Genomic DNA, 57,671 nt, shown 5'->3' on the forward strand with positions numbered 1-57,671 from the left:
GATTGGAGCGGAAGGTGCGAGATCCTCGAAAATGCTAACGCATTTTCTTCGTGCTGTGTTTCTCAGGGGAGTTTATTCAACGTCCAGCGGGAGTAGCTGGACAGGTGAGACCCCGCAGACGCGAAGCGTGGAGGAGGATCACCGCCTGCCCCGCGGTTCGCTGAGCATCCTGGAGCGGAAATCAACGGACAATATTAATAGGCGAAAAAACAATTTATACAAAAAAAGCCTTTACGAAAAATATATATATTTTAAAAAATGAATTTTAAATGTTCTAAAAATATAAATAATTATTGTACAATTTAATTGTAAGCCTTTACAAAAGCGGTGGATATCACTTTGTGTTATGCCAAAAAAATTTTAGTTTCGGAGGTTCATATTATGGCTGCGTCATACCTGCAGGAAGAGCATGAAATTTTTAGAGAATCTCTGCGTAAGTTCTTAGAGAAAGAAGCCTATCCTAACTATGAAAAATGGGAAGAGGCTAGAATCATACCCCGTGAATTTTGGCGCAAGATGGGGGAGCAGGGTTTTTTATGCCCTGATATAGACGAAAAGTATGGCGGAAGCAATGTCGATTGGGGCTTCGCAGTCATAATTAATGAAGAACTTGAACGGGTTGGGTCCGGCATGGTGGGAATTGGGCTCCACAATGATATCGTCGTCCCATACATTACTGCTTATGGAACCGATGAACAAAAGGAAAAGTGGCTTCCAAAGTGTGCAGCGGGTGAAATCATTACGGCGATAGCCATGACTGAACCTGGAGCCGGCTCTGACTTAGCAGGCATCAGAACGACAGCAAGGCTTGATGGGGACCATTACATAGTGAATGGCGAAAAGACCTTTATTACCAACGGAATTCATTCCGATTTAATCATCATAGCCTGTAAAACAGATCCCCATGCCGTCCCACGGCATAAAGGCGTAAGCCTGCTTGCGGTCGAGAGGGGAACTGAGGGGTTTTCAAGAGGGAGGAAATTAAACAAGGTCGGTCTTCATTGTCAGGATACGGCAGAGTTAATTTTTGAAGATTGCAGAGTTCCGAAAGAAAACCTGATCGGCGAAGAAGGAAAAGGTTTTCTGTATTTGATGGATAAGCTGCAGCAGGAAAGACTTGTCGTTGCAATCGCTGCACAGGTGGCTGCTGAGGAAATGCTTAATTTAACAATAGATTATGTTAAGAATCGCGAGGCATTCGGAAAACCGGTCAGCCAGTTTCAAAACACTCAATTTAAGATTGCCGAAATGGCAACAGATATTGAGATGGGAAGGTCGTTTCTTGATCAATTGATCACAGAGCATATGGCAGGAAAAGATGTAGTTACAAAGGTCTCCATGGCGAAATGGAAGCTTACTGAAAACGCCCGGAATATTGCCGCAGAATGCATGCAGCTTCATGGCGGCTATGGCTATATGGAAGAATACGAGATTGCGAGGAGATATAGGGATATACCAGTTGCCAGTATATATGCAGGCACAAATGAAATCATGAAAACTATTATTGCGAAGAACATGGGTTTATAAGGAGGAGTAAACATGCGTGAAGCTGTCATCGTCGAAGGGGTCAGAACACCAGTAGGAAGAAAAAACGGCTTACTAAAGGACATCAGGGCGGATGATTTGGCTGCAGAAGCGTTAAAGGCACTTGTGAAACGTGCAGGCCTGAAGCCGGAAATGATTGATGATGTCATTCTTGGCTGTGTCTCGCAAATAGGCGAGCAAACAGGGGATATTGCAAGGGTAGCTGCATTGATCGCAGGGTTTCCAATCGAAGTGCCAGGTACAACCATTGACCGCCAATGCGGATCCAGCCAGCAGGCTGTTCACTTCGCAGCTCAGGCTATTTTAGCAGGGGATATGGATATTGTGATCGCAGGAGGGGTCGAAAGCATGTCCCGTGTTCCTATCGGCTCCAGCTATCAGGGGGTCGGGTTCAGTGAAAAACTGACAGACAGACATGAAATCATCCACCAGGGCTTATCTGCTGAACGCATTGCTGAAAAATATGGATTTACAAGAGAAGAGCTTGACCGCTATTCATTTGAGAGTCATCAGAAGGCTTTAAATGCCCAGGCTGAAGGCCGGTTTGAGAGAGAGATTGAAACATTGGATGTGGCAATGTCTGATGGACAGCTTTTGACGGTAGCAGAAGACGCTGGACCGAGAAAGGAAACCTCTCTGGAAGCATTGGCAAGCTTAAAAACTGTTTTTAAAGAGAATGGAGTGATTCATGCAGGAAATTCCAGTCAAATCAGCGATGGAGCAGCAGCACTACTTATTATGTCACGTGAAAAGGCAGAGGAGCTTGGAATGAAACCGAGGTTCAGAATACTGGCGCGTACAGCAGTGGGCTCCGATCCTGCTTTAATGCTGACTGGACCAATACCGGCAACAGAGAAAGTGTTAAAGAAAGCTGGACTGGCTATAGAGGACATTGATGTGTTCGAAGTGAACGAAGCATTCGCTCCTGTACCGCTTGCCTGGCTGAAAGAAACAGGAGCGGATCCGGCAAAGCTTAATCCAAATGGGGGTGCCATTGCACTTGGCCATCCTTTAGGCGGAAGCGGTGCAAGGCTGATGGTCACCATGATGCATGAACTCGAAAGAACAGGGGGGCGCTATGGACTGCAGACCATGTGTGAAGGTCTTGGTATGGCGAATGCGACTATTATTGAACGATTAGATTGAAAAATGGGGAGGAATGAAAATGACAACTACTATAGGAAGAATTTTTGATCTCACGGCCGGAAAGTTTCCGGATAAAGAAGCTTTGTATGATGTCAGAAAAAATCTGCGTTTTACTTATAAGGAATGGAGTTTTGAGATCAATAAATTGGCCAATGCCTTAATAAATGCAGGCGTCAGGAAGGGTGATAGGGTTTCAACCTGCCTTTTTAACACCGAGGAACTTGCTACAGCATTCTTTGCCTGTGCAAAAATCGGCGCAGTATTTAATCCGATCAACTTTAGGCTAATGTCAGAAGAAATTGCTTATATTCTCCAGGATGCAGAGCCAAAAGTAGTGTTATTTGAACAAATGCTGGAATCCGGCATCACCCCCATCGCTAAGCGTTTTCCGCATACAAAGTTCTGGTACATTGATGACAATGCTCCTCCATACGCTTCATCCTATCACGAAAAGGTGGATGCAGCATCGAATGATGAAATTGATTTTGAGATAAATGAAAATGATTTGTACGCAATAATGTACACAAGCGGCACCACGGGAAGGCCAAAGGGTGTAGTCCACAGACACAGGGATATGGCTGAACAAAGTCTGATTGTTATAGGAGCGACAAAGCTTGAAAGTAATGACAACGGACTCGTGACTGCACCTATGTTCCACTGCGCAGAGCTTCATTGTGCCTTTTTGCCAAGGGTGCATGTGGGTGCTGCCAATACCATCCTGCATCACTTTGATGCAAAGGAAGTATTGCGGTTAATATCTGAAGAGAAAATTACAAAGTTTTTTGCAGCTCCGACCATGTGGAATATGCTGCTTCAGGAAAACTTAAGCCATTATAATCTGGAAAGCCTTAAGCTGGGATTGTATGGAGCGGCACCGATGGCTCCTGCTCTTGTTTATGCGTGCCGTGAAAAATTGGGCATCTCCCTGGTACAGGCATATGGAATGACCGAGATGGGTCCTGCGATTACGTTTTTATCGGAAGATGATCAAATCAGGAAGGCTGGGTCTGCAGGACAGGCCTGTTTAAACCATGAAATCAGGATTGTAAGGCCGAATGAGAATGGTCCATCAGATCCTGATGATGTGATGCCTTCTGGAGAAACGGGTGAAATCATCGTAAAAGGCCCATGCATGATGAGTGGTTATTTCAATCGGGACGCGGCAACCGATCATGCCATGCATGGAGGCTGGTATCACTCTGGTGACATCGGATATCTGGATGACGAAGGCTTTTTGTACGTCAAAGACAGAGTCGACGATATGATCATTAGCGGAGGAGAAAATATTTATCCCCGTGAAGTGGAGGATCTTTTATATACACATAAGGGCGTACTGGATGTGGCAGTAATTGGCCAGCCTGATGACCGCTGGGGTGAAACCGTCACAGCTTTCGTTGTCAAAAAAGATCCGGCACTGTCTGAAGAAGAACTCGATGAATTGTGCCGGAATAGTGATGAACTCGCCAATTATAAGCGTCCTAGAAAATATGTCTTCTGTGAAGCTCTTCCAAGAAATGCGAGCGGCAAAATTCAAAAGTTCATGCTCCGAAAACAGCTGGAGGATCTGTTCGCTGAAGGAAAAATCTAGCCGGAAGAAGGGAATGAAAGATGTTAAAAGGCATAAGAGTGATTGATTTTTCCAACTATCTCCCTGGTCCGTTTGCATCCCAGAGGCTTGCAGAGCTTGGTGCAGAAGTGATAAAAGTGGAACCGGAATCCGGTGACCCCGGAAGGCATCTCGATATCAAAATAGAGGGTACAGGTGCAGTGTTTGCCGCCAATAACCGCGGCAAAAAAAGCATTACACTTAACCTGAAGAGCGAAGAAGGAAGAAATGCTGCCCTTATGCTGATTTCAGAAAGTGATGCGGTGCTTGAAAGTTTTCGGCCTGGGGTAATGAAAAAGCTGGGCCTGGATTATGAGACTGTGAAAAAGCATAAACCGAATATCGTTTATTGCTCTCTTACAGGCTACGGTGAGAATGAAGACTATCAACATTTAGGAAGCCATGATTTAAATTATATGGCCGTAAGCGGGGTCCTTGCCCAGCTGAAGGACCGAAGCGGCCGTCCTGTTCACCCGTCCAACACAATAGCGGACTTCATGGGAGGAGTGGCAGCCAGTGAAAGGATACTGGCTGCCCTGCTTTCCAGCAAAATATCCGGCCAAGGCGGGCATCACTGCATTTCCATTGCGGATGTGATGGCTTCCACCATGGGGAACCATTTGCTGATTGAGAATAAGACAGGATATCCTAAAGGACTTTCGGTATTGAACGGTGAAGTCGTTGCCTATTCTATTTACGAAACAAAGGATAGCCGGTTTGCTGCACTTGCCGCTCTGGAGCCGAAGTTCTGGATAAACTTCTGTAAGAGTGCAGGAAGAGAGGATTGGATTGACTATCATCTTTCCACTGCCTCTGCTGATAATCCTGTCTTTATGGAGATAACCGAATTCTTTAAAAGCAGGACATTAAAAGAGTGGACTGAATTTGGCCAAAGAGCAGATTGCTGTCTGACTCCTGTATTGGAGGCCGGCGAATTGCAAAACTTTCCGCTATTTAATGGAATTTTAAATACTGCCCAAAATTACCCTTTGGTAAAAATGCATGGCGGAATAGAATCAGCAATGGGAGGTCCTCCAAAATTAGGAGAACATAATGAGGAATTTCTAAGCAATATTGCAAAGAGAAATATTAAAATATGACCGTATGATTAAAGAGTCCCCAATCATGAGGATGATTAGGGATTCTTCATTTATTATGCCTCAAAAATGGTGACACTGGCGAAATCCAGGCGAGTCACTCTTCCTTGAGGGAAAGGCGAAGGGCCGGATAATACAAGACGGATCTTATCTCCCTTCTCCAGCTCCTCGAGCAATAAAGTGGATGTTGCATAGTCAACGTCAAAATTATTGTTATTAAAAGAGGTTTGGGAGTTGATGAGAGTTCCGCCATTCCGCTGAAGCTCAAATTTTAACGGCAGATTCGCCTGTCCTGCAGCAGCAAATACTTGTGCGCTGAACTGAAGAAAATAAAAGCCTCTCTCCTTAACTGTAATCGTATTGTTCACCGGGTCAAAGTGAAAATGGGATTTCCCTTTAGCGCTGTTTAGATTGACTGTGGATGGAATGGATGTGTTTTGGACAAAAAATTGGGGAATGAAGTCATTGGTGACATAAATCTTACCTGGAGCTTTTGAATATTCTTCTTTACCCGAGCAGTAGTGGTCCTGGGAATAAAAAGATAACAAATGAATCACCTCCTACTATATTTAATGATAAGTTTTAAAATTGGTATAGGACAAGTACCTAACACAATGGATTTTTGCCTTGGAATTTTCGAAAGGGAAGGATGCAGCTGAGATTAAATGGTATAATGAAAGGGAATATATATTAAAATAATCTTTACAATTTTTGGAGTGTGATGGTCACTAGTGCGTTTTATTAAAACAATCCCCAATATGGTCACTTTGGGTAATTTATATTGCGGTTTTCTTTCAATCGGCATGGCTGCCAATGGAGAATTTAAAAATGCAGCCATATTAATTTTAATTGGCATGATGCTTGACAGCATGGACGGCAGGCTGGCCAGAATGCTGAAAGCGGATAGTACACTGGGAAAAGAACTTGATTCACTGGCAGATATTGTTACATTTGGTGTAGCCCCTTCATTTTTGGTCTTTTATACATACTTTTTTCAATTTGGAATTCTTGGATTAGCTGTTTCTGGCCTTTTTCCTTTATTTGGTGCATATCGGCTTGCCCGATTCAATATCAGTCCGCCAAAATCCTCTTTGAACTATTTTATTGGAGTTCCGATAACAGCAGCAGGCGGGATCATGGCCATACTGACCCTTTTTGGTGAGCATATACCCAATATCATTACAACGGTTGTATTCACCGCACTCTGCTTTCTTATGGTAAGCAGGATCCGGATTCCCAGCTTTAAAGAAGTTCCCCTTCCGAAATACGGAACGATTGTTACCGTTTTTCTGGGAAGTGTCCTTTACGTCATTTATAAGGGTTCATATGGGCCGTTTCCCGATTTGATTTATATTGCAATACCGCTTTACATTGCGTATCTGACATACCGATTCATAAAAGGCAAAAACAAAAAAGAAATTGATTAATTAAAAAAAAGGCCCGATGGCCTTTTTTTATTTGTAAAATACTTTGTCGATATTATATTTTGCCTGAAGGGCGTTGATGATATAAGTCTCATAAATCTCGCGCTCCATGCTGTCTTCCACGTAAATGACCGCAATTTTATGGACATCATCACGATGATTTTTTATAGGAGAAACATTGTCTTCAAAATGCTTTTTAACCCGCTGTCTTAATTTGCGGGCCTTTCCTACAAAGAGCAGATCTTCTTTCGCATCAAAAAACAGAATCATGCCGCCCTTGTCTCTTGGTATCTTATGGTAATCTGTGAAACCATAGACACTGCTAAGGTCACTTTCTGCTGCCTGTCCCGTTTGCCTGCTTCTTGTAATGACGAGATTAGGCTCTGGTATTTCAATTTTTATCAATATCATCACTTCCTATTCTAAAGATTAAGAGTAACATATACCTGCAAAGTAATCCACATTCATAGAGGGAATTTGATTTATTTCTTTCGTCTGCGAAATATATTCCTTACTGCTCGCGGAGTGAACAATACTGCCGGATGTGCCTGCAGATGGAGCACTTTCATAAAGCAGTCATATGTATAGGGATCAAAGGAACAGGCATTGACCACTTTTTTGACATACCATTGAAGAAGTGGCAGTCCCCAAGGTTTAGCTCCCGCTGTTTGGGAGAATCTGAAATCCTCAGTTAAAGCAATTAACCAGGGGATATCCACTATTTTGCTGATTTTTCTATGGAAATTATATGGATCCGCATCCGCTTCACCTGCACTAATAAGGATATCCTGCAATGCCTTTGCTTCCTTTGCAGCAATGCTCATTCCCTGCGCAAATACCGGATCCATCCGACAAAAAGCATCACCCATCACAAGCAGTCCTTTAGGAAAAGTCTTCAATTTTTCAAAATGAAATCGCCTCATGGAGGGAAAGCGGTATACCTTTATACCTGAAGCAGGTTCTCCATTTTTTATGCACTCAAAAATATGCTGCTTTTCCAGGTTTTTCGCTGCCTCGAGAAATTCATGGTGATCCTCCGGCGGGTTATTGGCTCCATATCCAAAGAGGGTAACCATCCATTCATTGTTCTCGGTTGGAGAAATGGCTCCTCCAAAGGATTGAAGCGGGGGGTTCGGGTAAACCAATAAACTTTTCCATTCAGGATTCAACTGGATTCTTCTGTAAATACGGTTTGCATAGAATAAGTTGATAGCCAGCTCTGTCTTCTTTGGCTGGTCCACCCCGATCTTTTTCAGACATTGAAATGCAAGGCTGCTGGCACCGGATGCATCAACTGTTAAATTTGCAGGGTAAATAGCAGTACCTTCTGCCGTTTCCGCTTCAATACCCGTAATTCTGGAATCGTTTAAGATAAAACTTTTGGCCGTTGTATTATATAAAGTATGTATATTTTCAATCTGCTCTATTCTTTTGCGAAGGTGATATTCAAGAAATGGACGGCTTTGCTGAATAATAGAGCAGCCTGCGTTATATCTGATTTTCCAGCTTCCATGGTGGTGCCAGGCTATGTCGTTGGCAAAATCGGCAGGCACCGAACCGCCTTTAATCATTACAGCTCTCAGACCCGGGAAAAGGTCCTCAAGTATTTTCTCTCCGCTCTTCAGAAGAACATGACCCTGGGCGGCTTGTGGTACCCCTTTTCGCGGGCTGCCCTTCAGCTGCTCTCCATCTTTTTCGATTATCATGACCTTTTCGAAGGAGTCTGAAAGAACTCTCGCCGCCAGCATGCCGGCAATGCTCCCTCCGATCACAATGGCCGTTCTTTTTCTACTGTATTTTTTTTGATTTCCAAGCATTCAAAAATCCTCCATATGCTTCATTACTTTTATAATAGTACCTCATGACTAATAAAGATATCGTTAATAGCAAATAGCAAGTCATAAATTGGTTTGTTTGCAAAGCTGTAAAAAATTATCGTCACATTTGTGAAATTATTCACAAGTTAATTGCCGGCCAACATGTTTTGTTAGACAATGACGATGTAATTGATATTCCTAAATAACAATTGAGGTGACGGACATGTGTGAACAATGCAGCAGTGAAAACATGATGAAAGCAGCAGTTGTGCATAAATTTAAGGAAAGCCTGGAAATTGAAAATGTCAGAGTACCATCCGTTGGAAAAAATGATGTATTAGTAAAAATAAAAGCCTGTGGTGTATGCCATACTGATTTACATGCTGCACATGGTGACTGGCCTGTTAAACCGGCACTTCCTCTTATCCCGGGTCATGAAGGGGTAGGCGAAGTTGTAGAAGTGGGAGAAGGCATTACACATTTGAAGGCTGGTGACCGAGTCGGAGTGCCGTGGTTATATTCAGCCTGCGGACATTGTGAATACTGCTTAACCGGCCGTGAAACACTTTGCCATAATCAGCTGAATGCGGGATATTCCATTAATGGCGGATACGCAGAATATTGTCTTGCTGATGCCCGTTATGTGGTGAAGGTTCCGGATTCTCTTGGCTACGTTGAGGCAGCGCCAATTTTTTGTGCTGGTGTAACGACATATAAAGCACTGAAGGTAGGGGAAGCAAAGCCTGGAGAGTGGGTCGCTATTTATGGTATTGGAGGTCTTGGACATGTGGCAGTCCAATATGCAAAAGCAATGGGACTGAAGGTAGTGGCCGTCGATACATTTAACGAAAAGCTGGAGCTGGCAAAAGATTTAGGTGCAGATTTAACTGTTACTCCGAAAGTCGAGGATTCTGCTGTCTTCATACAGCGTGAAATTGGCGGGGTGCAAGCATCCATATGTACGGCAGTGTCTAAACACGCTTTCAGTGAAGCTTATCGTGCTGTCAAACGCGGAGGAAAGTGCGTAGCAGTGGGATTGCCGCCGGAAGTTATGGAAGTACCGATCTTTGATACAGTTCTAAACGGTGTCAGCATTGTCGGTTCTATTGTTGGAACAAGAAAGGATTTGCAGGAAGCTCTTCAATTTGCAGCAGACGGCAAAGTAAAAACAATAGTGGAAACGGCATCCCTTGAAGAAATTAATAGAATCTTTGATGATCTTGAAAAAGGGAAAATAAATGGACGTATCGTTATAAAATTTGAAGATTAATAGAATTGGCTTTAAAGCTGGGCACATTTATGTCCGGCTTTTATTTATAAACTGGAACCAACTAATATATCACCATCTTCATAGTGAAAAATACTTACACATAAGGAATTTGTCATATCAATATTTCCATTTACATAAAAATGAAAAATAGCTTAGGAGAGAAAAATAATTTAAATATTAAAAGGAGAAAAGAAACATGTAAAGAATATTTAAACTATTCATAATTTTATAAATAATATTTTGCCAATCGAAATAAAGGGGGTTGGAAGATTGGGGATTTTGGAGATTAAGGATGCAACTTTAAGGTTTGGAGGTGTAACAGCTCTAGACCATGTCTCCTATGAAGTGCAGGAGGGGGAGATTTTTTCGCTGATTGGTCCAAATGGTGCAGGTAAAACTAGTATGCTGAATTGCATAAGCGGGCTGTACAAACCATCATCTGGATCGATTTATTTTAAGGGTGAAGATATAACTCGTTATAAACCTCACAAAAGAGCCAGTATGGGCTTTGCCCGTGCATTCCAGAATATCGAGCTTTTCCCGCATTTGTCTGTTTTGGACAATCTGATGCTTGGCAGGCATGTGAGAATGAAAACCGGACTGCTTGCAGGAGGGCTCTATTGGGGGAAGGCGCAGAGAGAGGAAATTGAACATCGGAAAAAAGTTGAGCAGGTGATCGACTTTCTTGAAATCGAGGATATCCGTAATACCCCCGTGGGAACTCTTTCATATGGACTGCAGAAAAGGGTCGAAACCGGCAGGGCTCTGGCACTGGAACCTGAAATTCTCCTTCTTGATGAGCCGATGGCAGGCATGAACAGTGAGGAAAAAGAGGACATGGCCAGATACATTATTGATATTCACGAAGAAATGAACACAACCATTATATTAATTGAACACGATATGGGGGTTGTAATGGACTTATCCGATCACATTGCAGTTCTTGATTTCGGGAAGCTGATTGGCTATGGGACACCGGAAGAGATTCAAAATAATCCTAAAGTCATAGAGGCCTATCTTGGAGAAGAGAATGCCGTATAAAAGATATACCGGCTAAAGTGATTTTCATATTTTTAGGAAGGGGGAGCGATTCTATGAGCAAGACGTTTCCGCAACTGCTTATTGAAAGGGCTTACAGGAATGGGACACAAGTTGCTTTAAGAGAAAAGGAATTTGGAATTTGGAATGAAATCACTTATGAAGCGTTCCTGGATAAAGTAAAGAATTTCAGCCTGGGTTTGGCATCTTTGGGTCTGAAAAGAGAAGATAAGCTTGCTATTATTGGCGATAACAGGCCCGAATGGGTAATCAGTGAGCTTGCTGCGCAAAGTTTAGGCGGCATTTCAGTAGGAATTTATCAGGAATCCCTGTCTGCTGAACTAAGTTATATTATCGATAATTGTGACGCAACCATAATCGTTGCGGAGGACCAGGAGCAAGTGGATAAACTGCTTGAAATTAAAGAATCCATACCTAAAGTCAGAACAATTATTTATTATGATTCACGCGGCATGAGGGGTTACCGGGAGGATTTTCTGCTGGAATTTAACGAAGTTCTGGAAATGGGCCGAAGTTTTCACTCAGGGCACCCTGGCTTATTTTCAGAGGAAGTTGATCAGGGGTCTGCAGATGACGTGGCGATTTTATCCTATACTTCAGGAACGACAGGCAATCCAAAAGGAACAATGCTTACTTACCGAAATCTGATCGATATGGCTAAAAATCTGTCAGACATTGATCCGCTGACAGATAAGGACGAATATGTTTCATTCCTTCCGCTTGCCTGGATAGGGGAACAGATGATGAGCCTTGCCATGGGCTTATACAATGGGATGACGATAAATTTCCCGGAAGAGCCGGCAACCGTTTTGGAAGACTTGCGTGAAATTGGACCACAGGTTATGTTTTCGCCGCCCAGAATCTATGAAGATATGGTATCGCGTTTTCAGGTCAGAATTCAGGACAGCGGCTGGCTGAAACGAAAGATTTATAACTGGTGCAAGCCGATCGGCGAGAAGGTAGCAAAGGCTCATTTTGAAAATAAACCGGTCAGCACGGGTACGAAGGCTCTTTATAAAATGGCTGATTATCTGATGTTCAGTGCCATCCGCGATCACTTTGGACTCTTGAAGATCAAGCGTGCCTATACGGGCGGTGCCCCTCTGGGACCTGATGTATTTGAATTTTTTCATAGCATAGGCGTTAATGTAAAAAGCATTTACGGGCAGACAGAGGTAGCCGGCATATCCATTGTGCACAGGGATGGAGATATTAAGCTTGATAGTGTAGGCATTCCTATACCGGGTACAGAAGTGAAAATTTCTGAAGAAGGGGAAATTCTCATCAAAAGCTCCAGTGTCTGCAAGGGGTATTACAAAAATGAGAAAAGCACAACGGAAACCATTCAGGATGGGTGGCTTCATACTGGGGATGCAGGGAGGCTGGATGAGGGAGGACATTTGTATATCATTGACCGGATTAAGGATGTTATTCGCCTTGATACAGGGGAAATGTTCTCTCCGCAATTTATTGAAAACAAGCTGAAGTTCAGTTCATTCATACAGGAAGCGGTAGCTATCGGGAAGGACCGTCCATATGTGGTTGCCATGATTAATATCGATATGAAAAATGTAGGGCGCTGGGCAGAGAAAAATCAAATTAGCTATACCACTTATACCGATTTATCTTCCAAGCCGCAAGTGCTGGAGCTGATTGAAAAACAGGTGCAGGAAATCAATCAGACTCTGCCTGAAAAGGCCCGGGTGAAAAAATTTGTTCTGCTTTATAAAGAACTGGATGCAGATGATGAAGAGCTTACAAGAACTAAGAAGGTCCGCAGGCAGTTTGTTGCTAAAAAATATCAGGCCTTAATTGATGGACTTTATACAGAAGACAAAAAAATACGTGTCAATGGCACCATCAAGTATCGTGATGGCATGGAACAAACCATCCAGACAACGCTTCAGGTGATTTTTATGGATGAAGGAGAGGGGGCAGCTTAATGACATTTTTCTTGCAAATGCTTGTAACAGGCATCGTGGTAGGAAGCGTTTATGCACTTGTCGCACTGGGTTTTGTGCTTATTTATAAATCCAGTGATGCTATCAACTTTGCACAGGGTGAGTTCCTTTTAATTGGAACATATGTCTGTTTAACGCTTATCACAGCCTATAACATTCCATTTATAGCAGCACTGTTAATTGCACTAATGTTCAGTGCTGTTTTAGGATTTGTCATTGAACGGATCGTTCTAAGGCCGTTTATTGGAGAGCCCGTCATATCCATGATTATGGCGACGATCGGATTATCGAGCGTTCTTGCCGGGATTGTTCATATTATTTGGGGCCATGAAACACGTGTATTTCCTAAGATTTTCTCTGAGCAGCCTGTTAACCTTGGTGAGATCGTCATTGCGCCGGTCTATTTATGGTCACTGTTAATCGTTGTGGTGATGCTTGTCATTTTCACCCTCTTTTTCAAATATTCCAAGCTCGGAATTGCGATGAGAGCAACCGCAGATGATCAGCAGGCGGCAATGTCAATGGGAATCAGCGTAAAAATGATTTTCGCAGTTGCCTGGGCGATTGCAGCCATTGTTTCAGCCGTTGGGGGAATCCTTCTTGGAAACATTAACGGTGTAAATGCATCCCTTTCAGCGATCGGCTTAAAGGTGCTTCCGGTTGCCATTCTTGGAGGACTCGACAGTATTCCCGGTGCCATCATCGGCGGGCTGATCATCGGTATTCTTGAGAGCCTGACCGGCGGGTATCTGGATCCTTTGGTTGGCGGGGGTCTGAAAGAGGTTATGCCGTTTGTCATCCTCGTATTTATCCTGATGTTCAAGCCATATGGCTTGTTCGGAAAAAAAGAAATCGAGAGGGTGTAACCGATGAGAAATCCTTTTGTAATGGATTGTGGAGAGTTCCATGTGAATTATAAAAAAGATATGGCGATCTGGAAGATCACCAGAGTAAGGATGCGCGTGTTCATTCTTCTGGCTGTATTTGCAGTCTTCCCAATGTTTGCATCCGATTATATCATTGGACTGGCTACACTTTGCGGAATTGCCGCTATTGGTGCGATCGGTCTGAACATCCTGACTGGCTTTACTGGACAGATTTCCATAGGGGTAGGCGCGTTTCTCGGGGTAGGCGGGTATACATCGGCTATTCTGACCGCAAAGCTTGGATTGAGCTTCTGGATTGCCATGCCGACAGCCGGTATAGTAACGGCGATTGTCGGTGGACTATTCGGGCTTCCATCCTTAAGGCTTAAAGGTTTATACTTGGCGATTGCCACCCTTGCAGCACAGGTAATCATTTTATTTGTTATTTCCCGCTGGGATGCGCTGACTGGCGGAACAGCCGGAATGGTCCTATCCAGGCCTGAACTTGGCAGTTTTGTCTTTTACAGTGAACGGAGCTATTACTACCTTATGTTTGCTGTGCTGGTTATTACGGCCCTCTTTACCCTGAACCTTTTCAGGTCGCGGGTCGGCAGGGCATTCATAGCAGTCCGTGACCGTGATGTGGCAGCAGAGGTTATGGGGATCGATTTGTTTAAATATAAAGTATTGGCATTTATTGTAAGTTCCTTCTTTGTTGGCATTGCCGGTGCTTTACTGGGCCATTATACAATGGTTGTCAGTCCTGAGCTTTATAGCATTACAGTGTCGATCGAATACTTAGCAATCATACTGGTCGGTGGTCTGGGAAGCGTATTCGGGTCTATTTACGGAGCTGTATTTATTACGTTGCTTCCAGTTGTACTAAGATCAGGGGTTGAAATGATGAGCGGGGTATTCCCAGACTTATCAGCTGTCTTAATCGGGATGAAAGAGGTAGTATTCGGCCTTGTGATTATCTTATTCCTGATCTATGAACCGCAGGGTCTCGCGAAAATATGGAAAAACATCAAAGACTATTTTAAGCTCTGGCCATTTTCCTATTAATTCCCGGGTAATAATATCTGAAAATTTTGAAAGTAAATCTTTCAAAATTTTATAGAAAGGCTGTTTTCGCAAAGTTTGTTGCTATTTGTATTATGTTTACTGAGTTGATTGTAGCGGAAGGTGCGAGACTCCTACGGGAGTAGCGGGACAGGTGAGACCCCGCAGACGCATAGCGTCGAGGAGGCTCACCGCCCGCCCCGTGGAAAGCGAGCATCCTGGAGCGGAAATCAACGGACAACATTGATAAGCGAAAAACAAATTAATACGAAAAGAGCCAATAAAAAAGAGGAAAAATGAGGGGGAACATTATGAAGAAGGTTTGGAAGGGTTTATTGGCAGCAACATTAATGGCTGGAATGCTGGCAGGCTGTTCTGGAGGCAGCGAGGAAACATCAGGTGACAAGAAAGGCGGCACTGTTAAAATTGGCGGTATCTTTGACCTTACGGGAGGTACCGGTGATGTTGGAACACCATATGCAGAGGGTGAAAAAGCATTTTTTGAATCCATTGCAGGCGAGGAGATTAACGGCTATAAGCTCGAATTAATTGGTGATGACTATGCTTATAAAATCCCGGAAGCCCAAAAGCTTTATCAGAAATTAAAATCAAAAGATAAAGTATCAGCCATTTTGGGATGGGGAACAGGGGACACTGAAGCCCTTCGCCAGCAGGTGGCAGCCGACAAGCTTCCATTCATCTCTGCTTCATACTCAGAGAACCTGAAAAATATTGACGAAAGCCCATATAACTTCCTGGCTGCGGCTTCTTACTCCGACCAGGCAAGATCCGTACTGAAATGGATAAAAGACAATCACACTGGCGGCACACCGACTGTAGCATTAATTTACAATGATACGGCCTTTGGAAAATCGCCAATTGAAGATGCCAAAAAATTTGCCAAGGAAAATGGCATTGAAATTGTAGATGAACAAATTGTTGATCTGAAAACACTTGATGCAACATCCCAATTGCTGAACATGGAAAAGAAAAACCCTGATTATGCAATTATTAACCAAACTTGGGGTGCAACAGCAACTATACTAAAAGATGCTAAAAAGCTTGGTTTGGATACACAATTCATCGGATTAAACTGGGCTACCGGAGAAGGCTTGCTTCCTATTGCAGGTGATGCGGCTGAAGGATTTATCGGAGTCGTCACACATGCCTTCCCATATGAAGATCTGCCTGGAATGGAAGAAATCAAGAAGTTCGTAGAAAGCAAGGGTGAAAAGCTGGAAGACAAGAACCAGAAGTTTATCCAGGGATGGGTGTCAGCCAAAATCATGGTTGAAGGCATGAAGCTTGCTGAAGACCCGACTTCAGGCGAAGGCATCCGAGCCGGCCTGGAGAAGATTTCAAATCTTGACCTCGGCGGTTTAGCCGCTCCGGTTACTTTTTCACCTGACAATCATGCCGGTACAAACCAAGTTCGATTGGCAGAAGTGAAGAACGGCCAGTTCGAAGTGTTCACTGATTATATCGGCTACTAACAAAATGGGGGGCGAGGTTTTATACCCGCCTCCTGTTCACTTTTAAAGTCTTGGTACTTATGAATTAGCAAATAAACTCGAAATTTGGCAAATAAACCCGAAAATTGCAAACAAGCGCTTGAATTTGCAAACAAATTTTTGTTTGTGGAAATAAACAGAGAAGACCACGAATGATTCAGGACATGACCTGGGAACGAAAAAAAAGGGAAATAGCGGGGAGGAAAGATGCATGCTGACAATAAACAATGTCGAAGTGATGTACGACAAGGTCATCCTTGTATTAAAAGGGATGTCAATGGTGGTGCCAAAAGGGAAAATTGTCGCTTTGCTCGGCAGCAATGGCGCCGGGAAAACGACCACTCTTAAGGCGATTTCCGGCCTGCTGAAAAGCGAAAACGGTGAAGTGACGGATGGCTTTATCGAGCTTTATGGCGAGCGCATTGATGTAAGCGATGCTGAAACCATCGTAAAGAAAGGCATTTTTCAGTGCATGGAAGGAAGACGCGTGTTCAAGCATCTTTCTGTTGAAGATAACCTGATCGCAGGTGCACATACCAGGAAAGACCGGAAGAATATTAAAGGCGATATCCAAAAAGTCTATCATTACTTTCCGAAGCTTGAAATGCTGAAGCACAGACAGGCCGGATATCTGTCAGGCGGAGAGCAGCAGATGCTTGCCATTGGAAGAGGAATCATGGCAAAGCCAAAGGTGCTGCTTCTCGATGAACCTTCATTAGGGCTGGCGCCGCTTTTAGTCAAAGAAATCTTCGGCATTATAAAGAAAATCAATGAAGAAGAGGGAACCACGATACTGGTAGTGGAGCAAAATGCCAATGTTGCCTTATCGATTGCCGATTATGGATACATCATGGAAAACGGCCGGATTGTGATGGATGGAACGGTGGACCGGCTCCTTTCCAATCAGGATGTGCGTGAATTTTATCTTGGAATGGGAGATAAGGGCCGGAAAAGCTATAAAGATATTAAATCTTATAAAAGAAGAAAGAGGTGGCTATAGTGGAAAAGCTGAAGAAAGTAATTTACCATGCATATAAAAATGCAAGCGGATTTAAAAAGCGCCTTGATGATGCCTGTATTTCTCCAGGTGACATACAAACTTTAAAAGACCTGGAGAAAATCCCAGTGCTTAAAAAAGATCGATTGCCGGAATTGCAATCTGCAGACCAGCCTTTTGGAGGCTTTGCAGCTGTAAAGCCAAATGAGATGGAACGAATTTTTATGTCGCCAGGTCCGATTTACGATCCGCAAACGACAGGGAAAGATTTCTGGCGTTTCTCAGAAGCTCTCAAGAAGGCAGGCTTTGGGGAAGGGGATATCGTACAAAATACATTTTCCTATCATCTCTCACCGGCAGGCTTTATGTTTGACTCCGCACTTCGTGAATTAGGAGCAACTGTTATCCCTGCCGGAACCGGGAATCGGGAGCTGCAGATTCAGATTATGAAGGATGTCAGGGTAACCGGCTACGTGGGAACTCCGAGCTTCTTTAACCTTTTGCTCGATTCCATTGAAGAGAAAGGATGGAAGATTGGTAACGAAATAGCGGTTAACAAAGTATTCTTCACTGCTGAAATGCTGACTGAACAAATGCGGAAAAGGTGTGAAGATAATGGGATTTCGGTATATGAAGGCTATGGAACTGCCGATTGCGGGTGCATTGCTTTTGAAGACAAGCAGGGCCCTGGACTGAGAATCACAGATTCTGCCATTGTTCAAATCTGTGACCCGCAGACTGGATCGGAAGTTACAGATGGAGAAGGAGAAGTGGTTGTCACTTTATTTGATAAAAGCTACCCGCTTATCCGCTTTGGCACAGGCGATCTTTCCCGCTGGGTTAAAGGGAATGAGGGGAAAAGGATTGCAGGAGTGCTGGGGCGTGTCAGTGATGGGATAAAGGTAAAAGGAATGTTTGTAAGAGAAAAACAGCTGGCGCGGGTATTAAATGAAGCAGGGTTTCCGGTATTCCAGGCTGTGGTAACAAATGAGCAGGGGCAGGACCAGATTAAGATTTTCATAGAATCGGAAGAAGGATTAAATTCTGAGCTTGCCTCAAAAATCCAGAATGTGATCAGGGTTAAGCCGATTCTTGAATTAACAGCGTCAGGATCTATTAAAAAAGATGAAAAGAAGCTGGTGGATAAGCGCAACTACGAATTAAAGAGGGTGTAGTCTAAGGGGGCTGATTGAATCGGCCTTCTTTTTTTATGAGGATTTGAAATAGTTAACTTTGATTAACGCCGAAAAGGAGTGAAGGAGAGGGAAATGGTAGCTAATCAGGAGGATTAACGCCGAAAAAGGAGTGAGGGAGAGGGAAATGGTAGCTAATCAGGAGGATTAACGCCGAAAAAAGGGCGAGGAAGAGGAAAATGGAAGTTAATCAGCTGGATTAATGCCGAAAAAGAGATGAGGAAGCGAAAAATGGTGGTTAATCATATGGATTAACGCCGAAAAAGAGGTGAGGGAGAGGGAAATGGTAGCTAATCAGGAGGATTAACGCCGAAAAAGAGGTGAGGGAAAGGAAAATGGTAGCTAATCAGGAGGATTAACGCCGAAAATAGGGCGAGGAAGAGGAAAATGGAAGTTAATCAGCTGGATTAATGCCGAAAAAGAGATCAGGAAGCGAAAAATGGTAGTTAATCATATGGATTAACGCCGAAAAAGAGATGGTGAAGAGAAAATGGCAGATAATCATACGGAGTCATTCAGCGACTGCCAAAAATATCAGGCAAAAATCCTCAATATAATCACCAGTGGCGCCGCTAATGAAAATTAACGGCCGACATCCGGATTCTCACACTCCACCACTAGAAACAATCCTTTATAATAGGGAGTCACCTTCGTTATCTTCATTCCTGAATCCCTTATAGCCTTAAGTGTGTCTCGGTTCAGGTGGCAGCCGTCGCATATCCTTTTCCATAGAGGGTTGAGGGCTTCCTGGGCAAATGCGAGAGCGGGCTGCTCCATTTTCACATGTTCAAAGAATAGTATTTTTGCCTGTGGCTTGCAGACTCGTTTAATCTCTGTGAGTGCTTGTTCAGGATTTGGGATTGTGCAGAACACCAGAGTGGCAACTGCCGAATCAAATGTATTGTCCGCAAATTCAAGTTCTTCAGCAGACTGCTGGTGAATGAGAATAGGAACTGAAGCCACATTTTTCCGGGAAAGTGAATTTTCAATCATCGCTGGATTCGGTTCAATGGCATCAACCCGGTCAGCCTTTTTATATAAGGGGAAGTTAATGCCTGTACCGGCTCCAATCTCGAGAACACGGCCACAAGCCATGGTAAGGATCTCGCTTCTGATTCTCTGGAATTTTCTTTTCTCAAGAGGCTGCATGGCCAGATCATATAGCGAAGGGAATAAGCTGCTCAATTATTTCACTCATTTCTTAATAGCTGTTTATTCTATTTTACCCTTTTCCCAAAACGAAACAAGCCGGCACCTCGATTGGAGACGCCAGCTTTAATCAGGGCATGCTGTCGAACATCTCGTTCAGCTTCTCATATGTGTCAGGATATTTTGCCTCATATTGAAGATAGGCTGGAACAGGGTAACGCACTCCCCCTTTGTGGGTTTGCTTTAATCCATCTGCAAATTCATCTGCCATGGAAAAAGGAATGGTGAAGGCCATTTCGTGATCATGCGTCTGGCCGAAAACCCGGTCTCCATAGCATGGGAGGATTACCTGCGGCTTACCGGTTTGAATGGTCTTTATAACTATATCGGCGCAATCTGCCCGGGCTGTAAAAGTGGAAGTAATTTCGCCGCCCGTGTGATAAAGTGCGCCCGCCACCATTCTCATGACTTGTGCTGAATTTCCATATACTGTGATTACATCAGGTTCAAATGATGCTCTCCCCAGAGGAGACATCAGCACTGTACCGGCTTCCTCTTTTGTAAACTTGGGTACGGCCGCTTCGGTTAAGGCCCCAAGATCACAGGTTTTGGTGTACATCCCATCTGTTAAGTTTCCCTCTGAGTAATAATCGAGTTCCTCTTCAAACCCGAAAGCAATCTTGGCAATTGGGCATGACAAGTCTTCTTTGCCCATGGCAATCGACCAGCCATATCTTCTTGACATTGTTACCCCCTGGCAGATGCTGAAAGTTTTGTTAAAGTCTCTTGCCGGCCGCTTGACCCTGTCAGGCATAGAATCTTCCTTTTTCATAACCCTAATGGCAAGCGGAAAGGTGTCAGGACGCACATATGTATGTATCGCAGTTTCCAGATCAGATAGCTTTTGAGTGTGAATGGCTCCCTGCATTAAAATCCCTCCTTAAGATATAATAAGTATTCTATAGATTATATGGATCAACCTGCATAGTTAGGCGTTTATTTTTTTGCAAATATCAGTTGACGTGAAACCAAAAGGTTTTATATCATTTAAAATGAAACCAAAAGGTTTTATTTCAATTGCAAAGGAGTTCAATTAAATGGAAACAATTCAGGATATTAAACAAACCGTAATACTTAATGCGCCTATCGAAAAAGTCTGGGAGAAAGTTTCTACATCAGAAGGAATCGAAGCGTGGTTTATGCCAAATGATTTTAAGGCTGAACTTGGCTATGAATTTCATATTCAGTCCCCATTTGGCCCGTCTCCTTGTAAGGTGACAGAATTGGATGAGCCAAACCGGCTATCTTTTAGATGGGATACGGATGGATGGTTTGTATCTTTCATTTTAAAAGATTTGGGCGGCAAAACTGAATTTACGCTTATACATGGCGGATGGAAACAGCCTGATGAATTGGTTGAGAAAGCTGGACAAGAGAGTGCAGTAATCCGTGAAAGAATGTCTCAGGGATGGACTGGTATTCTCGCGAAGCTTGGCAAGGCTGTTAAGGAATAATGGGTGCTTCTGCCAGGAAACATGATGTGTTTCAGGCAATTGCCGACCCTACGAGAAGAGAGGTTTTAAGGCTGCTGGCTGAAAAAGAACGCCCGATCTCAGAGATAAGCGCGCATTTCCCTATAAGCCGTACCGCCATATCAAAACATCTCCATATTCTCTCGGAAGCCCAATTAGTAAAAGGGGAAAAGGCGGGGAGAGAAAGAATTTACCATCTCCAGCCTCAGCCGCTGACTGAATTGAAGCAATGGCTGTCCTTTTATGAACAATTCTGGAACAATAAGCTGCAAAAACTTAAATATCTAGTTGAAGAAGATGAATGATTTTCTGGAAAAAGAGCTTCCGCAGCTCTTTTTTCTTTTGAACGAAAATGAGGTCTTTCTTATAAAAGATATAATATAATAAGGTTTGTGTTTACTATTTTGTGAAGGAGTCTCAAGGATGTATCAGACGTTTACTCTACAGGAGAAGATCAGGCAAATAACAATCATGTTAATTCCTATATTAATCACGCAGTTTGGCATGTTTGCGATGGTCTTTTTTAATACAATAATGTCAGGGAGATATAATGCTTCCGATCTTGCTGGCGTAGCGATTGGCTCCTCCATTTGGAATCCTGTCTTTACCGGGCTTAGCGGAATATTAATGGCTGTATCCCCAATTGCGGCTCAAGCGATTGGAGAAAAAAAGAACAAAGAAGTTTCATCTATTGTAAAAAATGGAATCTTATTGGGCTTTATCATTGCCTTTGCAGTCATTCTATTGGGTTCAGTTTTGCTTGACCCTCTGCTTAATAACATGAATCTGCCTGATGATGTGGAAGCAACAGCCCGTGGCTATCTTGTAGGCCTCAGCTTTGGAATCATCCCTTTGTTCATCTTTAATGTTTTAAGATCTTTCATATATGCACTCGGCAAAACAAGAGTTGTGATGGTGATTTTATTTTGTTCACTTCCCATCAATTTCTTCCTGAATTATGTCCTGATTTTTGGCTATTGGGGATTTCCTGAATTGGGGGGTGCAGGAGGAGGGTATGCAACTTCTTTTACTTATTGGTTCATCCTTGTTATGACTGCACTTATAATCAAAATGAAGGATCCTTTTTCAAGCTATGCCATTTTCAGCGGCCTTAAGGAATTTTCGTGGAATAAATGCAAAGAAATCTTAAAGATAGGCGTACCAATGGGACTGTCCATCTTTTTTGAAACGAGTATGTTTGCCGCGGTGACCATCTTAATCAGTAAGTTTAATGTAACAACTATTGCTGCCTATCAGTCTGCATTAAACATAGTTTCCTTCCTGTATATGATCCCAATCAGCATTTCCATGGCACAAACGGTGTTAGTCGGATTTGAAGTGGGGGCTGGCAGGTATAAGGATGCAAAATCATACAGCTGGCTGGGCATCTATCTGTCTATTTTAATTGCGCTGTTCACAGGCCTCCTGGTTGTATTTTTCCGCTATGAGGTTGCAGGCTTTTACTCTACTGATCAAGCGGTTATTGCCCTGACTGCCCATTTCCTGATTTATGCGCTGTTTTTCCAGATTTCCGATGCCATCCAGGCTACTGCACAAGCGGCTTTAAGAGGATATAAAGATGTGAATATATCTTTTGTTATCACACTGGTTTCTTATTGGCTGATCTGTCTGCCTGCTGGTTATGTTCTTGCACACTATACAGACCTTGGCGCAACTGGTTACTGGCTTGGCCTTACGTTTGGGCTTCTTGCTGCAGGTGTTTGTCTTTCAATCAGGCTCGTTTATATCCAGAAGAGAAAATTTATCATCGAAGAAATCAGGGAAGCAGGCTAAAGCCGTCTATCCGCTTATTGCGGCATGGGCGGTTTTTTTTGTTGACTTTTTTTTTGACATATTCCTGACATATTGCACCGTTATAGTAAAGTCGAGGTTAAGGATGCTTGGCCTTCAAAATGATCAGGAGGTATAGTAATGAAAAAAACAATCATTGGTTTTAGCCTTGCAGGTTTATTACTTGCAGGGGGATATGCAACAACATCTTTTGCAGCAGATACAGAAGCTTATGCAGAAAAAGGCGAGTTAAGCTGGAAATTTAAAAGCAGGGGGTTTGGCCATCATGGCAGGGGGGGTACCAATGACTCTGAATCTATCCTTCAAAGGGCTGGAGAGCTCGGCATTCAAACAGAAGGAAAAGATGCCGAAACTTTAATTGGGGAAATCCGGGAAGCTGAAATTCTGAAAGAAGCGAAGGAGCTTGGGATAAAAACGGATGGAAAAGACGCTGAAGACCTTATGGAGGAAGTAATGCTTGCTAAGCTGAAAAAGGAAGCTGCAGAATTGGGCATCAAGACAGAAGGAAAAAATGCAGAAGCTCTCCATGAAGAAATCGGTACAGCAAAACTGAAAGAGGAGGCCAATGAACTGGGAGTGACGACTGAAAACAAAGATTTGGAGACCTTAAAGAAGGAGATTCAGACAGCTTCTTTGAACAAGCAGGCAAAAGAACTTGGAATTTCTGCTGATGGCAAAGATATGCAGACTCTAAAACAAGAGATATTCACAGCATCTGTAAAAAAAGAGGCAGAAAAGCTTGGAATCTCCATAGAAGGCAAAGATATCAGGGAAGCTGCACAAGAGGTCTTTTCCGTGAAGGTCAAAAAAGAGGCGAAGGAACTGGGCATATCAATAGATGGGAAATTCATTCAGCAAATTGCTCAAGAGGTTAGGGAGAAAAAAGTGGCTAATCTCGCTAAGGACTTAGGTATTTCCACAAAGGATAAATCAACAGCAGATCTTCTAGCAGAAATAGAAGAGAAGGACAATGCTGAATTACAGGACGTTCTCGGAGAAACTTTTATGGGGATCAAAGGATTTGGCAAAAAGGAAATGAAAGGCAGTCATGGGCATGGAAAAGATAGCAGCATGGAACAGCGGGCATCTAAAGAAGATCCAGCTGATATAAGTTCAGATTCAGGCTCTATGTAATAAGTTTTAAAAAATCCCCGTGTACAAATCCGGGGATTTTTCTGTATAGTTAATTTATTGGAGGAAGGTAAAAATGAAAAAAATCCTTATAGCAGAAGATGAATTAGCTATTTCTAAGGTTTTAAGCGCCTATTTGCAGCGAGAAGGATTTGAAGTTTTAACAGCATTTGACGGCACCAATGCCCTTGAGCAATTTTTCAGTCACTCCCCTCACCTTGTGATCCTGGATATTATGATGCCTGGCATGGATGGATGGAGTGTTCTTGAAAAAATTCGTGAAAAAAGCGCATGTCCTGTCATCATGCTTACAGCGCTGGGGGATATTGATTACAAATTGAAGGGCTTGAATACAGGTGCAGATGACTATATTTCAAAGCCTTTTATCGGGGATGAGGTTATCGCACGTGTGAATGCCGTATTAAGGCGATCAGCAAATGTGTACACGGATGAACATATAAAACAATATGGAAGCTTAACGATAAATTTTGATGCTCATACCATTTTCCTGAATGGCAAGGAAGTAAGTTTGACTCCGCGAGATTTATCTTTGATTTTGTTTTTGGCTGAAAGGCCTAACAGAACTTTCACCAGGGATCAGTTGATTGAACATGTCTGGGGGATGGATTATGACGGAAGCGACCGTGCTGTCGATCTGGCCGTAAAGAGGGTACGGCAGGCATTAACGGACTGGCCCGAAACTGAAGGTGAAATCAGGACTCTCAGAGGAATGGGGTACCAATTCCATGTTTATGAAAAATAACAAAAGAACATCCCTGCTCCGCTATTGGACAACCCGCTATCTTTTTACACTTGTCATCGGCCTTATCATACTGGCAGCGGGATCTATGTGGTGGATCAGGCAGACAACACTTGAAAACCGGCTGAATTTGCTGCAGTATGTTGCTGTTGAAACAGCAGATCGTGTCGTTCAGCAGGACGGAAGCATTGAATTTGATCCATTTTTTAACAGAATGCTGGAGGAAAGAGCGAAGCTGCTGGAATTTAAGTTTGATCCCCAGGTTTTCATAAGCGATTTAAATGGCCAGGTATTATATAAAAAATCTGGACGTATGCAAAGAAATAACCAGGCTGGTCCCAATCTCGGAACTCTGCCTGCAGATATGCTTGAAAATCAAAAGAACGTCCAAAAATTGAATACACAGGGTGGGCAAGCGGTTTATGCGGTCAAGTCGGAGATATCATTCGATAATAACCAGGTGGGATGGGTCGTTGTGATCCAAAGCGCAGATGATTTGACGAACGTAAATCAGGAATATTCCCTGTTATTTATCATGCTCACAGGATTGGGTCTTCTCGGATGGAGTGTCATTTATTTTCTATCCAGGAAAATTTCGAGGCCCATTCAGGAAGTAGCTCAAGCTGCCTCGAAAGTCAGCGAAGGAGACTATAAAATCGACCTCAAAGCCAGGGCTAATGAGGAAGAGATTCATAATTTAATCATTTCGTTTAAAGAAATGGCAGAGCGGCTAATGCACCTTGAAAAACTAAGGGCAGAATTGCTGGCTGGGGTCACACACGATTTAAAAACACCTGTCACATCTATAAGCGGTCTAATTCAGGCAGTGCGTGATCATGTTGTAAGCGGTGAAGAAAAAGAGGAGTTTCTTGATATTTCCCTAAAAGAAGTCAGCCGTTTGCAGAAAATGATTGAGGATTTACTCGATTTTAATTCACTTTCGGCTGGTGCCTTTTCAATTAGGCCTGAAAACTGTGATATGAATAAGCTCGTGAATGATATTGTGAGGCAATGGGCTTTAGCACAGAAAGGCCATTTTCACTATAGTGTGGAAGTGCCCGCTGAAACCATATGCAGATCAACAGACCCGTACCGTCTGCAGCAGGTTATGATTAATTTATTGAATAATGCTTATCATGCCATTGATGAAGATGGCAGCATTACTGTTATTTTAAGTGAAAGATATATTGAGGTACATGATAATGGATCGGGAATAGCCGAAGAGGAGCAGCCTTATATTTTTGAGCGTTTTTACAGGGGTGAACAGAAGAAGCTGAAAGTAAGAGGGCTTGGCTTGGGGCTTCCATTCAGCAAACTGCTGGCTAATGCTCTGAACGCAAATTTATTTTTAAAAGAAAGTTCGGCAAAAGGTACTGCATTTGCGATTAAGTGGAATGAAGAAGGGTAGGTATAAGCGGGGAGGATTTGCATGCCTATTCTTTTTTGGGGGTGAATAAAAACGGTGCATGCGAAAAATTAGATAGATTTTGTCTGTTTCGAAGCATTTTCAGCAGCTATGCTATATGGATTTTATTATCTTCGATAAGGTTATCCCACCAGCACATACATTTTTGACTCCGAACTAACCTCGAGGTTAGAATATTATTGTTCTTTAAATAGATGACTAGACAGCAATGATTTATTTGATAAGGAGGACATTTATGGAGACTAATTCTTCTAAGTATGAAATAAATGTGAATGGATCTCTGTTTGATTGGGATCTGGATAATGCAACGTTTAAATTCGAAAATGACGAAGTGGTAGTGTTTTGGGTAAACACAGCTTTTAAGACTCTCCTGGACTCCATTGAGGAAATCTCTGGTGAAAAGTCAGCCGAGCTTGTTCTTGAAACCGCTGGCTATAGGACAGGAAAAATTGTCAGCAAATTTTATTTGGAATCGAATAAAGAAAAAGAAGACATTATTATTCATTTACCCAATATGTATTTAACTGCCGGATGGGGAAAAACAGATATTGCATCCTTTAGCCTCGAAGAAAAGAAGGCGATCATTCGTGTTAAAAATGGGTGGGAGTATAAGATTAATGTGGAACAAAAAAAAGAAGCAGAAGGCACTTTTTTGCCTGGACATTGGGCAGGGGTGCTCAGCGGCCTGTTTGAAACAAATATATGGTATAAAGTGAAACAAAGCCAGGTTAAGGGGGATCATTATTCCGAATACGAATTTTTTGAGTCCGACATTACGCCCTCCCAGAATATCAGTGCCTTGATTAAAAAGCAGAATCAAAGCGCCCAGAAAAAGCTGGAAAAGGAAATTGCTGAGCAGACCAAAGTAATGTCTGAAATAATTAAAGAGATATCTTCTCCTATAATTCCAGTGATCGATTCCATTCTGGTCATTCCTTTAGTGGGAAGATATGAAGAGCTGAGGGCGGAGGAACTGCTGAACAGAACCTTACTGAATCTTCCCCGGTATAAAGCAGAGTATTTAATATTGGACTTAACTGCTTTAAAGGGTGTTGATCAATATACTTTAGATTTTCTGCAGAAATTCGTAAAAGCAGCTTCCCTATTGGGCACAAACTGCATATTTGTCGGGATTTCACCCGAACTTAGCCTGCAAATCATCGAGAGCGGAAACAAGGAAACACAAATTCCATGTTTTTCAGTTCTGCAGCAGGGAATCACCCACGCGTTAGATCAGGTAGGATTACAAATTTCTCCAAAAAAATAATGAGTAAAAACCAGCATTTAGGGCTTATGCTGGTTTTTTACTGCATATTAATGTAACTAGCCTTTGACAACATTACCTTCGGCTGGTATCGGATGAGCTTTTAACATTCTAGCAAAATGGAGTAAATTATAGGCCATTATTTTGGCATGCTCTCTTGTGAAGTCATTGTCATAGCCCTTTGCTTCAATAAAGGATGGTCCGGGGCCAGCCTCACCAACCCAATAGGTGTCAACGTTTGGAGGAATGGTGAATCCCATATGGGAAAGTGAATATAGCACGGAGCGGGAAACTTGTTTGGCTCCATCTTCATTGCCGGTCACCACAACACCGCCAACCTTGTTGTAAAAAATATACTGTCCTTTTTCATTTGTCAGACTGCTTCCTCCATATAATCTTTCGATTACTTTTGTGGTGATGCTGCTCTGCTCGCCAAGCCAAATGGGAGAACCAACGATAAGGATATCTGCCTCTTCAACCTTCTTAAAAATATCCGGCCATTCATCCTCCTGATCTACAGCTTCAGAAGTAATACCGGAACCAATTTTAAAGTCTGCAGCTGTAACAACCTCTGTTTTCACTTCCGTTTTTTCAAAAAATTTAACAACCTCATCTATAAGAGCACCGGTATTGGAAGGTTCACTGCTTTTTTTTAGTGTACAGTTTAAAACTAAAGCCTTAATTGACATGTTTCATACAACTCCCTTTCTATTATTCACTACTCTTAATTCCCTGTGCTCAGGAGCAAAAACAATCTAAATGAAGGAAATGTGATAAATTCAACGAATTACATAATTTTGTGCGAGATTGGAGGGACTGAAATGATCTATGAAATGACGGTTCAATTCCGGGTGCTGGATATGAAAGAGGGACTGTTGTGGTATGAAACATTGCTTAATAAAAAACCTGATCTCATTCCGCATGAAGGATTTGCAGAATGGGAACTCATCACAGGGTGCTGGCTTCAGATAGCTGAGGGTTCACCCAGTATAGGAAGCGGTCCAATTAGGCTTGGGGTGCCTGATCTTGAGCAGGAACGTGAAAGACTAATCACAGAATTAAAAATAACACCATTTGAAATCCATACGAGAAAAGAAGTCCCTGTTAAGTGGGCTACATTTGCTGATCCATGGGGAAATAGAATTGGATATTTTGAATATATCGATAAGCATGAGAAAGAAATCCAAATAAAAAAGGTAAACAAAGAAGACTGGGGGAAATGACTGCTATGGATCATCGTTATACAGAAAGAGAAGGTTGTTTTGGAAGCTTGACATAAAAAGGAGGACATAATGAAGATACGAAAAATGGACCATTCAGAGCCCCCTCCAATGAATCTGCTATTATTGGCAGATCCTTCAATTGAATTTATTAAAGATTATGTAAATCGAGGGGAAACATATTTTGCTGAAATAAACGGAGAAGTAGTCGGCGTTTATATCCTTCTAGCCACAAGACCAGGAACTTGTGAGATTATAAATATTGCCGTTAGTGAAAAATACCAGGGTGAGGGCATCGGCAGAAAACTTCTTGAGCATGCAATAGAGCTTGCGTTTCAAGGTGAATATAAGACCCTTGAAATTGGAACGGGGAATTCAAGTATTGGCCAGCTGGCTTTTTACCAAAAATGCGGTTTTAGAATCACAGGGGTCGATAGAGATTTTTTTGTGAGGCATTATAAAGAAGATATCATTGAAAATGGAATCCATTGCCGGGATATGATCAGGCTGTCTTTGGATTTGCAATGAAATTGCCCCAAATGATTAGGAACAGCAGTGAAAAAGGCAGACTAAAAGCTGATTTCATGAATGTTATGCTGTAATATGTTACGTTAAAGTTAGAACAGTCAGAAAAGGAGTGTTTGGTTTTGCGTGAAAAGGAAGTTTTAAAGGAAGAAATCCTGAATGCCTATCAATTCAGGCATGCGACAAAGGAATTTGATCCAAATAAAGAAATCCCCGAGGAAGATTTCCGGTTTATATTGGAGACAGGCCGTCTGTCACCAAGTTCATTTGGTTTTGAACCATGGCGTTTTGTGGTTGTTCAGAACCAGGAGCTCCGTGAGAAAATTAAGAATGCCTCCTGGGGCGCATACGGGAAACTGCCTGAAGCTAGCCACTTTGTTTTAATCCTGGCAAGAACGAAAAAAGATACAAAATATGATTCCTGCTATCTGCAGGATCATTTTAGAAATACCCTGGGCATGCCGGAAGAAATGATGGACAAATATCTGCAGCGGATTGAGGAATTCCAGAAGTCCGATTTTGATCTGCTGGAAGGAGATCGCCCACTCTTTGATTGGGCCTGCAAGCAAAGCTACATTGCACTTGGGAATATGATGACCGCCGCTGCACAAATTGGTATAGATTCCTGTCCCATTGAGGGGTTTGACATTGAAAAAATGAATAAGCTCCTGAATGAGGAAGGCTTGCTTGAAGAAGGAAGCTTCGGACTGTCGGTAATGTGTGCCTTTGGATACAGAGTGAAAGACCCAAGACCAAAAGCGCGCAGACCATTCGATGATATTGTAAAGTGGATTGATTAGGAAAAGAGCATTGGCTCTTTTCCTTTTTTTATTGTTTAAAAAAGGAAATTGGTATTATAGCTAGAAAAACTAATAAGAAATCAAAGCTCCTAATTAAGAAAGGATTTTATATATGAAGATAACGAAAGAAAAATTTCAGAACACAAGCAGATGGATAAAAAGAAATGCAAGACCGCTTGAATCTGCTTTATGGTCGTACCATTTTGAGGATCGTAATGATGAAGGGGTAATAAAATGTATAGAAGCGTTTCAGAATGAAGACGGGGGATTTGGCCATGGCATTGAACCTGATTTCTGGTCACCTTACTCGTCACCGATGGCTTCCTGGGCTGCCGGTCAAATCTTAATGGAAATTGAAGCAAAACCCGAGTTGAAAGTTGTACAAAAACTAGTAAATTATCTAGAACACAGCTATATCCATGAGAATAAAATGTGGCCATCTGTGATGACTTCAAACAATGAGTACCCACATGCTCCTTGGTGGCATTGGACAGAGAATATCCAGGATAATTGGGCTTATAATCCAAGTGCAGAGCTTGCAGGGTTCTTATTGCATTGGTCGCCATCTGGAAGCAGTGCTGCTGAAATAGGATGGAAAACCGTAAAGAATGCAATTGCATATTTAATGGAAGTTGATGAAATGGATAGACATGAAATAAACAATTTTCAGCAGTTGGTAAAGCTAATGTCCAAGCAGGAATCTGAATTTGATTCAAGACTTAATTACCCGCTCAAGGAGACGGCTGAAAAAGTGAATGCTCTTGCTTACAAAGCTGCCGGGAAGAATAAATCAGAATGGGCAGAAGGCTATGTAGCCACTCCCTTGGATTTCGCTGAGCAGCCAGAAGATTCTCTATCTATGAGATTTGGAACGTCAATAGATGATAATCTTGATTTCTATATTGAGCAGCTCTCAAATGAAGGAACTTGGGACATTCCCTGGAGCTGGGGACAATATGAAAATGAATTCCAGGTTGCAAGCAATCATTGGAAAGGAATACTTGCTGTTAAGCGGTACAAAATATTGGATTCTTTTGGAAGGCTTGCTTAAATGAGGTGAAAAATTATGAATCTAGTGATGAAAAGTGACTTAGCTGAGAGATTGGACAAGGCAGAGACAAGTGTGCTGCTCTCCAGATTGACGGCAATTAAAAATCGGGATGGAAACCCAATGGGCGTGGAAATTAAAAGGATTGGCGGGACAACCGCTTTCGCTGCCAGGAATATTCCGGGTCCATCCTTCAATCTTGTAAAAGGATTTAACGCAGCAGATGCCGAAGCTCTGGATCAAATTATTGATTTCTATCAGGGAAAAAGAATTCCCATACGATTGGAGATTACACCTTCAAACGGATCATCAGATTTACTGAGGATCCTTCATCAAAAAGGGTTCTATCAATGTGATTTCCATACCACTTTGTTTGCGGAACCTTCAGATCTTGTGGACATTCCCATTAATGCCAATATTGATATACGCAGGATGCAAAGAAGCGACTTTGATCTTTTCGGTGAGCTATATACAATGGGGTTTGGAATGCCTGGATTCCTTAGCCAAGGAATAGCTGAAAATAATGAGGTTCTTTATGACAATAGAAACTGGTCCTTTTATCTTGCCTTTGTAAACAATGAACCAGCTGGAATAGGTGTTATTTATATCATAGAAAAGGCAGCGAATCTTGCGGCTGCGGCTGTTTTGCCTGCCTTCAGAAACAGAGGGGTCCACAGCGCGCTTATTCAAGCCCGAATCTATCAGGCGATTACACAAAATTCAGAGCTTGTGACAGGTCAGGCAAGGTTTGGTTCGGCAAGCCAGAATAATATGGAAAAAGCAGGTTTGAAAATTGGATATACAAAAGCAATCTGGGTAAGGGAATAATACTATGCATAAAGGCAGGATGGTGCCAAATGGAGCTTAAAATACATACCAGGAAATCAGCTATCGGGGATATTCCCCAGCTTGCAAGCTTAATGGGGGATCTGGGCTATCCGGTGTCGAAAGAGCTGATGGAAAAGAGGCTTAATAACATCGGTGCACATCCTGATTACTATACATTAGTGGCTTGTCTAGAAGATAAAGTAATTGGAATGGCTGGATTCCATACAGGTCTTTTATATAATACTGACGGCATTCATATCCGAGTTATTGCTTTAGTTACTGATAAAAATTACAGAGGGATGGGTGCAGGTAAGAAGCTGATGCAGGCTGTTGAAAATTTTGCAGAACAATTGGGGGCTGCCGGAATTGTATTAAATAGCGGAAACAGGACTGAACGCGAAGACGCTCATCAATTTTATATTAGTTTAGGCTATCAGGCAAAGAGTACCGGGTTTGTGAAAACCCTCCATTAGAAAGCGGAATCCATATTAAGTATTTATTGGAGCCGTCTTATAATGAAGTGAAGGAATAGGAAAACCAGGCTGTTTAAGCAGCCTGGCTTTTTATAAAGAAGCTTTTACATCCATCTGTTTTGCCGAATCCGGCTGTTGCCTGTCAGTTTTGCTTAGAAGGATGCCCAGTGCAGTACCTGCTGCAGCTGGTACAACCCATTCCATTCCAACCGATGCGAAAGGCAATACTTCCCTAAGGGATTGAAGGGCTCCGAGATCAAAGCCAAAGGTGCTTAAACCTCCCAGCGCTGCAAATACTCCAGTGAATAATAGCGCACTCCCGTAAACTTTTCGCGGATTTCGGAAAAAGCCATTAAAGAAGCTCAGCGTAATCAGCACAATGGTCAAAGGATAAGCTGTTACCAGGAAAGGAACAGATACTTTGAGAATTTGATTTAACCCAAGATTTGATAAGGTAAAACCAATCAAGGTTACGGCACTGATGACTAATTTATAGCTTACCTTTGGCAGCAGCTTTGAGAAATATTGTCCGCAGGCTGATGTTAAGCCTACTACAGTCGTAAAACAGGCAAGAGTGAAAATTGCACCTATGAATGCCGTTCCAGCTCTTCCGAATAACAGGGTAGCGGCAGATGATAAAATGGCTGTCCCGTTTTCAAAAGTGCCGTTCGCAGCTATTTTAGCTCCTAATAAACCAAGGGAAATATAAACGGCTGCCAGCAGCACGCCAGCTATTACTGCAGCTCTTAGTGTATAAAGGGATAATTGCTTTTCGTCATGTACACCTTTTTTCTGGATGGCAGTAAGAATGACAATTCCAAAGGCAAGGGCGGCAAGGGCATCCATTGTGTTATAGCCTTCAAGGAAACCCTTAAAGAATGCGCCGCTGTCATAACCGCCAGATGGAGCCAGCTGCTTTGTGCCGAAATTCATGATTGCAGCTGTACAAAGGATAACAACCGACAGCAGCAGAACTGGAGTAATCCAGCGGCCCATAAATCTTTCCATTTTGGCCGGATTTAAACTGACGACATATACAAACAAGAAAAAGACCGCAGAATACATAAACAAAACTAGTGATAGGTTCCATGAATCATTAATAAATGGCATGACCCCCATCTCGAAAGCAACACCTGCATTTCTGGGAATAGCCAGGAAAGGACCAATGGACAGGTAGATGATAACCATAAATAAAGTGCCAAAAAGAGGATGAACCCGGCTGGCAATCGCTTCAATTCCACCCTTTGCCATGGAGATGGCAAGCAGTACAATAAATGGCAAGCCTACAGCAGTCAGAATAAAACCTGCAATCGCAAGCCAGAAGGAGGTACCTGATAAGGCACCGAGGTAGGGAGGGAATATTAAATTACCTGCTCCAAAAAACATTGAGAATAACATGAGACCGATAAAAAAGCTGTCAAATTTCTTCATAAGATGCTCAAACTCCTTTTTTAAAAAATAAAAAGACCCGTCCCCAGAAAGGGACGAGTCTATACTCGCGATACCACCCTAATTCCGCAGTTCAAAAAACTGCAGCACTCAGCTGCGTACAATCATACGCGTTCCATTGTAACGGCGGAAAACCCGTCAAAGCTTACTGTATTTCAGCTTTGCATCTCAGAGATGATCTTCGGATCAGGTACTGTACACCGGATTTCACCATATGCCGGCTCTCTTAGGAACAGCATTCCTGTCTTACTCTTCTCTTCAGCGATTTATTATTTGAAAATAATTTATCAGATAAGTTTAGATTAGTCAATATTTTTTGTTAATTAAAATTACTTTTCGCGGTAAAAGCGTTAAAGCAGCCGGTTACTGAGTGTATATTTTCTATATTTACCGAGAAAAGTAAATTCTTGTTTAACAGAGCAAGAAAAAGAGGTAGATAATAAATACACCAATGGAGAGTTAGGATATCATTATTAAAAATGGAAAAAATATGTTTTAAGATTGGAAAGACTAGGAGACATTCATGATAAGAATACAAGCTGTTAATAAGAAAAATGAACTGAAACAGGATATTACTCTAGAAAGGCTGAAAGCTGAGTGGGAAAGCTATAAGTGGTTTTGGGTTGACTTTGATCAGCCAACCGAGGAGGAAACTGCTGAACTCGACAAGACTTTTCACTTTCACCCCCTGGCAATAGAGGATTGTGTTGTCAAACTCCAGCGCCCCAAAATGGACTATTATGAAGACTATAGCTTTTTTGTCACCCATAGCCTAAATCATATTAACGAAGATAAACAGGAAATTAACTTTTTTATTGGCTCAAATTACATAGTATCCTACCATCATGAACTCTCCAGGGAAATGAATGATGTTTGGGAAAGGCTTAGCTTAAGTAAGAAGATTAGTAAATGGGACCCTTACCTGGTCATGTACCATATCATTGATAAAATAGTGGATAATTACTTTCCCATCGTTTATCAGCTGGAAGATCGTTTGAGTCTCATTGAAGATAACCCAAATGATGAAACGATGGAAGAATTATTGGAGAAGTTATTTGATATCCGCCATCATTTATTGCAGATAAGATATACTGTGATTCCGATGCGGGATTTAATATACCGTGTCATTAATTCCCATAGGCTTAAAGGTGTAAAGGAAAGATACGAATACTTTGCTGATATTCATGACCACTTATTGAAATTGACTGAAATGATTGATGGAAACAGAGAATTGACAAACGATATCCGTGACAGTTACTTATCGATCAACTCCCATCAGACAAATCGGGTAATGAGAGTCCTTACCGTGATAACAACCATTTTCATGCCCTTAACTTTTATAGCAGGCATATATGGGATGAATTTTGAAAACATGCCGGAATTATCGTGGAAATATGGATATTTTGAAACACTGTTATTAATGTTTATTATTGCCTTAGGCATGTTTTGGTGGTTTAAGAAGAAGGGCTGGTTCAGATAAAGCGTTAAAGGCAGAATGCATTTAATGTGCATCTGCCTTTCATTGGTGTGAGGCACTGAAATTTTTAGCGGAAAGCCATGAGTTCGAAAGGTGTGCCAGAATATTATTCCTTTATAATCTGATACAGTTTTAACATATCATTTCTGCCGAAGATTTTCGGCACAGGATACAAGGGATTGGCTTCCTTTAAGGCACGTTCAGCCATTACGGGAATGTCACTGTCTATTATTCCACTCACCTTTTGGGGGATCCCCATTTTATGGTTGAGGGATTTTATGCTGCTTATAAAGCTCTTTGAATTTTCTTCAGCTGAAGCTCCCGGATCACCTATCCCCGCCGCCATTGCGAGTTCATCTAGGGGTTCCCAGACTGCCTCGCCGTAATGCTCCAGTACATATGGAAGAATGATAGCATTAGCCAAACCATGAGGAACAGAGTAAAATCCTCCCAGCGTATGGGCGATAGCATGAACATTGCCTACATAGGACCTGGTAAAAGCCAGTCCTGCCAGATAAGCAGCTTTTTGCATACAGGCTCTTGCCTCCAGATTTTCGCCATTCTGATATGTTTCGTAAAGATTATCATAAATCAGCCGGACTGCATCTATGCTCAACTTTCTCGTCTCTGCAGTACTGCTTCTCCCAATGTAGGCTTCGATGGCATGGGTTAGTGCATCCATACCAGTTGCAGCTGTTATATGAGGAGGCAATTTTATAGTAATCAAGGGATCTAAAACTGCATAATGCGGAATTAGACAAAGGTCAATAATGGCGTATTTCTCATGTGAACGGCTATCGGTAATGACCGCTGCAACAGTGGCCTCACTTCCTGTACCTGCTGTAGTCGGGACTGCAAAAAGGGGAGGTAGCTTTTTTCTGACTTTAAATTGGCCTTTCATTTGCGGGATGCTTTTCTCAGGCCTCACAACTCTTGCACCAACGCCTTTAGCACAATCCATCGGTGAACCCCCGCCAAAGGCAAGAATACCCTGGCAATTATTCTTCATGTATTCTTCAAGTGCTTCTTCAATATTAGTAATTGTCGGATTTGGAACCGTTTTATCATAAATATAAAATTCAATATTCCATTTCTGTAAATTTAATAGCAAACCATCCATCAGCCCAAGAGAAGTGATGCCGCTGTCCGTTACAATCAAAATTCTGCTTATGCCTGTTTTCTTAATAATATCGGGAAGTTTGTCCAGGCTATTAGCGCCTTCTAAAAGTTCCGGTTCCCGCCAGGGTAAAAGAGGCGATACCAGCTTGAAGGTTTTCTGGTACATTCGGCAGTATGTATTGTACATTTCCTTACCTCCAAATATTCGTCTGAAAATTCTAATATTATAATTAATATATACCTTTATGTTTTAGGTGATGTCAATATGCTCAATCAAAATATTCCAGTTTCTGCTTCAATCCGAAAGATTGACAGCAGCGTGAGTATATTTTATAATTATCTTGAATTCGAGATAAATTAATTCGAGGCATTCAGTTGTTTTTCTGATTGAGAAAGAAATTTTATCTTGAAGTGAAAATATTTGATTTAAAATGAGTTTCATAGATTGAATTTTGGTTACATTAATGAGAAAGAGGTGTGAATAGTGAACAAAGCCACAAGTGGAATTCATCATATCAGTGCGATCGTCGGCCACCCTCAGGAGAATATCGATTTTTATGCAGGTGTTTTAGGATTGAGGATGGTCAAGCAGACTGTGAATTTTGATGATCCCGGCACTTACCACCTGTATTTTGGCAATAATGAAGGGAAGCCGGGGACAATCATTACATTTTTCCCATGGGCAAATGCCTTCCAGGGAGAGATTGGGGATGGCCAGGTCGGCGTCACCTCCTATGCAATTCCCAGTGGTGCTCTTGAATTCTGGAAAGACAGATTTAAGAAATTTAAAATTTCTTACACAATGGAAAGAAGATTTAGTGAAGAATCAATAAGATTTCAGGATCCTCACGGTCTCGTATTGGAAATGGTGGAAAGAGATGAGGGAGAGACGAATATTTGGACATTTGGAGGAATTACTCCTGATGTTGCAGTAAAGGGCTTTGCAGGGGCGACACTTTATTCATCCCAGCCGGAACAGACAGCACATCTGCTTGAAAGTGTTATGGGTCTTGAACGCATTGGGGAAGAAGGAGAAATAATCCGGTTCCAATCCTCAGCCCCAATCGGCAATGTCATAGACATGAAAAAGACTTCCGGCAAGCGAGGCCGGATGGGTGTCGGCACTGTCCATCATATCGCCTGGCGGGCTGAAGATGATCAGGATCAATTGGAGTGGCGGGAATATGTGAGGTCAAATGGCTATGGGGTAACACCAGTCAGGGACCGGAATTATTTTAATGCCATTTATTTTCGGGAGCACGGGGAAATTCTTTTTGAAATTGCAACTGACCCGCCAGGATTTGCACATGACGAATCACCCGGTGAAATGGGGGAGAAGCTGATGCTTCCTGAACAATATGAGAATATGAGAGATCGCATCGAGCGAAAATTAATCCCTATTGAAGTCAGGGAACTGGAATAAACTGAAACTTCAATCAGTGGGGGTTTTCCTTATCCCCCACTGATTGTTAGTTGAACCAATCGGGCCTTTACGGGCAGTTTGACCCCCATATCCTCCTTTGATTCCTCTGAGTCTTGAAGTGGGGGTCTTACTGCCCGTTAGACTGCGATAAAACAAAGAGAGGAAGATACGATGAAACATATTTTTCAAAAAGGAAAAGATCCTTCCAAGCCTGTATTATTGCTGCTTCACGGAACGGGAGGTACAGAAACTGACCTGCTTCCGCTTGCAGGTCATATTGATCCGGAGGCTTCTGTCCTAAGTGTACGCGGTAATGTGATGGAGAATGGGATGCCAAGATTTTTCCGCAGGCTGGCAGAAGGTATCTTTGATGAAGAAGATCTGCTTTTTCGCACAGAAGAATTAAACGGCTTTTTAGATGAAGCCGCACAGAAATACGGTTTTGAACGAGACAACATTGTGGCAATCGGCTATTCAAATGGAGCTAATATTGCAGGAAGCTTATTATTTCATCATGAAAACGCCTTAAAAGCAGCGATTCTGCATCACCCAATGGTTCCAAGGCGTGGTGCTGAATTGCCCGATCTCAGCGAAACATCAGTATTTATCGCGGCCGGAACCAATGATCCGATTTGTCCTGCAGAAGAATCCACTGATTTACAGTCTTTATTGGAAAGTGCAGGAGCGAAAGTCGAGCTTCACTGGGAAAGTTTTGGCCATCAATTAACCATGGGTGAAGTTCAGGCTGCAGCCCGCTGGTATAAACAAATATAAAAAAGTTAATCTAATGAATTATAAGGGAAGAGAATGAAAGAATAGGGAGTGCTATCATGGGTATCCTATCAAGGTTATTTGGAAATTCACCTAAAAAGGAGACGATTAATATGGAAAATGTAAAATTAGCCGTTGTTTTTTACAGCATGGGCGGAACAAACTACCAATTGTCTAAATGGGCGGAGGAAGGCGGCAAAGAAGCTGGTGCGGAAGTTAAAGTTTTTAAGGTTCCGGAACTGGCGCCGCAATCTGCTATTGAAGGCAATCCGGCATGGAAAGCAACTGTCGAGGCTACAAAGGATGTGCCTGAAATTAAGGCGGATGATCTTGAATGGGCAGATGCCATCATATTCAGTGTGCCTACACGTTTCGGCAATATGCCTTCGCAAATGAAGCAGTTCCTTGATACAACTGGCGGTCTTTGGGCAAAAGGAAAGCTTGCGAATAAAGCAGTCAGTGCGATGACATCAGCCCAAAATCCACATGGCGGGCAGGAAGCAACGATTCTTTCTCTTTACACCACGATGTATCATTGGGGAGCGATTGTAGCTGCTCCAGGTTACACCGATCCGGTTCTTTTCGGAGCAGGCGGCAATCCATATGGAACAAGCGTAACGGTTGATCAGGATGGAAAAATGATTGAGGATGTAAAAGAAGCTGTTAAGTATCAGGCAAAAAGGACTGTCACTGTTGCTGAGTGGATTAAAAAGGGAAATCAATAATATAGTTGGAGCAATTGTTTTCAATTGCTCCCTTTACATATAAAGGGGAGAAATGGCGGATGCAGAATGAAAAAATAACAAAGCGGGAGATTGCCTCAATCAGGAAAGTAAAATTACAGAAACATAGCCCTATTCATGCAGCAGGTCCTGTAATAGAACCGGGAAATTGGGAAAAGTATGACCCCTTTCTGCTGATGATGGAAGATAAGTTTCAAAAGGGAGCGTTTGACGTTCATCCCCATCGCGGGATTGAGACGGTAACTTATGTCATTGAAGGGGCCATTGAGCACTATGACAGCCATTCCGGTGAGGGCGGTGTGTTAGGTCCTGGTGATATTCAATGGATGACAGCAGGGAGTGGTGTCGTTCATAATGAAGTGCCATCTGAAGGAATTACTGCCCATTCGCTGCAGCTGTGGATCAATCTTCCACGGGAAAAGAAAATGACAGCACCAAGATACCAAAACCTTAAAGGCAGTGAAGTACCTGTCCGGGAGGAAGAGGGTGCAGTTTTTAAAGTCTTCTCCGGTTCCTCTAGAGGAGTTGTATCACCAACCTTAAATCATGTGCCTGTCACAATGGTTGAAGTAAGGATGGAAAAAGGCGCTGCAGCTTCACAGGAACTGCCTGGCAGCTACAAAGGCTTTATTTATATTATAGAGGGCAGCGGTGTTTTTGGAGAAAATGAAGTTCATGGGGCCAATGGCCAGGTCCTTGAATTGGGGGATGGCGGGAACGGTGAAAGCGAAATAGCCGTTAAAGCCGAAGAGCCAATGCGTTTTCTGCTATATGCAGGTGAGCCGGTCAAAGAACAGGTTGTGGCCCGTGGACCGTTTGTCATGAATACGGAAGAAGAAATACGGACCGCTTATAAGGAATATATGAATGGTACCTTTCTAAAATAAGATGCGGGTCAGGAGCAGTCTAAGGCTGCTCTTTTTTGATGCGAGCCATGGCTGGCAATCAAAAAAGGAGATATTCTGCATAGTATAAATTACCAGGTTACTTGAATGATAAAATACTATATTTTTTAATTAACTATATTCATTGAGGGTGAACCTATGGAGCCGAGTTCCATCCCTGCAGATCCGTTCATAAAACGCAGGAGAAATAAAGTTTATTTATCCATAAATAAGAAATTTGTCATAAGTCACCTGATTTCTCTATTATGGATGGCTTTTTCTATATATCTATCATTGCCCTGGCTGAAGGATCTATCAGACATTGTCACACTCCCGATCAGCATTCTTATTATTGGGGGTATTGCCTATGTACCGGGCTATATGAATGCCTTTCTGGTGATGAGCCTGCTTTTGGACAGGCAGCCATCTTTTAAGAATCCGGATCCTGATAAGGAAGTGACATTGCTGGTAGCCGCCTTCAATGAAGAAAAAACAATCTTTCAAACGTTAAGCTATGTGGCTGGCCAGGACTATCATGGGAAGATTAAGGTCATCGTTATAGACAATCGTTCTACAGACAATACTCACCTTGAAATAGTAAGAGCACAAAAAGAGCTTAACCTTACGATTGATATTTTGAAGGAACCAAAGACCGGGAAATTCCATGCATTAAATAAAGGCCTTCAGCATGTGACAACAGAATATGTTATCACACTTGATGCAGATACCCTGCTGCACCCTTCAGCTGTCCGCTTTTTAGTATCACGCATGGAAAGCAGTCCTGAAGAGGTGTGTGCGGTGGCGGGCTCGATGCTTGTACGCAATAGCCGGGAAAACATTTTGACGAAAACACAGGAGTGGGACTATTACCTGGGTATAGCCTCAATAAAAAGACTGCAGGGGTTATATCAGGGAACACTGGTTGCACAGGGGGCTTTCAGTTTATACAAAACTGACTCCGTCCGCCAGGTAAATGGCTGGCCAGATGCCATTGGCGAAGATATTGTATTGACTTGGAGGCTGCTTCAGAAGGAATGGAAAGTATATTTTGAGCCGCTGGCTGCAGCTTTTACAGATGTTCCTTCTACGTTACCCCACTTTGCAAAGCAAAGATCAAGGTGGGCAAGGGGAATGATTGAAGGCCTGAATGAAATCAAGCCATGGAATCAGCCGCAAATATACACAAAATATCTAACAGGTGTTAACCTGGTTATGCCATATCTGGATATGGTGTATACTTTTTTCTGGATTCCCGGATTAATGCTTGCGTTCTTCGGCTACTTCTGGATAGTTGGCCCGATGACCTTGTTTGTGCTGCCGCTTACCATGTTAAGCTACGGAATCTTGTACATGTATCAAAAGCATTATGTGTTTAAAAATCTGAATCTGAAAGTCAGAAAGAATATTTTAGGATTCTTTACGTTTATCCTGTTCTATCAAATGATCATGTCACCCATATCTGTATGGGGGTACCTTCAGGAACTTTTCAAATCAAAACGAGTCTGGGAATGATCCTTCGCTGCTTAAAGGGCGAAGGTTTTTGTTTTTTTTATGCACATTTTCCTCAATCCTTCTTATAATATTGAAGAAAAAATAATCGAATAGTCCTTTTTTATTGCTTTTGGTTTGGGTTGGAGATAAAATGTTTACCAAAGTAAACTTTTTAAGTTAGGCGCATATACTTATAGTAATTTGGCATATATATTTTTTTAACGCAAAAGTTGCCCTGGAGAAACTTTTTGGCAATAGAGAAAAAGGAGAGAGTGAAATGTCGCAGGAAGTATTATTTGCATTAGGTCTTACTTTGTTTGCCGGCTTAGCGACAGGTATTGGCAGTTTAATGGCTTTTTTTACTTCTAGAACGAATACGAAGTTTTTATCATTGGCACTTGGCTTTTCCGCAGGAGTGATGATTTATGTCTCCATGATTGAAATCTTTGTAAAAGCCAAAGATGCACTTGTAGGAGCATTAGGTCAAGTAAGCGGAAACTGGGCAACTGTTGGAGGTTTTTTTGGGGGGATCCTCCTTATTGCAATAATTGACCGGTTTATTCCTAAAAAGGATAATCCCCATGAAGTGAGGACAGTTGAAGAAATGAATGATTCCGGAAACACCGTCAAGGATCCGGCACTCTTAAAAATGGGGACCTTTGCGGCATTGGCGATTGCGATTCATAACTTCCCGGAAGGAATTGCAACATTTACTTCTGCACTCCAGGATCCTTCGCTTGGAATCGCCATTGCGGCGGCCATTGCCATTCATAATATACCAGAGGGGATTGCTGTCTCAGTTCCTGTCTATTATGCCACAGGAAGCAAGAAGAAGGCTTTTAAACTCTCATTTTTATCAGGACTGTCAGAGCCGATTGGCGCAATAGTGGCCTACTTGATTTTAATGCCATATTTAAACGATGTCATGTTTGGTATCATTTTTGCCGCAGTTGCCGGAATAATGGTGTTCATTTCGCTTGATGAATTATTGCCGGCTGCCAAGAAGTATGATGAAGCTCATACCTCCATTTATGGTCTTGTGGCAGGGATGGCCGTCATGGCACTCAGCCTGCTGCTGTTCATATAACAAAAAAGCAGTTTCCCGCACTGATGAATGTGTGAGGAGGCTGCTTTTTTTAAAAGATAAGAAAGTATATAATTTTTGAACGTCGATTACTGCCTAGCTCCACAAGGAACGCTTCGACAGCATATCATCGCACGGCTAAAAGCGTTAGCTTTTAGTAGGAGCGCCTACCCCCTCGAGGTCACAAGCTTGTCTTGTTTCGGCTCCTAGGGACTCAGGGTCATAAGCCGTTTCCTTTCAGAAGGAAAAACGCCTTCTTACAGGAACCGTCTTATGCCTGAGGCCCGCAGGAAAAGGAAGACTTCGTCAGCATAAACATCGCACGACCAAAAGCGACAGCTTTTGGGAGGATGCGGGTCATGCAGACGTTGCCACAGGACAAGGAAAGCTACGGCAGCGATACATCGCACGACCGAAAGCGGCAGCTTTTGGGAGGACGTGGCGTTCTTAGTCTGCGTTCCTTCGTGGGCAAGGCGCTTGCGCTTTTCTTATTAGTGCGCTGTACCTTTATCAAAATTGCTGCCGCTGACATCGGCAATATTTTCAATAGCCACTAATGCCCCGGGATCAATATCTTCCACAATGGAACGGAGCGTGGATAACTCAATTCTTGTTACAATTGTATAGATGATCTTCTTAGGCTCTCCGGTAAAAACACCCTGGCCCTGAATATAAGTCATTCCGCGTCCCAATTGCTTTTGGAGCTCGGCTGAAATTTCTTCAGGCACATCAGAAATGATTGTAACCGACTTCAGCTCTTCTATACCTTCTACAACGATATCAATCATTTTGTAAGCAATATAATAGGTGATAATGGAGTACATGGCTGTTTCCCAGCTGAAAACGAGGAAAGCTGCAAGTATAAAGATAAATACGTTGACAATCATGATAAATTGGCCGACAGATACCGGACGCTTCTTGCTGACCAGGATGGCGATAATCTCTGATCCATCCAAAGCTCCGCCAGTTCTGATCACAAGGCCAACCCCTGTTCCCAGAATGACTGCTCCAATGACTGTTGCCAGAAATAAATCATCTGTAACAGGCTCAAAATGATGGAGATATGCTGTACTTGCGGATAAAACAATTACTCCGAATAAGGTATGTATCGTGAATTTCATTCCTATTTTGCGGTAGCCAATATAAAGAAATGGGAGGTTAAGAAGGATTAAAAATATACTCATGGTCATCCCGGTCAGCTCTGCGGCAATTATGGATAGACCAATAACACCGCCATCAAGGATGCTGTTCGGAACGAGGAAAAACTCAAGTCCTGCTGCTGCAATCATCGCACCTATCGTGATCATGATTAGCTGTTTTATCTCTTTTACTACACGTTTTTTCTTCGTTAATGCCATATAATCATGCCCCTCTATTTAAAATACTTACATATTATAGCACTTATTAGGATGAATTTTTAAGTAAGAATAACTTTGGCTTTTAAAGAGGGAATATAAGCACAGATGTTGAATGTAATTAAGCGAATTTATAAAGTGAGACAGATATATGACAGCTGATTGATTTGGGGCGAAGAGAGAAAAATTAAAGAATTGAAAAAGAGCAGGGGCAGCTCTTTTTCTAATCCTTCAATAGCTGTTTTTATTCTGTGCCAATTTTTTTCTGTCTTTAGTACCGGGTGGCTTTTCCATCCAATGATGTTTGATCATAATGTCTGCACCGGTCTTCGCATATTTGGCAATTTCAATGGATAAACGTTCATAATTCATGGCGAGGTCGCTGCGCTGGCTCGCAGCTGCAGCCGTAGCATAATTACCGGTTCCCGCCGCGCTAATTAAACTCATATGGAACATCATCAGCTTATCTGAAAAAGTCTGTGTAACCGAATTGCTCACACTGACATCAGGCAGACGGGGGGTGGGTATATCATTTTGCAGCAGTATTTCTGTAAAGATTTTAATATGTTTATTGGCTATTCCTGCACCCCTAAGCATAAAATCCGAAACCTCTTTAACAGTTGAAGTCTGAGCAAAACTGAGGCTAAGGTTTACCCCAATGGCATTGGTCATGACATTCATATACAAATGGGAGATTTCTATAGCATTTAACGGCCTTTTATTGGACAGAGGATTCAGCCCGCTTAAATAACTTTTACTGTCTATATATTCAGTGACAGGAGGTGTTTCAATATAAGGGTGCCTCGCCAGCAGTCCTTTGCTGATGGCAATCTTGTTTGACTTATTAAATAGAACGGCAGTTTCCTGAAGCCCATTTGTAAAGTATTCACAAATATCTTCTCTTGTGCTCATGGACAGAAAGCCGCCATAAGAAATAAGACCAGTCCGGGCCATATGATTTATATATGTTAAACAGAAGATGTCAGAAAAAAGCCATGGTGCAGACATATTTACATCGTTTTCTGAAAAACCATCAGGAAGCGGCAGCTCACTCTGCTGAAAGAACTTTAGAAGTTTTTTTAAATGAGCGACGGACAAATCATATGCAAATTGGACTGCTCCCTTAATTTCTTTATCCTCCAGGTCTTTAATCATAAACCCTAAAATGCACTTAGCCATGCTGTCATTCATATAGGAAGTCCACAAAGACGCAATTTCAGCTGCCGTTAGCCGTGTCTTATTTTTTTGCATTGAATTGCCTCCATCGTAAGATTAATGAATATGATAGATATTTTTTCCTCTAAAGCATTTATTATTCTTTTTCGAAAAAGAGCGAATTAAATCAGATAGGAAGGTGATTATTTGAAAAGAGTGATGGTGATTGGGACTTCAGCAGGCGCAGGAAAATCAACCTTCGCCAGAAAATTGGGCGAGAAAACAGGCATTGAGGTTCATCATCTTGATGTTTTATACTGGAAGCCCGGCTGGGTGGAAAGGGAGCTTCAGGAATTTTCGGATGCACAGCGTGAAATAGTAAAAAAAAAGCAGTGGATTATTGAAGGCAATTACAGCAATACTTTTGAAATCAGGGCAGCGGCATGTGATACAGTCATATATCTGGAAATTCCCCTGTATCTCTGTCTGTACAGGGTATTAAAAAGGTGGGTGACCAATCTTGGCAAAACCCGGCCAGATATGGCTGCCGGGTGCACGGAGAAAATGGACTGGAAGTTTATTAAATTCATTGTGACAACATACGAACTCCGTAAAAAGAAAATGGCTGAGCGGCTTGACAGGTTTGCTGCAGAAGGAAAAAAGGTCGTTGTATTAAAGAACAAAGCGGATATGGATTCATACATAGATGATCTTAATTTTAAGACTAACAATGCTTCATAGCATACAAAAACCCCTGCATTTTTGCAGGGGTTATTCTATTATGATTTTCGAAAGGTTTACCCGGCCTGAAAAGAACACGGCACCGCCGCCCATATCGGAAAGACGGTCCGGTGTCAGCGAATTGACCAAATGTTTGGTTCCCGGAATATCTGCCCAGATTCCCTGAGAAACTGCCGTGCCTGGAAGGACAAGCTCCCCAACAGCCGCTTTGAGTTCGCATTCTCCGCGCTCATTCCAAATGCGGACTATCTCACCATCCTCAATACCAGCATTCTTCGCATCCTTACTATTCAAGTGAATGCGGGGCTCCTTCTCCATAGCTGCATGTTTTTCATTATGTGAAAAGGTTGAATTCAAAAAGTTATGATTGGGTGCAGGCACAAATAAAAACGGGAAGGTGTCGTCTTCCTTCAGCTGTATATAGGTAGGCAAAGGAGGATGTCCATCATCTTTCATTCTCTGCGAATATAATTCAATTTTTCCGCTTGGCGTGGGGAGCCTGCCGGGAAACAGCGGTTTTACCCTCGCTTTGATAAACTTGTTTTTCCTTAGGGATTCAGCATTGATTTCTTCAATGAAAGGGTTAGCTGGAAAATCCAATGCGGCATTAATCATTTCTTCTTCCGTTTCATAAAATACCGCATCATGATAGCCCATTCCTTCTGCAAGAAGCCGAAACACTTCGACATTTGACTTTGACTCGCCGTAAGGTTCAATGACTGGCTCCTGTATTTGCATGTAGTGATGCCAATACGATGAATATATATCCGTATTTTCAAAAGAAGAAGACGCCGGAAGCACAATATCAGCATATTTAGCCGTTTCGGTTAAGAACAGATCATGGACCACAAGGAACAAATCCTCCCTTTGCAGCCCTTGCCGGACTTTATTCCCTTCCGGTGCCACAACAGCAGGGTTGCTTCCATAGACATACATAGATTTAATCGGTTTTTCCAGTTCAAGCAATGCAGAACCAATCCGATTCATATTAACAATGCGTGTATTCTTTTTGTGCAGGAGATCAGGCCTTTGAAGAGCTCCAGTATTAAAAGCAAGATAGCCGGAGTTTCCCTTGATGGCTCCGCCGCCCCTTATGAGCCATTGTCCTGTAATGGCAGGAAGACATGCGATGGTGCGGATGCACATTCCTCCATTGTCATGATGCTGTGGCCCGTTGCCGATACGGATAAAAGCTGGGGAAGTTTCTCCATACATACGGGCTAATTTGATAATATCCTCTTTCGGCACACCTGTTATGCCGGCTGCTGTTTCAGGGTCATATTGCTTCACATGTTCGCGAAGTTCCTGATGGCCAATCGTAAACTCCTCGAGAAAGGCCTCATCCACTAAATTTTCTGCAAACAGAACATGCATGATACTAAGTGCCAGAGCAGTATCGGTGCCGGGTGTAATGGGTATAAACCAGTCGGCCATTTTCCCGGTCTGGTTTTTATGGACATCAATTACAACGATTTTCGCACCGTTTTTCCTTGCTTTCTGGGCGAGAATCATTTGATGCATGTTTGTGCTGACTGCATTAATGCCCCATAAAATAATGAGCTTTGAATGGATGGTATCCTCCGGGTCAATCCCAAAGCTGCCTCCCATTGTATACGCATATCCTGCTGTACCGGCAGATTGGCAAATCGTCCTGTCTAGACGGGATGCTCCGAGTTTATGGAAGAAACGGCGGTCCATTCCTTCTGCGCTTAATCTGCCCATATTACCATAGAAACTGTATGGCAGGATGCTCTCAGGGCCGTTTTCGGCAATTAGGTCCTTCCATCTGGATGTTATCGTGTCTATAGCTTCTTTCCATCCAATCTGTACAAATTGCCCTTCACCTTTTGCCCCGGCACGCTTCATTGGATACTTGAGCCGATTCCGATCATAAATCCTTGAAGGCATGCTGCGGACCTTGTTGCATATATTCCCCTGTGTGACGGGATGATTGGGGTCTCCTTCAATCTTAACGATTTTTCCTTCTTTTTTATGTACCAGAAGGCCGCATTGATCCGGGCAATCCAAGGAGCAGACAGATGGAAAAACACCATTTAAGGTACTGCTGTAAGAGTTCATATCAGAATACTCCTTCCTTATAGTAAATCGATCATACCATAAAATTCAGATTATTTGCTGGGTGTCAGGAAGCAGCAGGAAAATTCCTATTATGAAACAGCGAACCTCATATTTGAAACTGTGCTTTTAAAATACTTTTGTAAAATAGGTTTTATAGATCTTTTGGTTCAGAATACAACTGAGCAGGTGAACAGGAAATGGTACTGAAAATTGCGATTATAGATGATCATAAGCTTTACAGAGAAGGGGTTAAACGAATACTGGAAATGGAAGAGGGTATGGAAGTAGTTGCTGAAGGGGAAGATGGCCGTGATGCTCTCAAAATTGATAAGGTTTTTAAGCCGGATGTCATCGTTATGGATATCAATATGCCAAATATGGATGGCATCAAAGCAACGGATAAGCTGATTGAAAACAAATCGAAAAGCAAAACCATTATTTTATCTTTTTATGATGATGAACATTATGTCACCCGGGTGCTGCAGAATGGTGCTGCCGGATACCTGATCAAAGATATTGGCGCAAAAGGGCTGATTGAAGCAATCAGGGTTGTTGCCGGCGGCGGAAGTTATCTGGATCCGAAGGTAACGAAAAGTATTATTAAGGAATATAGGAGACTTACAGAATTAAATTCAGTCGGCAATTATGTCTCCTATCAAAGCTATCAGCGTCCACTGCATATATTGACGCGACGCGAATGTGAGGTGCTGCAGCTGCTGGCAGATGGCAATAGCAATACTGATATCAGTAAGATTCTTTTTATAAGCGATAAGACAGTTAAAAATCATGTCAGCAGCATTCTGAGAAAGATAAAGGTACATGATCGGACTCAGGCAGTATTACTGGCGATTAAAAGAGGTTGGGTTAGAATAGGTTAGAATTAAAAATGCGCGCGGATTTTTTAAAAAGGCATGTTCTCCAGAGCATGTCTTTTTATAGTTGTGCTTCAATTTAGAATGAGTAAGCATTGACGTTAATAGAAAAGATAAAGTGAAACTTCAATCAGTGGGGGTTTTCCTTATCCCCCACTGATTGTTAGTTGAACCAATCGGGCCTTTAAGGGCTGTTTGACCCCCACTTACCCTCCATTGATTCCTCTGAGTCTTGAGGTGGGGGTCTTACTGCCCGTTAGACTGCGATAAATGGGAAGAGCCTGAAAAGATAGGTGATAACATGAATAGGTTTTATAAACGCTACTCAGATTTGATCTTTCATTTGCTCAGTGAAAATAATTGGATCAGCTTAGCGCAGCTGGCAGAACGAACAGGCTTTTCCAAAAGCACGATATGGCGTGATCTCGAATTCCTGGAGACGATTCTGCCGGAGGATTGGAATCTCGTAAAGCATGAAACCCTAGGCGTTATGCTGAAAAAGCCTGAAAGCGGCACGCTGGAGAGCATCTTAAGAGAAATTCGCGAAAAAAATACGTATTTCCATACGTTAAAGCTGATTCTAATGAGTGATGGAATTGACATTTCTCAAATTTCCAACAAGGTGCATATAAGCCGTTCGACCGCATACCGCCACATCGAGAAGCTGCAGGAAGTGCTGAAAGAATCACGGCTTTCTTTAACTCCCAGTCCTTTCAAAGTGGTTGGTGATGAAAGAAATATCAGGCGTTTTCTCATGCAATATTTAGATCTTATGAGCTTTAGACCTGAAGCTGAGAAGGATTGGCTGCACTCCGGCGGGTTTCATCAGGCATTGATTGAGGTAACATCAGGCCATTCGATGACTCTCCGGACAGGAGCCTTTCAACGCCTCAAAATGGTTATCTATATTTCAAACCTGCGTATGTCCATGGGATATTTTGTATCCTTTCCAAAAGCATTTCTGGATGCATATAAAGAAAGCAAATATTTCCTCGCTGCCAAAGACCTTGTGCATTTTATAGCTAAAGCCAAAATTCCATCCAGGGAAACACAGCTTCAGGAGATCCTGTTCTTTGCCGTTTATGTGATGAGCGAGGAAAGGCCGACGAATCGGGCGCAGCATCTGCGTTATCTGCGCAGGAGGAGGATAGGCGAAAGGGAACATCCTTTTTCAGTCTACTTAGAACGCCTTTCAAACATCGCAGGCTTCAATCTGACAGATGATGATATCTTCTTATTTCACATTTACCAGACCTTTAAAAGGATCTATCTGGGGAAAGAATTTAACACGGAAACACTGCATAGCTCACTGCTTCAGCATCTTCCGTATTATGAGACGAACCCGCTATTAAAAACATTAGAGAATCTGGGGGTCGAAACATTCTCGAAAATCCCCCTTGTTTTTAATAAATTGGATGTACTTGAGATTTTTACTCTATTCCAGGCTGCTGTTCTGAGAAGGAAGAATAAGCATATCATACAGGCTGCACTGGTATGCAGGACATATTATGAAAAAGATTATATCAGGGAAGTGCTAAAATACCATTTTGGAAACCAGCTTGCTATATCAACCCTTGATTCATCAAGCGTGGATTTAATTTCTGAATATGAGGAGTTTGATTTAGTCATATCTACTGAGCTTATTCGCCCATCCAAGCTGATAGGACACCTGCCGGCCATTAATGTTTCTGCTTTTCCAACAGGTTTAGAACTTATGGAAATCAGGCAATTCATACATGATCACTTCTTTGAACAAATTGGGCTGGACAAAGAATTGATTTATCCTTTTGAAAAATAAGCAGGTAAATAAGAATACGCCTTCAAACTGGTGAGTGGTTCCGTTTGGGGAGAGAAATTGACAAATAGCAATAAAAATAGCAGGTCTAATTCGCTTATGAATTAGACCTGCTATTTTTGTTGTTATAACAATGTTTCATTTAATTTTGTGGCGAATTAGCACTTCATATTAGTATCTTAATTATCAAGCGTACCATAATTATTGTACACCAAAAAATGAGGTGTCCATTAGTTGCTAAATGACGTGTTAATCCGCAACCTGTCCTTGAGTAGAGCCTCTAGGAAGAAATTGTGTGATACTAAATATTGGGTATTCCATTGACGGGCAGGTTAGTGGAATAAAAAGTGAATTAATTCATTATCATCTGTATTATGTTAACTGTATAAATCAGTTATTTAGAGATAATAAAGTTGTTTGATTTGCAATTATTTTGCAGTAATGAATTAAATATAGATCAAAAATAAAGGAAATATCTTCTGACAGTCGAATATTTTAGAACCATAATTAACTATCCCGATGAGGAGGATTCTAGTGCGTTCACGACCATTATGTATTGAAAACCCTGAGCATGATAGGTATGTTAGTCTGGTTCCAGATGGAGATATTGAAGAAATACTTAGTAAGCAACGAACTAAGACCGTTACCCTCTTAAGCAGCGTATCAGAGGAGTCAGCAAGGAAGGCGTACGCACCTGGGAAATGGACTTTAAAAGAAGTGATTGGACATATGACCGACTCGGAACGTGTGATGTCGTATCGAATGCTTGCCATTGCACGAAATGAAAGTGCATCACTCCCTGCAATGGAACAGGATCAATACGTTTCTGTGGCAAACTTCAACAAATTATCCTGGGAGCAGTTACTGGCTGGTTTAGACACGGTACGCTCCAACACGTTAAGTCTTATTTCAACCATTGATGATGCAGCATGGGTTCGTAATGGAACTGTAATGAACAGCTCCGTTTCGGTAGGTACCATTGCATATGGCATTGCCGGGCACGAGTTACACCATATGAAAGTGATTAGTGATAAATATTTATAAGTCTTTTTCTATTAATGAAAAAACCTAATTTCTCATCTAATCTGAAAAATTAGATTTATATCTTTTTAACTTCCTTTACGTAGTAAATCTGCATTTTCTGATGCTAGCCCTTATAGCGAATAAAGCATTGAAATGATGACCGCCGCTTATTTGGAAAAGGAAAAAGACGGAAAGGATGACTTTGCAAGCGATAAATGTGCAGATGAACTAATAAATAAATTGGACCAGATGTACTAAAAGAGATGTATATGAAAAAGCAACAAAAGAATTAAATAAAACTTCTTCTTCAACTAATGGGGGCATTAACTAAATAAGAAGTTCATGCCACAAAAAACCCAGATCCATTTAGGTCTGGGTTTTTTGTGGTAAATACAGTGTTATTTACACTGCTATTACGGATGCTAATTTGGGTGTGATTTAAGGTTTTCCCTCCCTAATCGGAATCCCTTATCAAACTGGAGGTGTTTTTTATATATTTTTTAAAATATATTGATTTTGATAATCATTATCAATTAAAATAGACATAAATGATAATCGTTTTCATACATAGTTTTTATTTGAAGGAGGCGAGGATTTGACTAATAGCCCTCAAGTATCCGTACGAACAATGACTGACCAGAATTTAACGGACTTTATCCGGTGTCCTTATAGATTCTATTACACTCATATTGAAAAGAAAAAACATCCCCTTGGCTGGCGTCAGGCCATTCAGCATATTATTAATAAAGTCGTTTCATCTTATTTTCAGCTGCCGCAAAGCCATCGGACACCTGCAAATGTTTTGATGCTGATCGAACAATATTGGGGAAGGCTGGAGCTGCGCATGTTTGATTCCCAACTCCAATATTATATGGCTGCAGCAGCAGTAACAGATGGTTTAATGAGAAACTTAAGCAGTGAATCTGAAATAGCCCAGCCGCTGTTTTTGTATGAAAAATTTAAAATGAATCTTAAAGAGCTGAATACAGATCTTTCATTAACTTTTGATGTCGCGGAGTGGCATCAGGATTCTTTTATAGTGAAGAAATTCTTGGTGGATGCTGACAAGCAAATGCTTGAGCTTTATTGTCATTTAACAGTGGTTTTTTCAGAAATGGTATTTGGAATAAGACCGTCCAGAATTGAAGTCGTCACTTTAATGGATGGTGAGAGGCACGTATTCAATCCTAATAAAGATAGCCTTGAAGCGGGATTAAACTATTTGCAGATGATGAAGTCGCTTCTCGAAGACACAAAGCAGTTTACGGATTTGTATAATTTGAATGAGTGTCCAGCCTGTCCTTTTCAGAATGTCTGTGAAAGGGATGAAAAGAATGTGAGAAAACAAAAATACTTATCCTAAAAAGGCGCCTGGGGAAACCAGGCGCTTCTGCTGTTTAGTAAATGTTTTTCCATTGCTTTTAATTGGATTTCCCGCTAAAGTTTTTAAAAGGGATGTCAGATAGAAAGGCTGTGATTCTTTTTTGAATATACTTATTACGGGTGCAAACGGATTTTTGGGGAAAAAGCTTTCATTAAAGCTTTTGGAACAGGGTCATGAACTTTATTTACTAGTCAGAAGCAGAAAGCGGCTGGATGCCTTCATGCAAAGCGAAGGAAGCGGCTTTTCCAAGCAGATTCATATATTGGAAGGCGATGTTACAGAAAAACATCTTGGATTAAATAGAGAACTTGTGGGTTTATTAAAAGGAAAGATAGATGCCTTATACCATAGTGCAGCACTTCTGTCATTTGATGAAAGAGATCGGGAAAAGACTTTCGAAGTGAATGTGAGTGGAACAGAAAATGTTCTGAAGCTTGCTTTGGAAATAAATTGTCCTAAGGTTTTATATATCAGTACCGCTTATACGGTTGGGACAGAGACTGAGGGGGCGGAGGCTCTTTATTCAGCCGACAGACATTTTGTAAATCCCTATGAAGCTTCCAAATGCGAGGCAGAGCACCTGGTATATACATTCCGGGATAAATTGGATATTGTTATTCTCCGGCCCGGGATTATCATCGGAGATTCCAGAACAGGTGAAGCTGATACAAACTTCGGTTTATACGGATTTTTAAAAGGCATTAAGATCTTAAAAAAACGGTCCCTGCGGAAACCAAACGGCCAAACCTGCAGAATCTATCTGGATCCTGAAGTGGCCCAGAATTTCGTGCCGGTGAATTATGTGATAGATACACTGCATGCCGCCTTGATTCATGCAGAGAGTGGCGGGATTTACAATATTACAAACCCTAACCCGCCTCTGCAATCAGATGTGTATGAAATAGTAAAAGAGGTATTGGATTTTCCGCAATTGGAGATGTGTGTCCCTGGAGACTCTACAGAAATGACAAGTGAGGAAAAGGCTTTTCATGATTCAATGAGCATTTTCCACAGTTATTTCCAGCGGACCATTGATTTCCCATCAGATAATACGGAAAAGCTGCTTGCAGATGCAGGGGTTCCCATGCTCCAGATGGACCGTGATGTATTAAAGAGAATAATAGCAGGATATTTACTCGATAAAGCTAGTATACCTTCCTGATTGAAAAAGACCGGGATTTGAATTCCCGGTCTTCCTTTATTCATTCATGCCTGTTTCCCGCCTTTTGGCCACCTGCTTCAATGGGGCTTTTAAAAGCTTCCGGTGTTTAACTTCCATAATTTGAATTTGATTTAATTCCTCAATTAAGTCATGGATAGAGAGAATTTCATAGAGAATGGCTGTTTCAGGCTGGACATGGTGGTGTGTGCGCGGTTTTAAACCGCCTGCAGGGTCCAGCTGTTTTTGCTCAATAAACCATTGTGTTACCAGGCTGATTTTTTCCCGCTGGGTTTCTGAAATAAGAAAGCCCGGATCATACAGACTGTCTTTTAAATCCTCAAGGACTGACAAGGCAAACTTCTTCCTGCTCTTCTCAATGTCCAGCCGGCCAGGCGCCAGAAAGATCAAGTTTCCCGTGTGATAGGTGATTTGCCTTAAGATGGTCAGTTTCTTATATTCATAATGAAAGTCGCGCATATCCTCACGGCTGAATCGATGATATCTGTATTCAGCTTTTTGATAGTGGCATAATGTTTCGGTCTTATCGATATCTTTTATAAGTCTTTGAAAATCAGAGCGGACATTCCTATCAGATTCCTGTGAATTAAAAATCTCAATGCCTCTTTTAAGTAAAATGTCACCGGAACCTCTGTATAAGGCATGTATGTTTTTTATGATTGATTTTGAGTAATTGGGAGGCATGACAAAAAAGTTAACTGCCGTGGAAACGACAATACCGGTTGTGGTAGTCCCCAATCGAATGAAAAAAGACGACAAATAATGATCATGAACGGTAGAAATCATAGCAACACCAGTCAAAGTAGCCACCAGCATCCCGTCATGAAGCTTCAGCTTATGGCAGACGATGATTGTCGCAAGCGAAACGGAAGCATAACTGTAAGGGCTGTCCCCGAAAATGAACGTAAATAATACAGCAAATCCAGCACCAATGGCAGCCGCCGGAAACCTGACATATGCTTTCCGGATGGAGTCCGCAACAGTGGGCTCAATGGTAACGATGGCCGTAATTACAGCAAACATGGCTGGCCAATTCAGCATATGACAAATAAAAGCTGTTATAAAAACAGCCAGTCCGGTTTTGGCAATGCGTCCTCCTATAAATTTATATGGAATAGTCTGTTTCATAAAAAATCCTTCTTTAAATCTGTGTTTTTAATATAAATTTATATTAGTGCAAGGAACCAATAAGAGCAAATGCAAATCTTCTGATAAAAGAGTATTATCACGGTGACAGGCTCAGATAATATGTTAAAATAGACAACTATAAAGTATACATAATGAATATATATAACATTTTAACAAAGGGGAAGGGTGAGATGGAGTGTCAATTGAAAGTGTGAAAGCCCATTTTAAGAAATGGGACAGGGAACAGGATGTAATGGAGTTTGATTCTTCAAGCGCAACAGTGGAACAGGCTGCTGAAACAATCGGTGTCTGCTCTGCACAAATTGCCAAGACGCTTTCCTTCAGGGGTAATGGGGACGAAGCAATTCTTGTGGTGGCAGCAGGCGACGCGAAAATTGACAACAAGAAGTTCCGGAAAACGTTCGGATTTAAAGCCCGTATGCTTTCAGCGGAAGAAGTTCTCGAACAGACCGGCCATGCTGTTGGCGGGGTGTGTCCATTTGGTCTGAAGAATGACCTGGAAGTCTATCTGGATGAATCTATGAACAGATTCGAAACCCTTTTCCCTGCATGCGGAAGCAGCAATTCCGCTATTGAACTGACTCCTGATGAAATCAATACATATTCAGATGCCAAAGCCTGGGTGGATGTCTGCAAGGATTGGGAGGATGCACTGATCGTTGAACGGCCTTTGGAGAAAATAACGAAATAATTGGTGCTGTAAAATAGTATTGAAATGTATTATTATAATTATATATGAATAAATATATAGATTGACGGATTAGGAGAGCAGATATATGGGAAAAAATCTCATTATTAACCAAATCGATGAACTTCAAGATGATTTTAATAGAATAAGCACTTACATAGGCGAGAATCCCGAACTGGGGCATGAAGAGTACAAGGCATGCAAAGTATTGACAGAGGAGCTTAAGAAGCATGGTTTTACCGTGGAAATTGGCACTTGCGGTTTGCCGACTGCTTTCACGGCTACTTTTGACAGCGGGAAAGAAGGGCCTGTAGTTGGATATATGTCTGAATATGATGCATTGCCTGAAGTTGGGCATGCATGCGGCCATAATCTTATTGGGACAATGGGGATTGCTGCCGGAATTGGACTGAGCAAAGTGATTCATGAAACAGGAGGAAAAGTCATTGTCTTTGGCACGCCTGCAGAGGAGACAAAGGGCGGCAAGGTGACCATGGCCGAAGCGGGTATTTTTGACGCTTTGGATGCAGCGATTATGGTTCATCCCCTCGACAATTATGTGAAGAGCGGTTCATCTCTGGCGATGGATGCGATCCAGTTTGAGTTTTTTGGAAAGTCAGCACACGCAGCTGCCAGCCCGCATTTGGGAATAAATGCGCTGGATGCTGTTCTTCAAACCTTCAGCAGCATAAATGCCTTGCGCCAGCATATCAAGCCTGATGCCAGGATTCATGGGATTATCACAGAAGGGGGCAAAGCGGCAAACGTTGTTCCGGATTATGCGGTTGCCCAATTTTATGTTCGTGCTGCAAAACGTGAATATGTAAATGAATTAGTAGAAAAGGTCAAAAAATGTGCTGAAGGGGCAGCTCTGCAGACTGGTGCAGAAATGAAGTGGTCCTTTTATGAATTCTCTTATGACGATATGGTTACGAACAGTCCTTTATCAGAAGCATTTAATAAGGAACTGATTTCCCTAGGTGTCAATGAGGAAGAAATAATGGAGCAAAAGGATGGCTCAGGTTCACTGGACATGGGAAATGTCAGCCAGGCAGCACCTTCCATTCATCCCTATATTAAAATTACAAATGAGGCTTATGCCTGCCATACACATGAATTCCGTGAAGCTGCAATGAGTGAGCAGGCCAGAGAAGCCATGATTCTTGGTGCTAAGGCAATGGCACTTACCGGGTATGAAGTGTTAACAAATAAGGAGCTTTTAAAAAGGGTTAAAGAAGAATTTGAGTCGAATAAGACATTAGCATAAGTTCAAAATAAGGCCATGAT

General features: G+C 42.1%; 53 protein-coding genes and 1 other annotated feature. Of the genes, 41 read left to right on the forward strand and 12 right to left on the reverse strand.

Annotation, left to right across the window (positions count from 1 at the left end; translation table 11 throughout):
- Positions 1 to 381 precede the first annotated feature (381 nt).
- Genes AC3WTL_RS00990 through AC3WTL_RS01005 form a run of 4 tightly spaced genes read left to right on the forward strand, consistent with a single transcriptional unit; the run spans position 382 to position 5,397 of the window.
- A complete protein-coding gene (locus tag AC3WTL_RS00990) occupies positions 382 to 1,527 on the forward strand; it encodes an acyl-CoA dehydrogenase family protein (protein WP_248348091.1) in 1,146 nt (381 codons plus the stop codon).
- Positions 1,528 to 1,539: 12 nt separating this feature from the next.
- Positions 1,540 to 2,691: a thiolase family protein gene (locus tag AC3WTL_RS00995; RefSeq protein ID WP_248348090.1), complete on the forward strand. Its 1,152-nt coding sequence runs from the start codon at positions 1,540 to 1,542 to the stop codon at positions 2,689 to 2,691.
- Between the two features lie 19 nt (positions 2,692 to 2,710).
- A complete protein-coding gene (locus tag AC3WTL_RS01000) occupies positions 2,711 to 4,279 on the forward strand; it encodes a fatty acid--CoA ligase (protein WP_492368788.1) in 1,569 nt (522 codons plus the stop codon).
- A 20-nt stretch (positions 4,280 to 4,299) separates the two neighbouring features.
- Positions 4,300 to 5,397, forward strand: coding sequence for a CaiB/BaiF CoA transferase family protein (locus tag AC3WTL_RS01005; RefSeq protein WP_492368789.1), 1,098 nt, complete (start codon positions 4,300 to 4,302; stop codon positions 5,395 to 5,397).
- 53 nt (positions 5,398 to 5,450) lie between these two features.
- Here AC3WTL_RS01005 and AC3WTL_RS01010 read toward each other — a convergent pair whose 3' ends face one another.
- Positions 5,451 to 5,942: a hypothetical protein gene (locus tag AC3WTL_RS01010; RefSeq protein ID WP_492368790.1), complete on the reverse strand. Its 492-nt coding sequence runs from the start codon at positions 5,940 to 5,942 to the stop codon at positions 5,451 to 5,453.
- 183 nt (positions 5,943 to 6,125) lie between these two features.
- Here AC3WTL_RS01010 and pssA point away from each other — a divergent pair, with 183 nt between their 5' ends.
- Positions 6,126 to 6,821 (forward strand): CDP-diacylglycerol--serine O-phosphatidyltransferase, encoded by a 696-nt coding sequence (pssA, locus tag AC3WTL_RS01015; RefSeq protein ID WP_048011058.1) that lies wholly within the window; start codon positions 6,126 to 6,128, stop codon positions 6,819 to 6,821.
- Positions 6,822 to 6,848: 27 nt separating this feature from the next.
- Here pssA and AC3WTL_RS01020 read toward each other — a convergent pair whose 3' ends face one another.
- The gene (locus AC3WTL_RS01020; protein WP_048011059.1) at positions 6,849 to 7,223 is read right to left on the reverse strand and encodes a nucleotide excision repair endonuclease; all 375 of its coding nucleotides are present in this window, start codon (positions 7,221 to 7,223) and stop codon (positions 6,849 to 6,851) included.
- Between the two features lie 77 nt (positions 7,224 to 7,300).
- Positions 7,301 to 8,635 (reverse strand): FAD-dependent oxidoreductase, encoded by a 1,335-nt coding sequence (locus AC3WTL_RS01025; protein ID WP_492368791.1) that lies wholly within the window; start codon positions 8,633 to 8,635, stop codon positions 7,301 to 7,303.
- Between the two features lie 253 nt (positions 8,636 to 8,888).
- Between AC3WTL_RS01025 and adhP the strand changes: the two genes are divergently transcribed.
- The 8 genes from adhP (at position 8,889) to AC3WTL_RS01065 (ending at position 18,536) form a co-directional block, all read left to right on the forward strand.
- Positions 8,889 to 9,905: an alcohol dehydrogenase AdhP gene (adhP, locus tag AC3WTL_RS01030; RefSeq protein ID WP_248348197.1), complete on the forward strand. Its 1,017-nt coding sequence runs from the start codon at positions 8,889 to 8,891 to the stop codon at positions 9,903 to 9,905.
- Positions 9,906 to 10,175: 270 nt separating this feature from the next.
- Positions 10,176 to 10,946 (forward strand): ABC transporter ATP-binding protein, encoded by a 771-nt coding sequence (locus AC3WTL_RS01035; protein WP_492368792.1) that lies wholly within the window; start codon positions 10,176 to 10,178, stop codon positions 10,944 to 10,946.
- Between the two features lie 53 nt (positions 10,947 to 10,999).
- Positions 11,000 to 12,907: an AMP-binding protein gene (locus AC3WTL_RS01040; protein ID WP_492368793.1), complete on the forward strand. Its 1,908-nt coding sequence runs from the start codon at positions 11,000 to 11,002 to the stop codon at positions 12,905 to 12,907.
- Entirely contained in the window at positions 12,907 to 13,791 is an 885-nt protein-coding gene (locus tag AC3WTL_RS01045; protein WP_048011063.1) for a branched-chain amino acid ABC transporter permease, read from the forward strand. Before AC3WTL_RS01040 ends, AC3WTL_RS01045 begins: the two co-directional genes overlap by 1 nt.
- A gap of 3 nt (positions 13,792 to 13,794) precedes the next feature.
- Positions 13,795 to 14,856 carry a branched-chain amino acid ABC transporter permease gene (locus AC3WTL_RS01050; protein WP_492368794.1) on the forward strand — a complete coding sequence of 354 codons (1,062 nt, stop codon included), beginning with the start codon at positions 13,795 to 13,797 and terminating at the stop codon, positions 14,854 to 14,856.
- A 308-nt stretch (positions 14,857 to 15,164) separates the two neighbouring features.
- Complete coding sequence (locus tag AC3WTL_RS01055; protein WP_492368795.1) at positions 15,165 to 16,346, forward strand: ABC transporter substrate-binding protein; 1,182 nt, start codon at positions 15,165 to 15,167, stop codon at positions 16,344 to 16,346.
- A 229-nt stretch (positions 16,347 to 16,575) separates the two neighbouring features.
- Positions 16,576 to 17,364, forward strand: coding sequence for an ABC transporter ATP-binding protein (locus AC3WTL_RS01060; RefSeq protein WP_035329545.1), 789 nt, complete (start codon positions 16,576 to 16,578; stop codon positions 17,362 to 17,364).
- Positions 17,364 to 18,536, forward strand: a complete 1,173-nt coding sequence (locus tag AC3WTL_RS01065; protein WP_048011066.1) for a phenylacetate--CoA ligase family protein — start codon at positions 17,364 to 17,366, stop codon at positions 18,534 to 18,536. The genes AC3WTL_RS01060 and AC3WTL_RS01065 overlap by 1 nt, the downstream gene beginning before the upstream one ends.
- A 600-nt stretch (positions 18,537 to 19,136) precedes the next feature.
- On the opposite strand, the gene AC3WTL_RS01070 is transcribed toward AC3WTL_RS01065, so the two are convergent.
- Complete coding sequence (locus tag AC3WTL_RS01070; protein WP_252219031.1) at positions 19,137 to 19,739, reverse strand: class I SAM-dependent methyltransferase; 603 nt, start codon at positions 19,737 to 19,739, stop codon at positions 19,137 to 19,139.
- Positions 19,740 to 19,833: 94 nt separating this feature from the next.
- Entirely contained in the window at positions 19,834 to 20,631 is a 798-nt protein-coding gene (locus AC3WTL_RS01075; protein ID WP_197216869.1) for a DUF169 domain-containing protein, read from the reverse strand.
- A gap of 169 nt (positions 20,632 to 20,800) precedes the next feature.
- Here AC3WTL_RS01075 and AC3WTL_RS01080 point away from each other — a divergent pair, with 169 nt between their 5' ends.
- The 7 genes from AC3WTL_RS01080 (at position 20,801) to AC3WTL_RS01110 (ending at position 27,631) form a co-directional block, all read left to right on the forward strand.
- The gene (locus AC3WTL_RS01080; RefSeq protein ID WP_492368796.1) at positions 20,801 to 21,217 is read left to right on the forward strand and encodes an SRPBCC family protein; all 417 of its coding nucleotides are present in this window, start codon (positions 20,801 to 20,803) and stop codon (positions 21,215 to 21,217) included.
- Positions 21,217 to 21,540, forward strand: a complete 324-nt coding sequence (locus tag AC3WTL_RS01085) for an ArsR/SmtB family transcription factor (RefSeq protein ID WP_048009924.1) — start codon at positions 21,217 to 21,219, stop codon at positions 21,538 to 21,540. Before AC3WTL_RS01080 ends, AC3WTL_RS01085 begins: the two co-directional genes overlap by 1 nt.
- Before the next feature lie 118 nt (positions 21,541 to 21,658).
- On the forward strand, positions 21,659 to 23,029 hold the full coding sequence (locus AC3WTL_RS01090; protein ID WP_492368797.1) for an MATE family efflux transporter: 1,371 nt from the start codon (positions 21,659 to 21,661) through the stop codon (positions 23,027 to 23,029).
- A gap of 138 nt (positions 23,030 to 23,167) precedes the next feature.
- On the forward strand, positions 23,168 to 24,181 hold the full coding sequence (locus AC3WTL_RS01095) for a hypothetical protein (RefSeq protein ID WP_252219027.1): 1,014 nt from the start codon (positions 23,168 to 23,170) through the stop codon (positions 24,179 to 24,181).
- A 73-nt stretch (positions 24,182 to 24,254) separates the two neighbouring features.
- Entirely contained in the window at positions 24,255 to 24,941 is a 687-nt protein-coding gene (locus tag AC3WTL_RS01100; protein ID WP_248348071.1) for a response regulator transcription factor, read from the forward strand.
- Positions 24,925 to 26,346: a sensor histidine kinase gene (locus AC3WTL_RS01105; protein ID WP_492368798.1), complete on the forward strand. Its 1,422-nt coding sequence runs from the start codon at positions 24,925 to 24,927 to the stop codon at positions 26,344 to 26,346. The genes AC3WTL_RS01100 and AC3WTL_RS01105 overlap by 17 nt, the downstream gene beginning before the upstream one ends.
- A 253-nt stretch (positions 26,347 to 26,599) precedes the next feature.
- Positions 26,600 to 27,631, forward strand: a complete 1,032-nt coding sequence (locus tag AC3WTL_RS01110; RefSeq protein WP_252219025.1) for an STAS domain-containing protein — start codon at positions 26,600 to 26,602, stop codon at positions 27,629 to 27,631.
- 56 nt (positions 27,632 to 27,687) lie between these two features.
- On the opposite strand, the gene AC3WTL_RS01115 is transcribed toward AC3WTL_RS01110, so the two are convergent.
- Positions 27,688 to 28,317 carry a flavodoxin family protein gene (locus AC3WTL_RS01115; protein WP_286675790.1) on the reverse strand — a complete coding sequence of 210 codons (630 nt, stop codon included), beginning with the start codon at positions 28,315 to 28,317 and terminating at the stop codon, positions 27,688 to 27,690.
- A 132-nt stretch (positions 28,318 to 28,449) separates the two neighbouring features.
- On the opposite strand from AC3WTL_RS01115, the gene AC3WTL_RS01120 reads away from it, so the two are divergent.
- The 6 genes from AC3WTL_RS01120 to AC3WTL_RS01145 all read left to right on the forward strand — a co-directional run bounded on the left by AC3WTL_RS01120 (position 28,450) and on the right by AC3WTL_RS01145 (position 32,522).
- Positions 28,450 to 28,851, forward strand: a complete 402-nt coding sequence (locus tag AC3WTL_RS01120; RefSeq protein ID WP_248348067.1) for a VOC family protein — start codon at positions 28,450 to 28,452, stop codon at positions 28,849 to 28,851.
- Positions 28,852 to 28,920: 69 nt separating this feature from the next.
- Positions 28,921 to 29,376, forward strand: coding sequence for a GNAT family N-acetyltransferase (locus tag AC3WTL_RS01125; RefSeq protein ID WP_248348066.1), 456 nt, complete (start codon positions 28,921 to 28,923; stop codon positions 29,374 to 29,376).
- 119 nt (positions 29,377 to 29,495) lie between these two features.
- Entirely contained in the window at positions 29,496 to 30,173 is a 678-nt protein-coding gene (locus tag AC3WTL_RS01130) for an NAD(P)H-dependent oxidoreductase (RefSeq protein WP_248348064.1), read from the forward strand.
- Positions 30,174 to 30,285: 112 nt separating this feature from the next.
- The gene (locus AC3WTL_RS01135; protein ID WP_248348062.1) at positions 30,286 to 31,224 is read left to right on the forward strand and encodes a hypothetical protein; all 939 of its coding nucleotides are present in this window, start codon (positions 30,286 to 30,288) and stop codon (positions 31,222 to 31,224) included.
- A gap of 15 nt (positions 31,225 to 31,239) precedes the next feature.
- On the forward strand, positions 31,240 to 32,049 hold the full coding sequence (locus AC3WTL_RS01140; protein WP_248348060.1) for a GNAT family N-acetyltransferase: 810 nt from the start codon (positions 31,240 to 31,242) through the stop codon (positions 32,047 to 32,049).
- Between the two features lie 29 nt (positions 32,050 to 32,078).
- Positions 32,079 to 32,522, forward strand: coding sequence for a GNAT family N-acetyltransferase (locus AC3WTL_RS01145; RefSeq protein WP_248348058.1), 444 nt, complete (start codon positions 32,079 to 32,081; stop codon positions 32,520 to 32,522).
- 90 nt (positions 32,523 to 32,612) lie between these two features.
- Here AC3WTL_RS01145 and brnQ read toward each other — a convergent pair whose 3' ends face one another.
- Positions 32,613 to 33,953 (reverse strand): branched-chain amino acid transport system II carrier protein, encoded by a 1,341-nt coding sequence (brnQ, locus tag AC3WTL_RS01150; RefSeq protein WP_492368799.1) that lies wholly within the window; start codon positions 33,951 to 33,953, stop codon positions 32,613 to 32,615.
- A 46-nt stretch (positions 33,954 to 33,999) separates the two neighbouring features.
- Positions 34,000 to 34,242, reverse strand: a binding site (T-box leader).
- Positions 34,243 to 34,494: 252 nt separating this feature from the next.
- Here brnQ and corA point away from each other — a divergent pair.
- Positions 34,495 to 35,451, forward strand: coding sequence for a magnesium/cobalt transporter CorA (gene corA / locus AC3WTL_RS01155; protein WP_048009937.1), 957 nt, complete (start codon positions 34,495 to 34,497; stop codon positions 35,449 to 35,451).
- A 103-nt stretch (positions 35,452 to 35,554) separates the two neighbouring features.
- Here the strand turns inward: corA and AC3WTL_RS01160 are convergent, their stop codons facing one another.
- Entirely contained in the window at positions 35,555 to 36,754 is a 1,200-nt protein-coding gene (locus AC3WTL_RS01160; RefSeq protein WP_492368800.1) for an iron-containing alcohol dehydrogenase, read from the reverse strand.
- A gap of 297 nt (positions 36,755 to 37,051) precedes the next feature.
- Between AC3WTL_RS01160 and AC3WTL_RS01165 the strand changes: the two genes are divergently transcribed.
- The 6 genes from AC3WTL_RS01165 (at position 37,052) to zupT (ending at position 42,966) form a co-directional block, all read left to right on the forward strand.
- Positions 37,052 to 37,990, forward strand: coding sequence for a ring-cleaving dioxygenase (locus AC3WTL_RS01165; protein WP_248348052.1), 939 nt, complete (start codon positions 37,052 to 37,054; stop codon positions 37,988 to 37,990).
- 171 nt (positions 37,991 to 38,161) lie between these two features.
- Positions 38,162 to 38,764 (forward strand): alpha/beta hydrolase, encoded by a 603-nt coding sequence (locus AC3WTL_RS01170; protein ID WP_248348050.1) that lies wholly within the window; start codon positions 38,162 to 38,164, stop codon positions 38,762 to 38,764.
- Between the two features lie 110 nt (positions 38,765 to 38,874).
- Entirely contained in the window at positions 38,875 to 39,486 is a 612-nt protein-coding gene (gene wrbA, locus AC3WTL_RS01175) for an NAD(P)H:quinone oxidoreductase (protein ID WP_163144334.1), read from the forward strand.
- Between the two features lie 59 nt (positions 39,487 to 39,545).
- Positions 39,546 to 40,391 carry a pirin family protein gene (locus tag AC3WTL_RS01180; RefSeq protein WP_492368801.1) on the forward strand — a complete coding sequence of 282 codons (846 nt, stop codon included), beginning with the start codon at positions 39,546 to 39,548 and terminating at the stop codon, positions 40,389 to 40,391.
- A gap of 156 nt (positions 40,392 to 40,547) precedes the next feature.
- Complete coding sequence (locus AC3WTL_RS01185) at positions 40,548 to 41,900, forward strand: glycosyltransferase family 2 protein (protein WP_252219019.1); 1,353 nt, start codon at positions 40,548 to 40,550, stop codon at positions 41,898 to 41,900.
- Between the two features lie 256 nt (positions 41,901 to 42,156).
- Positions 42,157 to 42,966 (forward strand): zinc transporter ZupT, encoded by an 810-nt coding sequence (gene zupT, locus AC3WTL_RS01190; protein WP_197249398.1) that lies wholly within the window; start codon positions 42,157 to 42,159, stop codon positions 42,964 to 42,966.
- Between the two features lie 488 nt (positions 42,967 to 43,454).
- On the opposite strand, the gene AC3WTL_RS01195 is transcribed toward zupT, so the two are convergent.
- Positions 43,455 to 44,321: a YitT family protein gene (locus AC3WTL_RS01195; RefSeq protein WP_248348046.1), complete on the reverse strand. Its 867-nt coding sequence runs from the start codon at positions 44,319 to 44,321 to the stop codon at positions 43,455 to 43,457.
- Positions 44,322 to 44,549: 228 nt separating this feature from the next.
- Entirely contained in the window at positions 44,550 to 45,569 is a 1,020-nt protein-coding gene (locus tag AC3WTL_RS01200) for a DUF3231 family protein (RefSeq protein ID WP_492368802.1), read from the reverse strand.
- 111 nt (positions 45,570 to 45,680) lie between these two features.
- On the opposite strand from AC3WTL_RS01200, the gene AC3WTL_RS01205 reads away from it, so the two are divergent.
- Positions 45,681 to 46,214 (forward strand): P-loop NTPase family protein, encoded by a 534-nt coding sequence (locus AC3WTL_RS01205; protein ID WP_263599519.1) that lies wholly within the window; start codon positions 45,681 to 45,683, stop codon positions 46,212 to 46,214.
- A 30-nt stretch (positions 46,215 to 46,244) separates the two neighbouring features.
- Here AC3WTL_RS01205 and AC3WTL_RS01210 read toward each other — a convergent pair whose 3' ends face one another.
- Entirely contained in the window at positions 46,245 to 48,293 is a 2,049-nt protein-coding gene (locus AC3WTL_RS01210; RefSeq protein WP_492368803.1) for a molybdopterin-containing oxidoreductase family protein, read from the reverse strand.
- Positions 48,294 to 48,490: 197 nt separating this feature from the next.
- On the opposite strand from AC3WTL_RS01210, the gene AC3WTL_RS01215 reads away from it, so the two are divergent.
- The 5 genes from AC3WTL_RS01215 to AC3WTL_RS01235 all read left to right on the forward strand — a co-directional run bounded on the left by AC3WTL_RS01215 (position 48,491) and on the right by AC3WTL_RS01235 (position 54,529).
- Positions 48,491 to 49,171, forward strand: a complete 681-nt coding sequence (locus tag AC3WTL_RS01215) for a response regulator (RefSeq protein ID WP_492368804.1) — start codon at positions 48,491 to 48,493, stop codon at positions 49,169 to 49,171.
- Between the two features lie 295 nt (positions 49,172 to 49,466).
- The gene (locus tag AC3WTL_RS01220) at positions 49,467 to 50,963 is read left to right on the forward strand and encodes an AcpB/EbpR/MafR family transcriptional regulator (protein WP_492368805.1); all 1,497 of its coding nucleotides are present in this window, start codon (positions 49,467 to 49,469) and stop codon (positions 50,961 to 50,963) included.
- Positions 50,964 to 51,494: 531 nt separating this feature from the next.
- Positions 51,495 to 52,004 (forward strand): DinB family protein, encoded by a 510-nt coding sequence (locus AC3WTL_RS01225; protein ID WP_492368806.1) that lies wholly within the window; start codon positions 51,495 to 51,497, stop codon positions 52,002 to 52,004.
- Positions 52,005 to 52,578: 574 nt separating this feature from the next.
- Entirely contained in the window at positions 52,579 to 53,346 is a 768-nt protein-coding gene (locus AC3WTL_RS01230) for a hypothetical protein (protein WP_492368807.1), read from the forward strand.
- A 121-nt stretch (positions 53,347 to 53,467) separates the two neighbouring features.
- Positions 53,468 to 54,529: an SDR family oxidoreductase gene (locus tag AC3WTL_RS01235; RefSeq protein WP_492368808.1), complete on the forward strand. Its 1,062-nt coding sequence runs from the start codon at positions 53,468 to 53,470 to the stop codon at positions 54,527 to 54,529.
- 36 nt (positions 54,530 to 54,565) lie between these two features.
- Here AC3WTL_RS01235 and AC3WTL_RS01240 read toward each other — a convergent pair whose 3' ends face one another.
- Positions 54,566 to 55,675: an aromatic acid exporter family protein gene (locus AC3WTL_RS01240; protein ID WP_222499692.1), complete on the reverse strand. Its 1,110-nt coding sequence runs from the start codon at positions 55,673 to 55,675 to the stop codon at positions 54,566 to 54,568.
- Between the two features lie 196 nt (positions 55,676 to 55,871).
- Between AC3WTL_RS01240 and AC3WTL_RS01245 the strand changes: the two genes are divergently transcribed.
- Both AC3WTL_RS01245 and AC3WTL_RS01250 read left to right on the forward strand, forming a co-directional pair.
- Complete coding sequence (locus AC3WTL_RS01245; protein ID WP_492368809.1) at positions 55,872 to 56,387, forward strand: YbaK/EbsC family protein; 516 nt, start codon at positions 55,872 to 55,874, stop codon at positions 56,385 to 56,387.
- Positions 56,388 to 56,472: 85 nt separating this feature from the next.
- Positions 56,473 to 57,651: a M20 family metallopeptidase gene (locus tag AC3WTL_RS01250; RefSeq protein WP_263599525.1), complete on the forward strand. Its 1,179-nt coding sequence runs from the start codon at positions 56,473 to 56,475 to the stop codon at positions 57,649 to 57,651.
- The last annotated feature ends 20 nt before the right edge of the window (positions 57,652 to 57,671 follow it).

It is taken from the genome of Cytobacillus sp. EB106-05-05-XG126, from assembly GCF_058791715.1.

Excerpts from the sequence above, each read along its gene's own strand:
- AC3WTL_RS01195 (WP_248348046.1), bottom strand. The coding sequence starts at position 44,321 with ATGGCATTAACGAAGAAAAAACGTGTAGTAAAAGAGATAAAACAGCTA.
- AC3WTL_RS01110 (WP_252219025.1), top strand. The coding sequence starts at position 26,600 with ATGGAGACTAATTCTTCTAAGTATGAAATAAATGTGAATGGATCTCTG.
- AC3WTL_RS01045 (WP_048011063.1), top strand. The coding sequence starts at position 12,907 with ATGACATTTTTCTTGCAAATGCTTGTAACAGGCATCGTGGTAGGAAGC.
- AC3WTL_RS01210 (WP_492368803.1), bottom strand. The coding sequence starts at position 48,293 with ATGAACTCTTACAGCAGTACCTTAAATGGTGTTTTTCCATCTGTCTGC.
- AC3WTL_RS01000 (WP_492368788.1), top strand. The coding sequence starts at position 2,711 with ATGACAACTACTATAGGAAGAATTTTTGATCTCACGGCCGGAAAGTTT.
- AC3WTL_RS01145 (WP_248348058.1), top strand. The coding sequence starts at position 32,079 with ATGGAGCTTAAAATACATACCAGGAAATCAGCTATCGGGGATATTCCC.
- AC3WTL_RS01025 (WP_492368791.1), bottom strand. The coding sequence starts at position 8,635 with ATGCTTGGAAATCAAAAAAAATACAGTAGAAAAAGAACGGCCATTGTG.
- AC3WTL_RS01170 (WP_248348050.1), top strand. The coding sequence starts at position 38,162 with ATGAAACATATTTTTCAAAAAGGAAAAGATCCTTCCAAGCCTGTATTA.
- AC3WTL_RS01005 (WP_492368789.1), top strand. The coding sequence starts at position 4,300 with ATGTTAAAAGGCATAAGAGTGATTGATTTTTCCAACTATCTCCCTGGT.
- AC3WTL_RS01215 (WP_492368804.1), top strand. The coding sequence starts at position 48,491 with ATGGTACTGAAAATTGCGATTATAGATGATCATAAGCTTTACAGAGAA.
- AC3WTL_RS01095 (WP_252219027.1), top strand. The coding sequence starts at position 23,168 with ATGAAAAAAACAATCATTGGTTTTAGCCTTGCAGGTTTATTACTTGCA.
- AC3WTL_RS01085 (WP_048009924.1), top strand. The coding sequence starts at position 21,217 with ATGGGTGCTTCTGCCAGGAAACATGATGTGTTTCAGGCAATTGCCGAC.
- AC3WTL_RS01140 (WP_248348060.1), top strand. The coding sequence starts at position 31,240 with ATGAATCTAGTGATGAAAAGTGACTTAGCTGAGAGATTGGACAAGGCA.
- AC3WTL_RS01055 (WP_492368795.1), top strand. The coding sequence starts at position 15,165 with ATGAAGAAGGTTTGGAAGGGTTTATTGGCAGCAACATTAATGGCTGGA.
- wrbA (WP_163144334.1), top strand. The coding sequence starts at position 38,875 with ATGGAAAATGTAAAATTAGCCGTTGTTTTTTACAGCATGGGCGGAACA.
- AC3WTL_RS01100 (WP_248348071.1), top strand. The coding sequence starts at position 24,255 with ATGAAAAAAATCCTTATAGCAGAAGATGAATTAGCTATTTCTAAGGTT.
- AC3WTL_RS01060 (WP_035329545.1), top strand. The coding sequence starts at position 16,576 with ATGCTGACAATAAACAATGTCGAAGTGATGTACGACAAGGTCATCCTT.
- AC3WTL_RS01240 (WP_222499692.1), bottom strand. The coding sequence starts at position 55,675 with ATGAAACAGACTATTCCATATAAATTTATAGGAGGACGCATTGCCAAA.
- AC3WTL_RS01135 (WP_248348062.1), top strand. The coding sequence starts at position 30,286 with ATGAAGATAACGAAAGAAAAATTTCAGAACACAAGCAGATGGATAAAA.
- AC3WTL_RS00995 (WP_248348090.1), top strand. The coding sequence starts at position 1,540 with ATGCGTGAAGCTGTCATCGTCGAAGGGGTCAGAACACCAGTAGGAAGA.
- AC3WTL_RS01185 (WP_252219019.1), top strand. The coding sequence starts at position 40,548 with ATGGAGCCGAGTTCCATCCCTGCAGATCCGTTCATAAAACGCAGGAGA.
- AC3WTL_RS01050 (WP_492368794.1), top strand. The coding sequence starts at position 13,795 with ATGAGAAATCCTTTTGTAATGGATTGTGGAGAGTTCCATGTGAATTAT.
- AC3WTL_RS01220 (WP_492368805.1), top strand. The coding sequence starts at position 49,467 with ATGAATAGGTTTTATAAACGCTACTCAGATTTGATCTTTCATTTGCTC.
- AC3WTL_RS01080 (WP_492368796.1), top strand. The coding sequence starts at position 20,801 with ATGGAAACAATTCAGGATATTAAACAAACCGTAATACTTAATGCGCCT.
- AC3WTL_RS01105 (WP_492368798.1), top strand. The coding sequence starts at position 24,925 with ATGTTTATGAAAAATAACAAAAGAACATCCCTGCTCCGCTATTGGACA.
- AC3WTL_RS01160 (WP_492368800.1), bottom strand. The coding sequence starts at position 36,754 with ATGTACAATACATACTGCCGAATGTACCAGAAAACCTTCAAGCTGGTA.
- adhP (WP_248348197.1), top strand. The coding sequence starts at position 8,889 with ATGAAAGCAGCAGTTGTGCATAAATTTAAGGAAAGCCTGGAAATTGAA.
- AC3WTL_RS01250 (WP_263599525.1), top strand. The coding sequence starts at position 56,473 with ATGGGAAAAAATCTCATTATTAACCAAATCGATGAACTTCAAGATGAT.
- zupT (WP_197249398.1), top strand. The coding sequence starts at position 42,157 with ATGTCGCAGGAAGTATTATTTGCATTAGGTCTTACTTTGTTTGCCGGC.
- AC3WTL_RS01180 (WP_492368801.1), top strand. The coding sequence starts at position 39,546 with ATGCAGAATGAAAAAATAACAAAGCGGGAGATTGCCTCAATCAGGAAA.
- AC3WTL_RS01115 (WP_286675790.1), bottom strand. The coding sequence starts at position 28,317 with ATGTCAATTAAGGCTTTAGTTTTAAACTGTACACTAAAAAAAAGCAGT.
- AC3WTL_RS01125 (WP_248348066.1), top strand. The coding sequence starts at position 28,921 with ATGAAGATACGAAAAATGGACCATTCAGAGCCCCCTCCAATGAATCTG.
- AC3WTL_RS00990 (WP_248348091.1), top strand. The coding sequence starts at position 382 with ATGGCTGCGTCATACCTGCAGGAAGAGCATGAAATTTTTAGAGAATCT.
- brnQ (WP_492368799.1), bottom strand. The coding sequence starts at position 33,953 with ATGAAGAAATTTGACAGCTTTTTTATCGGTCTCATGTTATTCTCAATG.
- AC3WTL_RS01090 (WP_492368797.1), top strand. The coding sequence starts at position 21,659 with ATGTATCAGACGTTTACTCTACAGGAGAAGATCAGGCAAATAACAATC.
- AC3WTL_RS01040 (WP_492368793.1), top strand. The coding sequence starts at position 11,000 with ATGAGCAAGACGTTTCCGCAACTGCTTATTGAAAGGGCTTACAGGAAT.
- AC3WTL_RS01200 (WP_492368802.1), bottom strand. The coding sequence starts at position 45,569 with ATGCAAAAAAATAAGACACGGCTAACGGCAGCTGAAATTGCGTCTTTG.
- AC3WTL_RS01075 (WP_197216869.1), bottom strand. The coding sequence starts at position 20,631 with ATGCAGGGAGCCATTCACACTCAAAAGCTATCTGATCTGGAAACTGCG.
- AC3WTL_RS01120 (WP_248348067.1), top strand. The coding sequence starts at position 28,450 with ATGATCTATGAAATGACGGTTCAATTCCGGGTGCTGGATATGAAAGAG.
- corA (WP_048009937.1), top strand. The coding sequence starts at position 34,495 with ATGATAAGAATACAAGCTGTTAATAAGAAAAATGAACTGAAACAGGAT.